This window comes from Pseudomonas sp. F8002, assembly GCF_013385495.1.
Classification (GTDB): domain Bacteria; phylum Pseudomonadota; class Gammaproteobacteria; order Pseudomonadales; family Pseudomonadaceae; genus Aquipseudomonas.
Genome location: NZ_JACAPW010000002.1, coordinates 364,476 through 421,069, shown reverse-complemented (window position 1 = coordinate 421,069; position 56,594 = coordinate 364,476). Strand labels below are relative to the sequence as shown.

Below are 56,594 nucleotides of genomic sequence, written 5' to 3'. Positions count from 1 at the left end.
GACCACATTCACGTGCTCCCTGGCGATGCGGTAGCGCACGGCGTGGGGCGGGTGCTCGGCCTTGCCGAAGTTGTCGGCGGTGCCGCTGAGCCACGAAGTCACCACGTTCCAGCCGGCGCGGCCGCCGCTGATGTGGTCCAGGGAGGCGAACTGGCGCGCCACCTGGAACGGTTCGGTGTAGCTCACGGTGACGGTCGCCACCAGGCCGATGTTCGAGGTCAGGGCCGCCAGGGCCGAAAGAATGGTCAGTGGCTCAAAACGGTTGAGGTAGTGCGGGCTGGATTTTTCATGGATATGCAGGCTGTCGGCGATGAACACGAAGTCGAACTTCGCGCCTTCGGCCAGTTGCGTCTGGTGCTTGTAGAACCCGAAGTTGACGCTGGCATTGGGCTGCGCCTGCGGGTGGCGCCATTCGCCCCAGCCGTGACCGACGCCGTGCACCATGGCACCGAGTTTCAGTTGGCGTTTGCTCATGTTCTCTCTCCTTTTAGCGGGAAGCCTGGGTAAGCGGGGCACGTTTGGCGTTGAAGCTTTTGTCGAAGCCTTGGGAGACGTCGATGTGTTTGGTCAGCAGGCCTTCGTCCTGATAGATGTCGGCGGTGGTTTGCAGGCCGCTGATCACCGAGTCGTCAATCGCCACCGGTTGCATATGGGTGGCGTTGGCCACGGCTACGTGCACCTCCAGCGGCAAGCCGGTGATTTTGGCCATGGCGGCGGCGAACGCCTGCGGGTGATCGTTGCTCCAGCGGTAGGCGCGGTCGACCCGGGCCACGAAGTCGTCCAGCTGCACGCGCTTGTCGGCAATCGCCTTGCTGGTGGCGGCGAGGTACAGGTGATTGCTCAGCAGGTTGTTGCCGCTGGCAAGGACCCTTGCCTGGCTCTGGCTGGTGACCACGGTGGTGTAGGGGTCCCAGGTCGACCAGGCATCGGCGGTGCCGTTATCCAGCACCAGCCGTGACTCGCTGGGCAGCAGGAAGATGAACTGCACGTCGTGGGTGGAAAGGCCGGCGCTGCGCAGCGCCTTGATCGCCAGGAAGTGCCCGATGGAGCCGCGGGTGGTGACGATGCGCTTGCCCTTGAGGTCGGCAAGATCGTGGATCGGGGAATCTTTCGCAACAATCAGCGCGGTAGTGTTGCGGCCTTCGGCGTGGATGATGCTCACCACCTTCAGCGGTGCTCCGGCACCGAGGGCGAACACGTAGGGCGCGTCCCCCAGCGCGCCGATGTCCACGGCCCCGGCGTTGAGGGCTTCGCCCAGCGGTGCGGCGGCGGGGAACTCGGACCACTGGATTTCGTAGGGCACATCCCGGGTTTCGCCGGCGACTTCCAGCAGCGCCTTGATGGTGGATTTCTGGTTGGCCACTCGCAGGGGCTGCAGGTCGGCGGCCTGGCAAGTCGCACCCAGGGTGAGGGCGGCCAGTAAAAGGGCAAGGGTAAAGCGCATCAGGCGGGCTCCAGGCTAGGTCTTGCGTTCAGTCGCCTCCGCCTGGAGAAGGGGTCGGCTGGTAGTGGGAAGAGGAGCGAGCGGACTCGCTCCTGGGGGTGTTCAGATCACATAAAACCCGTGGGTGCCGTCGCGGGCCAGCTGGTCCACCAGGCCGAACTCCCAGTCGAGGTAGGCCTGCATGGCTTCCTTCGGATTGTCGGTGCCTTCGTACGGGCGGCGGTAGCGGTCGATGCGCGGTGAAGCGAGGCGGGTCTCGCCTTCCTCCAGCGGCAGTTGCGCGGCGATCCAGCTGGCAGTGCCGTCCTGCAGCAGGAACACGGGCTTGCCGGTCAGCGCTTCGACTTGCGCCACCGCGAGGCGCGCCAGCTGGCTGCTGCCACAGGTCAACACGTAGCGTTCGGCAGCAGGCACCTTGCGCAAGGCTTCGGGCAACTGCCCGCGCAACGCCCACCAGGCACCGGGAATGTGGCGCTTGACGTAGTTGGCGCTGGCGGTGAAATCCAGTACTGCGGTGTCGCCATGAACCTGCCATTCGGCGAGGGTGTGCGGGCTGATGAGTTCGGCCTGTTGCGGCGCCGGGACGGGGGCAACCCAGGCCCCCGGTTCGCTGAAGTGCGCAGGTTGCAGGTCATCCAGCACATGCACTTCCCAACCCAGTTGTGCGAGCCAGGACGCAGACATATTGGCCCGCACGCCGTCGTCATCCACCAGTACCAGCCGGGCGCCGCGTACGCTGGCGACGTGATCGGTTTCCTGCACCAGTTGGCCGCCCGGTGTGGAGCGCGAGCCGGGCAGGTGGCCGGCTTCGAATTCTTCCGGGGTGCGTACGTCGAACAGGTAAGTGGTGCGCGTCGCTTCCTGCTGCCAGCGTTGCAGGTCGGCGAGGGTGGCGCGGCCTACGCGGGCCTTGTCGGCGACTTGGCGGGCGTCCCTGGCGGCGATCTGGCGGTGTTCTTCCGAGGTCGGCGCGAAGCGTCGAGCCTGGCCGTGTTGCAGCTTCTGCCCGGCCAGGGTCCAGCCGATGGTGCCGTTGCGCAGGGCAGACACCGGGTTGGCGATGCCGGCATTGATCAGCGACTGGGTGCCGATGATGCTGCGGGTACGCCCGGCGCAGTTGACGATAATGCGCGTGGCCGGGTCCGGTGCCAGCTCACGGGCGCGCAGCACCAGTTCGGCGCCGGGCACGCTGATGCCGGTGGGAATGCTCATGGTCTGGTATTCATCAAAGCGGCGGGCGTCGAGCACCACCACGTCGGCGTTGCTGTCGAGCAATGCCTGCACTTCTTCAGCCGCCAACGACGGTGTGTGGCGCTGGCTTTCCACCAGCTCGCCAAAGGATTTGCTTGGCACGTTGACGTCGATAAACAGCTCGCCACCGGCGCTGCGCCAACCGTCCAGGCCGCCTTCCAGCAGGCTGACCTCGGTATAGCCGAGCGCCTGCAAGCGCTGGGCGGCGATCTGTGCCAGGCCTTCGCCATTGTCGTACACCGTCACCTGTGTATCCCGGCGTGGGATGCGTGAATACACTTCCAGTTCCAGTTTCGACAGCGGGATATTCGCGGCGAACAGCGGGTGGGATTCGGCGAAAGGCGCTTCCTCGCGCACATCCACAAGGGCGACTTCTTCACGGTCCAGCAGGGCCTGGCGAATCTGGGCGAAGCTGCGGTTCGATACAGTCATGGGGCAGGGCTCTCTTTGGACAGGGCGTCTTTGGACAAATCCCAGATGTTCGGGAGAAAAGCGTTGGAATAACCGGAGATAAACAGTTTCTCGCTGCCGTCCGGCTGGTACACGGCGCGGCGCACCGCACCGATGTTGGCGCCATACACATGAATGCTGATGGACACCTGGTCACTGAAGGCATTGCTGACTTGATGGATGTCACCGATCTTCGGCGACACGGCTTCCACCTGGCCGGGTTCCAGCTGGATGCGCTTGCCGTCGGCGACCAGTGTGCCCTCTGCGTTACGCTCAAAGCCCTGGGAATACTCGGAACCGCGCAGCATGCCGATCAGCCCCCACACGCGATGGTCATGGATCGGCGTGGTCTGCCCCGGCCCCCACACAAAGCTGACGATGCTGAAGCGCTGCCGCGAATCGGCGTGCAGCAGGAATTGCTGATAACGCTCGGGGTCGGGTTGGGCAAACTCGTCCGGCAGCCAGTCATCGTGGCTGACCAGTTGCGCCAGCAGCTTGCCGCCGCGGTGCAGCAAGTCGCCTTCGCGAGGGTTGCCGTCGATCAATTCCGCCAGGGCGCCAATGAATGCTCTGAGTCTCTCCGGGTGTCGGGCCTGGGTCATGACAATTCCATCGTGGGTGGTTCGTGGTGATGGGTTTATCTAAGCATAATGTTTATAGTTAATATGCTATTTTTTAATGATTAGGTTATAGCGGAAAGTAATTTAGAACCGGTTTGAATAGCGTTAGACGTTATCGATCCGGGGGTTGGGCTATCCAGCCACCGTTTATGGAACTATGCTTTTCACACATCTTAATGACTGTTCTCTATGTGCGGCCCAAATGAAAATTGACGATATCGATGCCTTTGTCGAAGTGATTCGTTGCCAGTCCATCAGCCATGCCGCCGAGTCGCTGCAACTGACCCAGCCGGCCATTACCCGTCGCGTGCAGAACTTCGAGCAGGCGCTGGGGGTGGAGTTGTTCGACCGCAACACCAAGCCGCTCAAGCCTACTTTGATCGGTACGCGGGTGTATGAACAGTGCCGTTCGATCCTTCGGGAAATGGACGCCCTGCGGGAACTGGTGGCCACCGACGCGCCGCCCACCGGCCTGCTGCGCCTAGGGGTGCCGCAGACCATTGGCGACGTGGTGTTGCTGGACGCCCTCAAGCACCTGCGCAGTGAATTCCCCGAGCTGCGGGCCCAGGTGGCTACCGGCTGGGGCAGCCAACTGGTGGGCAAGATCGAGCGCGGCGAACTGGACGCGGCGGCGGCGCTGTTTCCGGCGGGCAAGATCTTCCCGGACAACATCGTCGGCGAGTCCATCGGCAAGATGGAACTGGTGGTGGTGTGTGCCAAGGCCCAACTGCCGAAGAAGCCCTGCAAGCTGGCGGACGTGTACCAGAATGGCTGGATCCTGAACCCGGATGGCTGCGGTTTCCGTGCCGGGTTGCAACGCACCCTGTCGGACCAGGGCCTGGCGTTGCGGGTCAACCTGGAGACCTTCGGCACCGAGCTGCAACTGGGCCTGGTGGCTGACGGCCTGGGCCTCGGCCTGGTGCCACGCCCGCTGCTGGAGCGCAGTGCCCATCGCGATCAACTGGCGGCCATGCCCCTGAAGGACTTCAAGCCGGTGATGGACCTGTGGCTGATCTACCCGCATTTCCTGGGCAACCTGCAAGGGCCGGTGGACGCGTTTGGCAAGCTGGTGGCGGCGTCGTTGCACAAGGTGCGCAATGCGGCGTGATATAAAAAAAAATAATAATTAGCTTAGATTAAAATGTGCTTTTTATTATTTTTGGTCATCCCCTAGGCTTGCCTGGAAGTCCTTAAGGCCATCCAGGAAGTTTTGCCATGAGCAGCGTCACCTCGATCTCCAGTGTCTCGAACAACGTCCGCCAGCGGGTTACCCCGGAAGAGTGGGAGGTGCGCGTTAAACTTGCGGCGGCCTATCGGCTGGCGGCCTTGTACAAGTGGACCGACCACATCTACACGCACTTCTCCGCCCGGGTGCCGGGGCCTGAGGAGCATTTCCTGATCAATGCCTACGGGCTGTTGTTCGATGAGATCAGCGCTTCGAATCTGGTCAAGGTGGATATCGACGGCACGATTGTCGATGACCCTACGGGCCTGGGGATCAACTATGCGGGCTATGTGATCCACAGCGCTATCCATGCGGCTCGCCACGATTTGCAGGCCGTGCTGCATACGCATACGCGGGACGGTATTGCGGTGTCGGCGCAGAAGGACGGGTTGTTGCCGATCTCCCAGCATTCCATCGGGTTTTCCGGGCGCGTTGCGTACCACGGGTATGAAGGTGTGGCCCTTGACCTGGATGAGCGTGAGCGGTTGGTGGCGGACCTGGGGGACAAGAGTGTGATGATCCTGCGCAACCATGGATTGCTGACGGCGGGGGTGAGTGTGGAGCATGCGTTCCAGCAGCTGCAGGGGCTGGAGCGGGCGTGCAATATCCAGATTGCGGCGCAGGCGGGGGGGAATGCCGAGTTGATCTTTCCGCCGGCGGAGGTGGTGGCCAAGGTGGAGAAGCAGGCAGAAGTGTTCAAGAGCGGGGATGGGCCGGGGGTGGCGCGGCACTGGAATGCGTTGATTCGGCAGCTGGAGCGCAGCGATACCGATTACAAGAACTGATCGATGCGGTGAGAGAGGCTGCTCCCTCACCGCAGGTCGGGTCAGAAGCTGTACTTGGCGGTCACCGTGAAATTGCGTGGATCGCCGTACACGTCATACGGACTCCAGGTGCTGTTGCTGGCGATGCCCTGATAGTACTTTTTGTCGAACAGGTTGTTGACGTTCAGCCGGGTATCGAGGTGTTGATTGACCTTGTAGCCCACCATCAATCCCACCAGTGCATAGGCCTCCTGTTCGATATGGTAGGGGCCGAAACTTGAGTTGCTGCCCTTGTTGAACATGCTGCTCTGGCCATACAGGTTGGCGCCGACACGCCACTGATCCAGCTCCCCTGGCAGGGTGTACACGGTGTTCAACTTGAACATATGGCGTGGCAGGTCGGTGTCGAACAGGCGGCCCTCCTTGGTGCGATCGGCGTCCTTGCGGTACTTGGCCTGGGCGAAGGTGTAGCCGGCGCCCACTTGCCAATCAGGGGTCAGGGCGCCGATCAGTTCCAGGTCGATACCCTGGCTGCGGACCTTGCCGGCGGCTTCGTAGCAGTACACACCGTCGTTGCTGCGTGCGCACTGGGACTGGTTGTCGAGCAAGGCCGCGCGGTTTTCCTGGTCGATCTGGAAGAGCGCGGCACTGGCATTGAGCGCGCCGCCGAAGTATTCACCCTTGATACCTATTTCGTAGTTCTTGCCTTCAATCGGCTTGATCACCGAGTTGTCGTTGGCGACCTCGCTTTGCGGCATGAAAATGTCGGTGTAGCTGGCGTAGACCGAGTGGTGCTCGTCCAGTTCATAGATCACGCCCGCGTAGCGCGTCAGGTTGCGGGTGACCTTGTATTGGCTGTTGGTGTAGTAACCGTCATTGATCTGGTTGTAGATCGAGGTGGTGTCGTACCAGTCCAGGCGTGCGCCGAGAATGACTTTCAGCGGGTCGGTGATGCTCCAGCGGGTGGTGATGTAGAGGCCTTCCTGGTCGACTTTTTCATTCAGGTCGTAGCTGTCCGGAACACTGGGCTTGGGTACGCTGCGGGGGCTGAAGTTGATGATGTCGGCCACTGGAATGAAGGTGTTGCCGCCCTTGCCGCTGGTCTTGAGTTGGCGCTTGCTGGCACCCACGACCAGTTCATGCTGGCGCCCCAACAGGCTGAATGGTCCGCTGGCGTAGGCATCATAAGTGGACTGATCGTAGTTGCGGGTCTGGTTGAACACCCGCTGCTGGTAGGCGCCGTAGTGTTCCAGTACGGCACCGGTCAGCGCGAAGTCAGACCAGTTCTTTGACGCGGCCAGGTGCAGGCGCCAGTCATTGTCGAACCGGTGATCCAGCTCGGCAAATACGGTTTTGTTGTCGATGTCCTGGTGGCTCCAGCTATACCCAAAGGTCTTTGAGCGGGAAAAGTTGGCATGGCTGCCGTCGCTGTTGACCGGTAACCCGCCCCAGTTGATGTTGTTGTTATCGTTCTGATCCGAAGCTCCCAGGGTCAGGGTGGTGCTGTCGCTCAGGTCGAACTCGCTGATGCCGTAGAACACCCCCCGTTCGCGGCCGGCGTAATCCTGGAAGCTGTCCTTGTCCTGGTACGCCCCGACAAACCGTCCACGCACGCTGGCGCTGTCGTTGAGGGGGCCGGACACGTCCAGCTCGGAGCGGTAATTGTCCCAGCTGCCGGCGCTGCCAGTGACGCTGGCCTGGAACTCCCGCGTCGGTCGCTTGCGCACCATGTTGATCGCCGCGGACGGGTTGCCGGCGCCTTGCATCAGACCGGTGGCGCCGCGCACGATTTCCACGTGGTCGTAGGGCGCCATGTCGGCAGCGGCGACCCAGTCGGCGTTGTAGGTGGTGGGCAATCCGTCGAACATCAGGTTGTTGATGGGGAAACCGCGGGAGAAATACTCACTGTTGGCCGGCCGTGCTGCGGACATGCGCAGCCCTGGGGTTGCCTGCACCACATCGTCGAGGCTGCGCATGCCCTGGTCGTCCATGCGTTGACGGGTGATGACGGTCACCGATTGCGGCGTTTCACGCAGCGACAGCGGCAGCTTGGTGGCGGTCTGCATTGAGCCTGTGGCGTAGGCGCCGGTATTTTCCGTGGTAGCACCCAGCCCCGTGGCATTGATGTTGGTGGCGCCGAGCTCCAGGGCACCAGTGCTGTCGGCCTCGGGCACCAGCACATAGCTGCCGTTGGTTTGCAGCGCGGCGGTGTAACCGCTGCCCGCCAGGATCCTCGCAAAGCCTTGGGCTACTGTGTAGGCACCCTCGAGGCCCGGACTTTTTTTGCCGGCGGTCAGGCTCGCGTTGGCGGACACCGCAATGGCTGCTTGCAATCCGAACTGGCCCAACACCTGGTCCAGCGGCCCTGCGCCGACTGCGAAGTGGATCTGCCTGTCTGCCGTTTGCGCCAGGGCTACCGGTGCGAGCACGCTTTGCGCAAGTACCGCGCCGCTGAACAGGACCAGGCTGAGGGTTGATGCACAGCGATGATTGCTGCTGCGTGGGCGAGGGGCGGAGCGGTCTTTCATGGCAGGTTTCCGGAGTCAGGGGAGGGCTTTCCCGCCACTGCAATGAGCGGGAGTCGCCCATAAGCCAAACGAGAATGAAAAACCTGCGGCTTTTTTCAGTTTATTTTCATGGCAGGCTCACCGCGCGGTGAGGGTGACCCAATAACGCGTGCGCTGCTGCACCTTCACCGGGAGGCTCTGTTCAAGCATCGAGAAGATCTGCCCGGGATTGTTCAGCGGGTAAGAGCCGCTCAGTCGCAGGTCGGCGACCGCCGGTTCGCAGCGCAAAATGCCTGGCAGATACCGCGCCAGTTCCTGGGCGAAATCCTCCAGGCGCATGCGTTCGGCCACGATGAATCCGTCGATCCATGCCGTATCGTTCAGGTTGGCCGGTTGTGCCGGGTAGACGCGAGTGCTGCTGATCCAGGCCTGTGAGTGGGCGTCTACCACCAGCGCCTCGCCTCCTGCCTTGAGGCTGGCGGCGACCCGGCCGCTGCTGACGGACACCAGGGTTCCGTGCCCATCGTTTTCGCGCCGTACGGTGAACCGCGTGCCCAACGGCTGCAGGCGCGCTTCGGCGGTGTACACCAGCAAGGGGCGCCCGGCGGGGTCGCTGGCGGTGAGGATGTCGACTTCGCCTTGACGCAGGGTCAGGCGGCGTTCCTGGGTATCGTATTGCGCATCCAGCAGCGTTCGGGTGTTAAGCCAGATTTGTGTGCCGTCGCTCAGCGTGTGGTGGCGGCGTTCGCCGGTTGCGGTGTGGTAATCGGCCAGGGCGCTTTGTACCCAAAAGCTGTCACTGGCCTGCCAGGCGGTACCGCCCAACAAGCCGGCACCCAACAGGAGTTTCAGCACCTGGCGACGATCACGCTCCAGGGTTCGGGTCTGTTGCAAGGTCTGGCGTGCCAGCGGGGTGCTCAGTTGCTGGCTGCGCCGTTGCAACTGTTGGGTGAGGGTGGTGAAGCGTTGCCAGGCGCGTTCGTGTTGGGGGTCGGCCTGGCGCCACTGTTGCAACTGTTCCTGCTGCTGGGGGCTGATCTCACCCGATTGCGCCAGGGTGAACCAGGCGACAGCCTGGTCACGCACGGATTCGGGGATGGGGTGTTCCTGATGATCCTGAACCGACACGGCGCTTACTCGAACTGGCTGGCATAGCAGAGGGCGAACGCTTTGCTCATGGACTTTTGCACCTTGTCCACACTCAGGCCCAGCTGGCTGCCGATCTGCTTGTAGGTCAGCCCGTCGAGCTGCGACAGCAGGAAGATCTCGCGCATGCCGGCGGGCATCCCATGCAGCAGTTCATCGACCTCCACCAGGGTTTCGATCAGCAGGTATTTGTCTTCCGGCGATATCTCCAGCGCTTGTGGTTGCTCGGCCAACACGTGTTGGTAAGCGCGCTCCACTGCCTGGCGGCGCCAGCGGTTGATCAGCAGGCTGTTGGCGATGGTGGCAAGGTAGGCCAGGGGCTGGCGCAATTCATTGACCGGACGCCGCGCACCGATGATTCGCACGAATGTGTCCTGGGCAAGATCATCGGCATCGGCGGTTTCGTGCAGGCGTTTGCGCAACCAGTTTTTCAACCACCCACTGTGTGCAAGGTAGAGGTGTTCGACGTCCTGTTCGAAACTGCTGCGGTTGTTCATGGAATGCAGGTGCCAGCTAGTGATTGATAATTATTCTCAACTTTAGCGTGGCGAGAGGGTTGGATGCAATCAGCGATTTTCTCTGCGGGAGCTGCGTGGGCAGCTCCTTCAGATGGTTTCAGGCGACTTTTTCCGCCGCCTGGCGTTCCCGTTCAGCCACCAACTGCCGGGTCAGCGGAATCAGCCGCTTGCCGTAATCGATCGCATCATTGAGCGGATCGAACCCACGAATCAAAAACGTCGTGATACCCAGGTCGTAATAATCCAGCAACGCCTCGGCCACTTGATCGGCCGTACCCACCAGCGATGTAGAGTTACCCTGGGCCCCCAGCAACCCCGCAATCCCGGTCCACAACCGCTTATCCAACCGCGACCCCTGGGCCGCCGCCGCCAACAGCCGCCGCGACCCCTCATTCGGCGGTTCACGCCTCACAAACCCATTCTTCTCAGCCAACGCCGTCGCCTGCTCCAGGATGCTGTCCGCACGCTCCCAAGCCAGCGCTTCAGTCTCTGCCAGAATCGGCCGCAACGACAAACTGAAGCGAACCGTACGCCCATGCCTGGCCGCCTCAGCCCGCACCTGGGTGACCACTTCCTTCACCTGCTCGTAGGTCTCACCCCACAGCGCATACACATCCGCATGCTTGCCCGCCACCGCAATGGCCGCCGCTGAAGACCCGCCAAAATACAACGGTATATGCGGCTGCTGTGGTGACTTCACCGTCGAAAACGCACCCTCGTACCGGTAGTAAGTGCCGTGATGGTCGAAGGGCTTTTCACTGGTCCATTCCTGCCGCACCACGCTCAAGTACTCGTCGGTGCGCGCATAACGCTCATCCTTGTCGATATGACTGCCATCGGCCCGCAGTTCACGGTCGTCGCCGCCGGTGATGATGTGCACCGCGGTGCGCCCGCCGTTGAACACATCCAGCGTGGCGAACTGCCGCGCAGCGAGGGTGGGTTGGACGAAGCCGGGCCGGTGGGCAATCAGGAACTGCAGCTTTTTCGTCACGCTGGCCGCATGGGCAGCGATCAACGTACTGTCCGGGCTGTTGGAATGGAAGGCCACCAGCGCGCGGTCGAAGCCGGCCTCTTCGTGGGCGCGGGCCACGGTCTCCACGTAGTCGGGCTGCAAGGTCGGGCCGCTGCGAGGGTGGATCTCGGAGGCGTGGTGGCCGCCGATATAGCCGATAAATTCGATGCTCATGGTCAGTCCTTGTTGAGGGCAGGAATAAAGCTGCTATCGAAAATAGGGGCCGCACCCGGGCCTGTAAAATGCCGATTGGTTCTATCCTAATTATAAAAATACAGAATCATAGTTTTAGATCGTTATCAGTAATGCGCATTTTAATCGTATTAAGTTATTCCCAAATAGAATTTCACTGAGGTTTTTTATGCGAATAGCATGAAACCGCAGCGGCGCTCCTGGCCGTGTTCTTGATGAGGAAGGAAGCCCGATGACTGAAAAGTCCCTTAACGCCAGTTCGTTTTCCGTCGACAAGGCCGAGGGTCAAGCCGGCGTTGCATCCCGTTTGATTCCGCGCTGGCTGCGCAACTGGCGCACCCCCGATGTGTTGCTACGGCTGGTCAGCCCGATTGTGTTGCTGTTGCTGTGGGAACTGGCCTCCGAGCTGGGCTTGATCCCGGCACGGATCATCGCCGCGCCGTCTCAGATTGGCGGCACCCTGTGGGCAATGATCGTCTCCGGAGAGCTGGGCAAGCACCTGCTGGTGTCCCTGCAACGGGCGCTGCTGGGCTTGAGCATCGGCGTGAGTATCGGGGTGGTGGCCGCGTTGATCACCGGCCTGTCGAAGCGCGGCGAGGTAATCCTCGACTCACCGATGCAGATGCTGCGCACCATTCCTTCCCTGGCACTGGTGCCGTTGTTCATCCTCTGGTTTGGCATCGGCGAGTTCACCAAGATCGCACTTATCGTTACCGGCACCACCTTTCCGGTGTACCTCAACCTGTTCGCCGGCATCCGCAACATCGACCCCAAACTGATCGAGGCCGCCAACACCCTCGGCCTCAACCGTCGCGAGCTGATCTGGCACGTGATCCTGCCGGGCTCGTTGCCTTCGTTTTTTGTCGGCCTGCGCTATTCCCTGGGCATCTCCTGGCTGGCCCTGGTGTTTGTCGAGCAAATCAACACCACCGCCGGTATCGGCTACCTGGCCAGTGATGCGCGCGACTTCATGCGCACCGACGTGATCGTGATCTGCCTGTTGATCTATAGCGTGCTGGGCCTGCTGATCGACGGCTTGATCCGCACCCTGGAACGTTTTGCCCTGGCCTGGCGCCCATCGTTTGTGAGGAACTGACATGTCGATTCTCGAAGCTTCAACAGCACCGGTGCAGTTGCGCAATGTGGTGCGCCAGTTCGGCCAGCAGCGGGTCATCGACGGCCTGGACCTGGATATCGCCCCGGGGGAGTTCGTTGCGTTGCTGGGCGCCAGCGGTTCCGGCAAGACCACCTTGCTGCGCAGCCTCGCGGGCCTGGACAGCATCGACAGCGGCCAGTTGCGCGTGCCCAAGGCTCGGGCGGCGGTATTCCAGGAGCCGCGCCTGATGCCGTGGAAGCGCGCCTGGAAAAACGTGATTCTCGGCCTGCGGGTTCCCGACGCCAAGGCCCGTGCGGTGCAGGCGTTGACGGAAGTCGGGCTGGCCCATCGGCTGGAGGCGTACCCGGCGACCCTCTCCGGCGGCGAGGCCCAGCGCGTGGCATTGGCCCGCGGCCTGGTGCGCGAGCCCAAGCTGCTGTTGCTCGACGAACCCTTCGCCGCGCTGGATGCGCTGACCCGCATCAAGATGCATCGCCTGATCATCGAGCTCTGGCGCAAACACACGCCGGCGGTGTTGCTGGTGACCCACGACGTCGACGAAGCGATCCTGCTGGCCGACCGCGTGATCGTGCTGGCGGAGGGCAAGATTGCCGAGCAACTGCGCATCGACCTGCCCCGTGCACGGGATACCGGCCAGGACGGTTTCCAGGCGATTCGCGCGCGCTTGCTGAGCCTGTTGGGGGTTGAAGTGGACGCCCCGGCCGCCCAGCCTGCGAACGCCAGCGTCAGGCGGTTTGCCCATGGTTGAATTCAGAACCCTTTGCCTGTTGGCGGCTGCACTGCTGATGGGCGGTTGCGACAAAGCCGCTGAAGCGCCGAAGTCAGCATCGGATCTGTCGGGTGTGACCCTGATCCTCGGTGACCAGGCCAAGGGCTTGCGCACGGTGGTGGAGGCCGCCCACGCCCTGGATGGCATCGACTACAAGGTCCAGTGGGCCAACTTCCAGGGCGCCGCGCCGCTGTTCGAAGCCTTGCGCGCCGGCGCCGTGGACCTCGGCCCGGCCGGGGATACGCCGGTGCTGGCGGCTGCCACCGGAGGCACGCCGCTGCGTATCGTTGCGGTGCGCCGCAGTCAGGCGCGCAGCATTGCGATCCTGGTGCCGCCCGATTCACCGATCTACAGCGTGGCCGATCTGAAAGGACGCAATGTGGTGGTGTCGTCGGCCCGTGGGAGCATTTCCCAGTACCTGCTGATCCGCGCCCTGGCGAATGCCGGCGTGGATGAAAAGGACGTCAACGTCGGCTTCGTGCTGCCCACCGATGCATTACCTGCGTTCAACGCCGGCAAGATCGAAGCCTGGGCGACCTTCGGGGTGTACCAGGCGTTCGCCGAACAGCAGGGCGCGCGGGTGCTGATCAGCGGGGAGGGCATCAATACCGGCCTGACGTTTATTACCGCGTCCGATGAAGTGCTCAGCGACCCGCTCAAGCGCCAGGCGTTGCGTGACGTTTTGCAGCGGTTCGCCAAGGCCTTTGAATGGGCGCAGCAGAACCCCGAGGAATACGCACGGGTGTTTGCCACGGTCAACGATATCCCGCTCAAGGTTTCACAGTTGCTGCGCACATGGGGTGATGAGTCGCTGCTGCCGGTAGAGGAGCGGGATGTGCAGGCGTTGCAGCAGGTGGATGATTTGTTTGTGGAAAGGAAGATTTTCCCGCACCGGGTAGAGGTACGGAAACTGACGGATACCGAGGTGTTTTCGCCGCAATCGCTGGCTGGCGCGCCCTGAAGTCGTTGTGTTTTGCCCGGACCTGAGGTCTCATGGGTCCGGGAAAAACTTGCGGGTAGGGAACAGCACTTGATACGGGAAGAACTGGCGCAATATGGCGGTATCACCGTCATGATTCCGGCCGCAGTGGTGATCGCCGTCTGGCTCTGGTATTCCCGGCCCCAGGCGGTCAAGTGGTGGCTGATGACCATCGCCTGCACCTATTCCATCGTGGCGTTCAGCAAGTTGCTGTTCAAGGGCTGGGGCGTGGCGCTCCAACAGCTGGATATTGCGGTGCTCAGCGGTCACGCCATGAATACGTCGTTGATGGTGCCCGTGGCGATGAGCCTGGTGGCGCGCCGGGTCAACCCCGAGTGGCGCTGGCCCGCAGCTATCGCCGGGATGTTGATCGCCGGCTGGTTCAGTGCCTATTGCGTGGCACCCTATATTCACCCACTCAACGAAGCACTGGCCGGTGGCTTTTTGGGCGGCATGGCGGCACTGGCGTTTCTATGGCGCCTTGAGGTGGTTGAAGTGCGGGTTTCCCCATCGTTAATCGGAGGGGGAATGGTGATCCTGTTGTTAAGTGCGATGGCACCCAAGTACAACGCCGAGAAGCTGCTCAACCATGTGGCAGTGGCCGTATCAGGTGCCGACCAGGCCCATCAGGAGCCTTCCTGGCGGGCCTCTTCCATGCAGTTGAACGCCGAGTAAGTGGCCAGGTCCAGGGCCAGGTTACTTTCCACCAGCAGCTCCAGCAGGACCGTCTGGCAATTGAAGCGCCGGGCATCGCCACGGCGCTGCGAACGCTTCATCTGCTTGAACAGCGTGTCGGTTATGTCCTGCGGTGAGTTGCCGCGCAACTGATCCAGCCAGTGGGACATGATCCGGGTGTTGCGCGCATATTGCTCCGCCGGCAGTTGTTCGTGCGGTGCCAGGCCCACGAAACCTTCAAACGTGTTCGTCAGCCTTTTCAAGGCGTAGGCCCGTTTCAGATCCTCATAAATGCTCATGGCCGCTCCTCGGTGCAGGAAATATTCGCCAATAGTTCGGCCGTCTTCATTTGCATCAGGTGGCTGTCGCCGCGGCTCTCCACGCACAGGCAGATGGACAGGGGATTGCTCACCTGCAACTTGAAGCGCCAGTCGGCGAACACCATTGAAAGCCCGGTACAGGATTCGTCACTGTCCAGGGAATGGCCGGCGTATAACACCTGCATGCGTTCTACAACGGTGGTTGAACTATTAACCTTGACGTGAATGTTTCCCGAAGAAGGAAACAGGCCGATACGCTCTACCAATAGCTTTGAACTTTTCATGGCCGTCCCTCGCTGTTAATTCACGTATTACTTTATTCTCAAGAGGTGAAAAAGTAAGCGGATGTTATTTTTAGTCTGTTATTAAGTTGAATGTTATTTCTCGTCTGTTCAGCGCCGCTATCAGTCACTTCTTTGCACTCGGCTGATTTCTGCCAATGGCAAGTTGATGCGTTGTTCCCGTTGCAGGAAGTTCATCAGCAACACCACCCGTTCCTCACCGTCCATGGCCAGGAAGACCGCTTCAAGTTCGGCAAACGGCCCTTCATTGATGCGCACGCTTTCGCCGGGCTGCAACAGGGCGCTCACCACGGCCTGGTGGTCGCGCTCCTGGAGTTCGTCCACCAGCGTGTCGCTGATGGGCAACGGGTGCGCGCCGAATGCCACCACCCGCGACACACCGCGGGTCGAGCGCAGTGAGCTCCAGCTGTCCTGCTGGCTCATTTGAATAAACAGATAACCGGGAAACAACGATTCACGGGTGGTCCTGCGCTGGCCCTTCAACAGCCGTTCGCGTTTATAGGTAGACCGGAAGCAGGTATAGCCCTGGCGCTGGAGGTGCTCCTCGGCGCGCTCGTCCTGCCGGGATTTGCACTGGACCAGGTACCAGGCTTTGTTGGCATTTGCGCTCATGGGAGTTCCTCTTCCTATATAAGGCGATACGTGACAAGGCTGTAATTTAAAGCCGATGGGAGTGACGAAGTAATGAATGTTATAAATTGTCGGGTTGAAGGCGGTGGTTGTTATTTTTCGTCCGGAGATAATTTTGGGGGAAGTAAGGGTTACGTGTTAATAAATACTGCCGTGAAGTAATGAAGTTGAAGAGGTTGCTTCATGGGGTAATGGATGGCCCGGGGATAGTGCCTTGTTTAAAAGAGTGTTGATTGTCTGTATTGGCAATATTTGCCGTAGTCCCACCGCGGAAAGTCTTTTGCGTGGCGCACTCCCGTGCTCCGATATCAAGATCAGTTCTGCAGGTATTGCCGCGTTGGTCGGCAAGCCGATTGAAACCACCGCCCGTGCGGTACTCGAAGCCCACGGTCATCCGGCCGACAAGCACCAGGCCACCCAGTTGGCGCCACAGGCGATCAGTGAAGCCGACCTGATCCTGGTCATGGAACGACAGCACATCAATGCCGTGCTCAGCATGGCGCCCGAGGCACGAGGCAAGGTCTTGCTGCTGGGCAAATGGCAAAACGAGCGAGAGATCAGCGACCCGTACCGTCAAGGCAAGGCCGCGTTTGTGCACGCTTATGCGTTGATCGAAGAAGCTGTAAACGCATGGGCGCAGCGTCTCGCACGCTGATCGCCACTACTTTTTGAATCGAAATAAAGGCTAAGAATCCGACTTATGCAGCAAACGCCAGCAGTCACCGTACAGGAAGACGATAACGGGGAGATTGATCTCCTCGGTCTGTTTGGAACACTGATCGACCATAAATGGCTGATCGCTGCGGTGACCGGTGCCTTTATGGTCACTGGCGCCGCCTATGCGGTGCTGGCAACCCCGGTCTACCAGGCGAATGCCCTGCTGCAGGTCGAAGCGAAAAAGAACGACTTGCTGGGCTTCTCGGACATCGGCGGGATGCTGGGCAAGGAGTCGCCGTCGGCCACCGAGATCGAGCTGATCCAGTCCCGCTACGTGATTGGCAAAACCGTCGACAACCTGAAACTCGATATCGTCGTACAGCCGATGTACCTCCCGGTGGTGGGTGAGTTCCTGGCGCGCCGCTTCCAGAAGGCCAACCCCGGTGCAATCGCCGAGCCGCTGCTGGGCCTGGACAGCTTCGCCTGGGGCGGCGAGTCGCTGAAGATCTTCAAGCTGGACCTGCCCGACGGGCAATTGGGCAAGAAGCTGACCCTGACCGTGGGTGAAAACGCGCACTACACCCTGGTGGATGAAGATGACCAGGTGCTGGCGGCCGGCGAGGCCGGGCAGCCGTTCGAGCAAAATGGCGTGGCATTCCAGATTGAAGAACTGCGCGCCAAGCCCGGCACGCGTTTCCGGGTGATCCGCAATGCGCGACTGACCAGCATCCTCGACTATCAGGAGAACCTGGATGTGGTCGAGCGAGGGAAGGAGTCGGGCATGATCGGCCTGGCGCTGGAAAGCACCGAGCCGGACCAGGCGATCAAAATCCTCAATCAGATCGCGGCCATCTACGTGCGGCAGAACGTGGAGCGCACCTCGGCTGAGGCGGCGCAAAGCCTGGCGTTTCTCAAGGAGCAACTGCCGGAGGTCAAGAAGGACCTGGAAAAAGCCGGGAAGGCCTTGAATGAATACCAGACCCGCAGCAAGTCGGTGGACATCACCCTGGAAACCAAGGCGATTCTCGACCAGATCGTGGGCCTCGATACCAGCATCTCCGAGCTGAAGCTGCAACAGGCCGAGATGGACCGCAAGTTCACCCGCCAGCATCCCGCGTATCGCGCATTGCTGACCCAGATCGGCGAGCTGACCAGCAAGCAGCAGAGCCTGGCGAGCCGGGTCGAGAGCCTGCCTTCCACCCAGCAGGAGCTGCTGAGCCTCACCCGGGATGTCGAGGTCGGCACGGCCATTTACACCCAGTTGCTCAACAAGTCCCAGGAACTCGATGTGATGCGCGCGGGCACCGTGGGCAACGTGCGCCTGATCGACACCGCAGACGTCAATTTCTTCAAGCCGATCAAGCCGAAAAAGATCCTCATCGTGCTGATCGCGACGCTGCTGGGCGGCTTCCTGGCGGTGACGCTGGTACTGCTGCGCAAGGCGCTGAACCGTGGCCTGGAAAGCCCCGAGGCCATCGAGCAACTGGGCTTGCCGGTGTACGCGTCGATTCCGTACAGCACGCTGCAAAAGGTCGAAGAAGACAAAATCACCCGCGGGCGTGGGCGTGCCGATGCCGGTTCTTCATTGCTGGCCATCAGTCACCCCACGGACCTGGCAGTGGAGGCCTTGCGCAGTTTGCGCACCAGTTTGCACTTCGCGATGCTCGAGGCGCCGAATAACCGGATCATGATTTCCGGCCCCAGCCCCGAGGTGGGTAAAACCTTTGTCTCGGTGAACCTGGCGGCCGTCATCGCGCAAACCGGGCAGCGCGTGTTGTTGATTGACGTGGATATGCGACGGGGCTACCTGCACAAAGTGCTGGGTGTGCCGGCCAAGGATGGGCTTTCCGACATCCTCTCCAATCAATGCACCCTTGAATCCGCCATCCACAAAACCGGCGTTGAAAACCTCGACATCATCAGCCGCGGGCAAATACCGCCGAATCCTTCCGAGCTGCTGATGCACCGCAACCTGACCGAGCTGTTGGCGCAGGTCAGCGAACGGTATGACCTGGTGATTCTGGATACGCCACCGCTCTTGGCCGTGACCGACGCAGCCATCGTGGGACGGCAATCGGGGACCAACCTGATCGTCACCCGCTATGGCTTGAACCCGGCAAAAGAGATCGAGCACACCATGCGCCGATTTGCCCAGAACGGCATCGTGCTCAGGGGCGCGATCTTCAACGGCGTTGAAAAGAAAGCGTCGGCCAAATATGGCTACGGCAACTACGGGTATTACCAGTACGAATACCAGGCTGATCGGAGCTGATTCACCACTGTAATTGCAGGATAGAGGTCACGTTTTCAGGAAATGAACGAAAAATCCTGGGGCGGTAGCGTGCCAAATTCAAATCAGCATAAAGAATACCCAGCCATGTTTTACCTGTTATCCCTTATCGCGCTGTCAGCGGGTTTGCTCGCGGCGAAAAATCCAAAATACTCAATCGTAGTGTTCGGGATAATGCTGGCTGTTATTCCCACGGGTAACTCCTACAGCGAAATAATCTCGCTCAAGGGTATCTACTTCTTTGACTTTTATATCGTCGGCGGGCTGGGCGCACTGCTGATCCGGCAGGTGGCTACACAGAAGAAACAATTGACGGTGCCGGGCGGCCTGCTTTTTGGGTGCGGGCTGTATGTGGTGTTACTCGCCTGCGGCCTGCTGGAGTCCTCGAACAAGTACCTGTTGAAGGATGTTCGGCCGTTTATAATGATCCTGTCATTTATCGTGCTCTCGAACATCGCGACCCTTGCCGCAAAAACGCTGAAGTTGCAGACAGTGCTCCTGCTATTGATCGCGATGACCGCCTTCAATGTGCTGGACATTGCCTGGTTACGCTTGGGCTTGTACAAGTTTCAAGACGTCTACTATGAAGAAAACGCCTACCGCTACCTGGACGGCGGTACGTACGCCGCCGTGGCCTATCTGATTTATTACTTCATAGACCCACGGCTGTTCGAACACAGGAACAAGCTCGCAAGCATTTGCCTGGCCACTTCATTCATCTGTTTGTTCATTGCCAACTCTCGCTTCATCTTTGTCTCGGTGTTTGCGGCGATCATCATCCACCAATACACCCGGCCGGCCCGCATGATAGGCGTTGCCCTGGCCGGGGCGGTGGTGCTGATGGCGTTCATTGGCATCAGCAATATGATCGGGGCTGATCGAATCAATGATGGTTTGTCGTCCGAAGGCATGGCCGCCCAATTGGCCACGCGCTTCAGCCCGGCGCTGGAGTTGATCCGCGGCATGAACCCGCTGCATTACTTTGTGGGACTGGGCGCGGGCACGCCGTTCGAGATTCCCTGGTTCGAGTACCGTGGCCTCGATGACAAGAACTCGAATATCGACAGTGCCTACCTAACCTACTTCGTTAAGTACGGGCTGATCGGCGTGTACTTGCTGTACGTGTTCATTACCTCGATTACCCAGCACATGAACAGCCGGGTGGCGGTTTCGATCGCCATCTTTCTGGGGGTGATGTTCGTTGTCTCGGCCACGCCTTATCAGCCGTACGCCATCGGTATCGCGTATGGCGCGATTGTGCTGCGGGTCTGTTCCGAACACACCGCCAGGCAACGCAAAAAGATCCTCAAGCCTGGCCAGCCGCTGATAACCACACCCTTGCAGGTGAATGCCGGATGAACAGCACACTGTTGAAAAAGTTCGTGTCCAGTACGGCATGGAGTTTCGTTTCTGCCGTGGCCACCAAAGTGTCGGTGGTCATCACCGGCATCCTGGTTGCCCGGGTATTGGGTGCGCAATCGTTTGGCGAGTATGGCTTGATCCAGAGCGCGATTGTGATGCTTGCCAACGTCGCCGCCCAAGCCACCACTACGGCGACGGCCAAGCATATCGGGCAGTTCAAGGAGACCTGCCCCGAGAAGACCGGCAGGGGCATCGCGCTGACGCTGCTGTTCTCGGTTGTGTTCAGCGGGATGATCATCGGGACAGCGCTGTTTTTCCCGCACTTTTTCTCCAGCGTTATCCTGGGGGCAGACAGCCTCAGCGCTGCATCGCTGATCGTATTGAGCACCATCACGTTGATTATCCTGTCGGGATGGACCCAGGGCTGCCTGACCGGTTGGGGCCAATACCGGACAATCGCGACCATCAACGGAATCATTGCGATTGTCGCGATTCCGGCGACGTACTTCCTGACCCAGCAGTTGCGACTCAATGGTGCGCTGCTGGGCTTTGCCGGTTCTCAATTGCTGATCGTGTTCTTCAGCGCACTGGCCTGCTGGAAGACTTTGAAGGCCCGAAATACCACGCTGAGTTTCAAAGGTGCAATGACTGAAAAGCACGCAGTGCTGTCGGTTGGCCTGCCGGTATTGCTGACGGGGTTGATGGTCGCCCCGATGAACTGGTTCGCCAACAAGTTGCTGGCGGAAACAACTAACGGCCTTGCCGCATTGGGCATGTACGCCGCCGCGATGCAATGGAACGCGATCTTTTCCCATGTTTCCGTGGTGTTGGGCTCTGTGCTGGTGCCGATGCTGGCCGCCGCGCTGGGCGGTAAAAGCCGCAAGTTGGACGCCTTGAACTTTCTGTCGGGCTGGCTGGTGGTGTTGGTGATCATACAGCCGGTGATCATGTTCCCCGAGTTGCTGGCCAAACTGTATGGCAGCAGTTTCCTGGGACGGGATTTTGAAGTGACATTAGTCCTGGTAATCCTGGGTTCGCTGCTCAGTGCATTCAAGTCCGGTATTTCAAGAAAGATGATCGTGATGAACCTGGCCTGGTTCAGTGTGATGAGTAACATTCTATGGGGAGTGTTATTCATTGCCGGAGCACTGTGGCTTCGGGAAGAAGGTGCAATCGGGATTGCCAAGGCATTTATCGGTTCGCAGTTTATTCACTTCCTGCTGGGACTGCCGTATTTCGTCTACAAGAAGATATTACCTCTGGAGTTGCTCGTATCTCCCAGGATCCTGATCTTGTGGACATTGCCTTTCATCAGTTTCATATCAGGCGCCTATGTCGAAAGTGTGCTGTATCGATTAATGATCATGGCGCTGATATTTATCTACATTCTCGCAACAACGTTTGCCTTGAATGCCGTGTTTAATGACCCCGTGGAAAATGGAAGCCCAGCATGAATGTCAGCAAAGTATATATCCGGGGGGCATACGGTCCTGGTAATTTGGGTGATGACGTATTAATGCTATGCGTGATCAATATTCTGAAAAAACGCTTTAAGGAATCGGATATAGCGGTGGGTGTCGATCATCCGCAGATCGCCAGGAACTTCAACCCGCGTATCAAGTGGCTGCACATCAAGGAGCCGGTCAAGGCTGACCTGGTGGTGTTGGGCGGTGGGGGCCAGTTCTTTTCGTTCATCCCGCCGGCCAAAGAGGCGACTGCCAACAAGGGCATCGTGGCGAAGCTGTGCAAGAGCATCAAGGCGCAGACCGACCTGAAGTCCACGCTTCTGCGTTTGTATGTCGGGTTGCGCGGTGGTGTCGACAGGATCTATTTCCACCGGCGCCTGGCAGCGTTCTGCATTGGCCTGGGCCCCTTCGATGGCGGCGGCAAGCTGCTGACCCGCGCCGTCAGCGTGATCAATCGCTGTGACTACATTTCCGTGCGGGACGGTACCAGCCAGCAGCATTGCAAGGCCTTCGGAAAGTCCGACGTCGAGGTGTACACCGACCCCAGCCTGCTTTCCGACCTGTGGATCTCCAGCAAAGACCTGGAAGTCGGCAGCCTCAGGAAGGGCAAGTACCTGTCCTTCATCCTGCGCGACTGGCCCCATGACGCGAACGGGCAACAGTTCATCAAGGCGATGGTCCAGGCCGCGGATGAGCTCGCCAAGCGTGGCGAGCAGGTACGCCTGGTCTCGCTGTACAAGGAACGTGACCAGCACCTGATCGACAAGTACCACACGTTCGAATGGTTGTGCTGGGACGCGGCGGGCGATACGCCAGAAACCTTCATGGCGAAACTGATCGTCGAGTCCGACGTGATCATCAGCGCCCGTGCACACGGTGTACTGCTGCCGGCTTCCCTGGGCTTTCCCACCATCGCGGTTGAAATCGAAAACAAGCTGAAAAAAGTCCATGAAATGCTGCCGCAGGGCACCCGGCTGGTCAGCACCCCAGACCCTGAGGTGATCAAGGCCACCATCAGCGAATTCCGGCAATCCAAGGCGCAAATGGCCGAGCACCTCAAGCAGGAGATCGCCCAGCGTTCTTCCCTTGCGCAAAAAGCGGTCGACGACTTTTTGAAATGGGTCGATGAAAAATAAAGTGGAGGGGCAACCGACGTGAAAAAGACAGCCTCGACGCTACTCATTGTGGCGTTCGCCCTGCAGGTGGCTGCCAGCGGCGCATCTGAGTTGAACGACCGTTGCGAGCCAGGCATCAAGAACATCTACCCGTCACTGCCGGACGTTTCGCAGATGGCCGACGGGCCCCAGGCGCAAAGCAGCATAAAGGGCAGGGCCAATCTGACGAACAAGGCCTACAGCCAAAAGATCAAGGACATTGCCGTGCATTTTCCGGCCGGCTCCTATGACCCGGGTTCGATGGTGCGCCTTGGGTTGCCCTACGGCGGCATTGAATTCAAATCCCCATTGCCGCAACCGGGCAGGGAATGCCTGGTACTGACCTATGAGTTGAAGTTCGACAGGAATTTCGACTTTGTAAAAGGCGGCAAGCTCCCGGGCCTCTACGGTGGCACCGGCAATACGGGCGGCAAGATACCGAACGGCCATGACGGCTTTTCCACGCGCTACATCTGGAAAGAAAAGGGCGCCGGCGCCATTTACGCGTATTTGCCCACCAGTAAAACCTGGGGCACGGCAGTCGGGTTGGGTTCCTGGATCTTTACGGTGGGGCAATGGCACAGGTTGGAGCAACTGGTGAAGTTGAATACGCCGGGGCAGGCCGACGGTGTGATTTCCATTTGGTACGACAACCAGCTGGTGCACTCGGAAACCGGGCTGACGTTTAGAGACACGCCGGAGATCACCATCGACGGCTTGCTGTTTTCGACGTTCTTCGGTGGCAATAACCCGTCTTTCGCCACGCCGGTGAGTACCAATATCCGCTTCAGGAATTTTGTGATGAGTTCACAGCGCGTAACGGATACTTCAGGGCAGGGCGAGTAGATGAAGAACCTGAAGCTGAACATCAAGAAGGCCGCTGTTGCGCTGTTCAATACGCTGCTCAGCCTGGCGTTGTTTTTCAATCTGCGACGCGCGTTGCTCCGGGCAACCGGATGCCGGGTGGGCGCCCGGACCACGATCCACCGCAACGTGGTGTTTTTCTCCTTCGGCAACTTCTCGGTCGGGAAAAACTGCACGGTCAATTACGACTGCTACCTGGATAACCGGGCGGGCATCCGCATCGGCGACAACGTCAATATTTCCCATAACACCCGGATTTATACGCTGGGCCACGATATTGATGACCCCATGAGTTGCCTGGTGGGGAAGCCGGTGTTGATTGAAGACAATGCCTGGATCTTTCCCAATGTGATGGTGATGCCAGGCGTCACCATCGGAACAGGCGCGGTTGTTTATCCGGGCAGTGTGGTCACGCGCAACGTTGCAGCGTATTCGATCGTGGGTGGCAATCCGGCCAAACATATCCGCTTCAGAAACAACACTATTCGATACAACGCCGACTTTCCGATCTGGTTTGCAGTGTAAGCAATCTCACTGGCCCCACCTTTATTTATGCAGGACTCTGACGTGAAATCATTAATGATTGCATGGATTGGCTATCAACGACGCGCCGATACCATGAAGCAATACTGGGCGTATGACATTCTGCATCTGCCCAACCAGTTCAAGAAGAAATCCGCGCGGCCGCTGGATTACTTGATCAAGTCGTTTAAAACCCTGAAGACCCTGTTGGCCGGTTCGCCTGACGTGCTGTGGGTGCAGTTGCCGCCGAGCCCGGTATTGCATATAGCACTGGCCTACAAGTTTATATTCAACCGCCGGCTGAAGATTATCGCCGATGCCCACAACAGCCTGTTGCGCAAACAATGGATAGGCTTTCCGGGCACGGTAGCGCTGTTGAATAGAATCGATGCCGTCGTCGTTCATAATTTTAAAGTCAAAGAAGAGTTGGCCGGCCTGGGCGTCAAGGACACCAATATCTTTATCCTGGAAGACTTGCCGTGTGACTTTCACGCGGCGCCCGCCAGTGAGCGCGAGACACCCTATGTATTGTTTCCGTGCTCGTTTGATATCGATGAACCGATCGAGATCGTGATCAACGCCGCCCGGGAAATGCCCGGTGTCGACTTCCTGATCACCGGCAAGCATCAGGGCAAGCTCTCCGAGGAGCTCGTGGCGTCACTCCCCGAGAACATCAAGCTGACCGGCTTCCTCAGCAAGGCGACCTTTGAACAGCTGCTGTGCCACGCGAATGTGGTGCTCGGCCTGACCACCCGCGACAACGTCCAACTGAGCGTGGCCAACGAAGCGGTCAGCGCCGGCAGGCCGATGGCGCTTTCGAATACCACGGTACTGCGCTCGTTGTTTTCCGAGGCGGCGGTGTTTGTCGACACCCTGGACCCGCTGTCCATCAAGGCCGGCATCGCGCAGCTCATCGCCAATCAAGAAACCTATAAAGAGAAATCGGCCTTGCTCAAAGCCAAGCGAATAACCCGCTGGAAAGGCCAGGCCCAACTGTTAAGAACTGCCGCCACTATTTAATGATGTCTATTACACCTGACAGGAAGGGAACCGTCATGAGTCAATCAAGTGATGTTTTATTGATTTGTTCTGGAGGTGGGCACTGGGTACAAATGAGCAAGTTGCTGCCTGCCTTCGACGGTCAAAAAGTTACCATCGCCACCGTGGATATCAGCATTGGCTCGCAGTATCCAACCCATGCCTTCGCGCAAGTCCCGGACTTTAATCGCAGTGAACCGTTGAAGATCATCAAGGGCTTTTGCCAGATCTTTGCGATCGTTTACCGCAGCAAGGCCAGGTACGTGATCTCCACCGGGGCGGCACCGGGTTTGCTGGGGCTGGTCGCGGGAAAACTGATGGGCAAAAAGACCCTGTGGATCGACAGCATTGCCAATCCCAAGAAGCTCTCGTTGTCCGGCAGGATCGCTGTGTATTTTGTCGATGAGTTGCTGACCCAGTGGCCCACGCTGTCGCAAAACAGCCGCGCCCAATATAAAGGGAGGATCGTATAAATGATATTTTGCAGCGTTGGCACTCAAGCACCCTTTGAAAGAATGCTCGGCTACTTGCATGAGTGGAGTCATGCAAACCCGCAGGTCCCGATTGTTGCCCAGGTGGGCAATAACGAAAATGACCTGGGGCGCATTACGGCTTACAAGACCATCGCCGAGCCGCTGTTTTCCAAGAACTTCAATGCGTCAAAGGTGATTGTTTCCCATGCAGGCATGGGCAATATCATTCGCTCCCTTGAACTGGGCAAACCGATTGTTATTGTCCCGCGCGACAGTCGGCGCGGTGAACACATCAATAATCACCAGTACGACACCGCCGAAAACTTTTCAGACCTTCCCTCTGTGTTTATCGCCCATGATAAAGATGCGTTCTTTTCGGCGATTGATTCGGCGCTTAACTACAGCAGTGCCGAAAGTTCACTGGATTTTACCGAAAGGGACCGCTTGATCAGTTATGTGAAGTCATTCACTTCTTAAGTTTCGGCTGTTTGTCAATCCGCTCTTATTGCCCTTAATCATCGAGTAATCGTTATGATCCCAGTTATATTGTCTGGCGGTTCAGGCACGCGCCTGTGGCCGCTTTCAAGAGCGCTTAAACCAAAGCAGTTTATTGCGCTGCACGGTGACTTGAGTTTGTTTCAAGCCACCTTGGATCGCATCAAGAACCTGTCGATAGAGGGCGAGACCGTCAGCCCGCCGATTATTGTGTGCAACGAAGAACACCGTTTCATCGTGGCCGAGCAAAGTCGATCACTGGACGTGATTCCGCAGAAAATCCTCCTTGAGCCGACCGCCCGCAACACCGCCCCGGCGATTGCGGCGGCAACCCTGTCGGCGCTGGCGGATGGGGACGATCCGATCCTGCTGGTGCTGGCGGCAGACCATGTGATCGGCGATACCCAAGCCTTTAATGCGGCCTTGACGCTGGCCAAGGTGGAAGTCAACAAAGGCAAGATCGTCACCTTCGGGGTTGTGCCCACCAAGCCGGAGACCGGCTACGGCTATATCCGTACTCAAGCGGCTGCGGTGGACGGCGCCGCGCATGTCGATGCCTTCGTGGAAAAGCCCGACCTGGCGACCGCGCAAGGCTACCTGGAACAAGGCAACTACTTCTGGAACAGCGGCATGTTCATGTTCCGCGCCTCGGTGATGAAGGCCGAGCTGGAGCGCCTGAGCCCGGAGATCATGGTGGCCGCGGAACTGTCCCTCTCCAACGCGGCCCATGACCAGGATTTCACCCGGCTCAGCCAGGTGGATTTTGTGAACGCACCCAATGTGTCGATCGATTACGCGGTGATGGAAAAGACCCACATCGCGTCGGTGGTCATCCTCGATTCGCCGTGGAGCGACCTGGGTGCCTGGGACTCAGTGTGGGAAGCGGGCCTCAAGGATCAGAACCAGAACTGCACCCAGGGCGACGTGCTGCTGCAGGACGTCACCAACAGCTATGTGCATGCCAGCCACCGCCTGGTCACGGTTGCAGGGATCAATGATGTGGTGGTCGTCGAGACTGCCGACGCGATTTTGGTGACCACCAAGGACCACGCGCAAGACGTCAAGAAAATAGTCGCGCAGCTGACTGAAAAGCACCGGATCGAGAGCGCCAGCCACCGCGAAGTCTATCGGCCGTGGGGCAAATATGACTCGGTGGACCAGGGCTATCGGTACCAGGTGAAGCGGATCACGGTGAAGCCGGGGCACAAGCTGTCGGTGCAGTTGCACCACCACCGGGCCGAGCACTGGATCGTGGTGTCCGGCACCGCGAATGTGCAAATCGCCGACAAGCAAGTGCTGCTGACCGAGAACCAGTCCACCTACATCCCCATTGGCGTTGTGCACTCCCTCGAAAACCCGGGGCGAATCCCGCTGGAGCTGATTGAAGTCCAATCGGGTTCGTACCTGGGCGAGGACGACATCATCCGCTTTGAAGACCGCTATGGCCGCCTCGAGCTTGTTTAAAGGAAGATTGAAATGAATGTAACTGTATTTGGAATCGGCTATGTGGGTCTGGTGCAGGCAGCGGTGCTGGCCGACGCGGGGCATGAGGTGTGTTGTATCGACGTGGACGCGACCAAAGTCGAGAACCTCAAGGCCGGCATTATTCCGATCTTTGAGCCCGGGCTGAGTGCGCTCGTCCAGAAGAACCATGATGCCGGACGCTTGCACTTCACCACCGACGCCGCGCAAGGCGTGCGGCATGGAGAGGTGCAGTTCATCGCCGTGGGCACCCCGCCTGATGACGATGGCAGCGCCGACATCAAGTACGTGCTCTCCGTTGCCGCGACCATTGCGCTCAACATGACCGAGCCGAAGATTGTCGTTAACAAGTCAACGGTGCCGGTGGGGACGGCGGACAAGGTCCGGGCGAAGGTGTCCGAGGTGTTGACGTCGCGGGGGCTCGAGGTGGAGTTCCACGTGATCTCGAACCCCGAGTTCCTCAAGGAAGGTTCGGCGGTCGCCGACTGCACCCGGCCCGACCGGATCATCATCGGCAGCGACAGCAGTTACGCCGTGGACCGCATGCGGGAGCTGTATGAACCCTTCAACCGCAACCACGAAAAGATCATCACGATGGACATCAGGAGTGCCGAGCTGACCAAGTACGCGGCCAACTGCCTGCTGGCCACCAAGATTTCCTTCATGAATGAAATGGCCAATTTCGCCGAACGCTTGGGCGCCGACATTGAGGCGGTTCGTAAAGGCATTGGCTCCGATCCACGGATCGGCTACGACTTTATCTACCCTGGCTGCGGTTATGGCGGCTCGTGCTTCCCGAAAGATGTGCAGGCGCTGGAGCGCACCGCGTCGTCGATCGGCTATCAGGCAACGCTGTTGTCTGCCGTCGAGGAAGTCAACAAGCGCCAGAAGCAGCACCTGTTCGGGCATATTCACCACCACTTCGGCGGCCAGCTGGAGGGCAAGACCTTCGCCATCTGGGGCCTGGCCTTCAAGCCCAATACGGATGACATGCGCGAAGCCTCGAGCCGCGTGTTGATCGAACAACTGCGCAGCGTGGGTGCCAGGGTCCAGGCATTCGACCCCGAGGCGATGGCCGAAACCCAGCGCATTTACGGGATGAACGAAGACCTGTTGCTGATGGGCACCAAGGAAGCGGCGTTGCAAGGTGCCGATGCGCTGGTGATCGTGACCGAATGGCGGGAGTTCAAGGCCCCGGACCTGGACTTGATAAAAGAAAAACTGAGCACGCCGGTGATCTTTGACGGCCGCAATATATTTGATCCGCAGCGTATGAAAGCCAATGGTTTCGAGTATTACGGTATTGGTCGCGGGTTATCGGTACGCCCCGTTGTTTAATCCTGACGATTATTAACATTGGTGGTTTGAGCTATCCACAAGTGAGATGATTTCGAGGAGGTTAAGTGCGTGATCCAACAGGATCTTTGCGCAGTTTGCATAGCCTGTTTATCTCCGTTCCATCACTACGCCCTTATTGCATTATTTGATAAGGGGTAAATATCGAGAAGGAGTCTGATATGAGGAAAATACTGTTGGCCGGCGTGCTGGCCTTTAGCAGTACTGCGGCATTGGCGGCAGGTGAAGTCGCGAGCGAGGCCTTGAGCGATGCGGCCGGCGCGAGCGAGCCCCTGTCGTTGAGCACCCCGCTCGTGGGCGGCGTGACGCTCGGTGAAACCGTCGGGGTCGGTACCGCGGTAGTCGGCGCTGCGGCGGCGGCTTCCAACTCGGGTGGCAGTTCCAATGGCGGTACTTCCGGCACCGGCGGCACCACCGGTACAGGCGGTACCACCGGTACCAACTAATAACCCGCAATGTGTGTTGTTCAAGATCACCCGGAACTTCTGGGTGATCTTTTTTAGACTCGCCCTCGACTAGCGTAGTGCCATTATGATTCGTAGGTTACCTGTTCTTTTGCTGGCAAGTTTCAGCTTGCACGGCTGCATGTTTTCGCCTGGTCAACATATGGACACCAGTCAAATGTCCAGTGAGGGTTCTCCCGAAAGTACTCGGGTAGAGTTGATTCCCATCACCCCCAAATTGATTGCCATGGATGCCGCCACGCATGTTCGTGAATCGGTGCCGGCAGAACTGTTGTCTTATGTGCCCGGTGGCTATCGCGTCGGTGCCAATGACCTGTTGTTTATCACGGTCTGGGACCATCCCGAGTTGACGGCACCGTCCGGGCCGCAACAGCAGATCGACGCCAACGGGCGCCTGGTTCGCCCCGATGGCACGTTGTTTTATCCGTATATCGGCAACGTCCCGGTGGCCGGCAAGACCATCGAAGAGCTGCGGGCCTTTATCGCCGGGCGCTTGTCGCAATTTATTGAAAGCCCACAGGTCGACGTCAGCGTCCTGCGGTTTGCCAGCCAGACAGTGGTGGTGACCGGGGCGGTGATCAAGGCCGGGCAACAGCCGATCACCACCACGCCATTGAGCGCCGTCGAGGCCATTGGCGCCGCCGGTGTCGACCCCACGAATGCCGACCTCTCGAGCCTGACCCTGACGCGCGATGGCCGTGAGTACACGCTTGACCTGGACAGCCTCAATCGCCAGGGCTCGCAACTGCAGGGCATCTACCTCAAGGGCGGCGACCGGTTGTACCTGCCCTATAACGACCAGAAACGTGTCTACCTGATGGGCGAAGTCAATCAGCCCCGGGCCCTGAGCTTCAAGGGCAAGTCGATCAACCTGACCGATGCCCTGGGTACCGTAGGCGGCTTGAACCAGACCACTTCCAATGGCAATGCGGTCTATGTGATTCGCGGCGTGGACAACCTGGAAGCCGAACCGGCCAAGGTGTTCCAACTCGATGCCCAATCACCTTCCGCGCTGGTGCTGGCCACCCGGTTCGACTTGCAACCCCAGGACATCGTGTACGTCGGGCCGGCCGGCGTGACGCGCTGGAACCGCCTGATCAGCCAGTTGCTGCCGACCGCCAGTGCCATTGGGATTGGTGCCCGATCGGCCAATGACCTCAGTGAAGTCAACAGCAGATAAGGCGTTATCCCGTGGTGAAAATGTTGCCTACCAGCGCCTGCCTGTCGATGGCGCTCTTGTTGTGCGGGTGTAACCCGTTGATGAGGGCGTCGTGGTACACCCTCGAAACCTCTGTGACGGGCCCGGCCCCGATCAACGTGACCCGCGCCCAGGTCGACGCGGTGCCATACCCGCAGATCCTGGTGACCACCGCCGTCAGCGAGGGCGTGATGGCCATGGCCCGGCGCCGGGGCGACCTGCAGTTCTGGGTCGCTTCCGGCAAGCAAGTGGTGATGATGCGTGACGGCCTGGTGGTACGCACTGTCGGGCTGGGTGTTTCCCTGGATGGCACGCGTTTCAGTGGCGAATCGCCGTTCAAGCGCGGGCTCCAGCATCTGCCCGACGGCTACACCGGCACACGCTGGATCGACCTCTACGACGGCAACCGAATCGGTATCGCGGTCAACAGCCGTTTCAGCAGCCACGGTATCGAGACCCTCCGCATTCTGGACAAGGATTACGCCTTGCTGCGCATCGACGAGCAGGTGGACGCTCCCACCTTGAATTTCCGCGCCACCAACCATTATTGGGTCGACCCGCAGGATGGTTTCATCTGGCGCAGCGAGCAGCATTTGACGCCCCGGTTGGCCCTGAAAATCGTGCAGTTGCGTCCCGACCGGGAGGCAGCCCGATGAAGTGTTCGAAGCTTTTATGGCTGGGCCTGTTGCTGATCGGCCCCGGCACTGGCCAGGCGGCCGTTACAGTCAGTGGCGATGTGCGCAGCCCCGGCGCCTTCGAGGTCAAGCCGGGGGCGCGTTTGCTGGACGTTATTCGTGTGGCCCAACCCAATGCAGAAAGCTATTGGTTGGGCGCCGCGTGGCTGCACCAGTCGTTGGTGAGCACGCAGGAGCGCTTGAAGGCAGGGGTTTTGTTCGATCTGAAACTGCTGCAACGAGGGGCCTTGCTGGATGACCGTGGTTCCCGGGCGGACTTGAGTGCGCGTCTGTATCGACAGGTCGAACAGTTGCCGGTCACCGGCCGCCAAGTGGAGGTGCTGGACCCGATCGCCGTCGAGGCGGGGTTCGCGCGCAACGCGTTGCTGGATGACGGGGACCGGCTGGTCTACCCCGTGAGGCCGTCCACCGTGCACGTGCTCGGCGCGGTCGCGCAGTCCTGTGATGTGCCGTACCGAGCCATGCGCGAGGTGCGGGATTATGTTGGCGACTGCACGGTCCTCGATGACGCCGAGCGCGATGACCTGTGGCTGATCCAGCCCGACGGCCAGGTACAGCGTGTGGGCGTGGCGGCGTGGAATCGCGAGGACGGCGTGGTGGCGGCCCCCGGCAGCAGGATCCTGGTGCCGATCCGCAGCGACGACCTTGAGACGCCGACCCCTGATCTCAACCAACAACTGGCCGAGTTTTTCGCCACTCAACCGTTGGCTGAGGTGAACCCTTGAATTTACGTTTTGCGGCTGTACTGCTGTTGCCTTGCGGGTTGGCTCACGGTGACCCCCGTTACACCCAAAATGATTTCGGCGGCGTGGGCCTGTTACAGACCCCCACCGCACGCATGGCCCCGGCGGGAGAGTTGAGCGCCAACGCCAACCGCACCGATCCCTACTCGCGCTACAGTTTTTCCCTGCAACCATTCGATTGGCTGGAGGGTTCGTTTCGTTATACCGCCATCAGCAACCGCCGGTACGGCGCCGAGGCGTTGAGCGCAAGCCAGAGCTTCAAGGATAAGGCCATCGACTTCAAGGCGCGGCTCTGGGAGGAAAGCCGGTGGGCACCGCAGGTGGCTTTCGGTGCCCGGGACATCGGCGGTACCGGGCTGTTTTCCAGCGAATACTTTGTCGCCAACAAGCGCCACGGCAACCTGGATTTCAGCCTCGGCATCGCCTGGGGCTACCTGGGAAACCGAGGCGACTTCGGCAACCCGCTGTCGGTGTTCGGCAGCAAGTTCAACGACCGGCCCAAGAGCACTGCGGTCGTCGCCAGGGCAGGGGATGTGAACTCCAACGCCTATTTCAGGGGCCGCCCTTCGTTGTTCGGCGGGATCGCCTATCAAACGCCCTGGGAACCCCTGAGCCTGAAACTCGAATACGAGGGCAATGACTACAAGCACGAGCCGTTGGACAACGCGATCAAGCAGGACTCGCCGGTAAACATTGGCGTGGTCTATAAGCTGGCGGACAGCGTCGACCTGAGTGCGGCCTGGGAACGCGGGAATACCGCGATGTTCGGCATCACCCTGCACACCAACTTTGTCAGCCGCAAGGCACCGGTCAAGACCTATGACCCGCCCGCCGAACCGTTGCCGGCGCGCATGCCCACCACCCCGGCCGACCAGGTCAACTGGGCCAACGTCGCCGACAGGCTGCAGCAGAATGCCGGCTACAAAGTGGAGCGCATTGCCCGGCGCGGCTCGGAATTGATGGTATATGGCGAGCAGCAACGCTACTTCTATTCGGCCAAGGCCGTCGGACGCGCCAGCCGGATTCTCGACAACAGCGCCAATCAGGATATCGACTGGTTCACCCTGGTGAACAAGCGCTATGACATGCCCATCGAAGAAACCAGCGTGCCCCGTGCCACCTTCCGCGCGGTGGTGAACAACCAGCAACCGTTGACGGACCTGCACCGTAATACCGAGGTCAATCCGGCGATTGCCCATCGGGAAACCACGCTCTACAGCAGACAATCCGAGCCGTTCAACTATGGCCTCGGCCTGGGTTACAAACAGAACATCGGTGGCCCGAACGGCCTGCTTTATCAGTTCACTGCCGACGCCGACGCGGAGTACCGTTTTACCCGCAATACCTGGTGGAGCGGCTTGCTCAGCGCCAACCTGCTGAACAACTACGACAAGTTCACCTACGACGCACCCAGCGGGTTGCCGCGAGTACGCACCGACCTGCGCCAATACATGACCACGTCCGATGTGACAATGCCGAACTTCCAGGTCAACCATGCGCAGCGCCTGGACCGCGACCTGTATGGCATGGTCTACGGCGGCTACCTGGAGTCCATGTACGCCGGGGTGGGCGGCGAGGTGTTGTTCCGGCCGGCGGGCAAGCACTGGTCAGTGGGCGCAGACCTGAACTTCGTGCGCCAGCGTGATTTCAACCAGGGCTTCGGCCTGCGGGATTACCAGACCATCACCGGCCATGTCACCAGCTATACCGAGCTGCCCTATGACACCCTGGCCGCCGTCAGTGTGGGGCGTTACCTGGCGCGGGACTGGGGCACCACCGTCGACATCTCGCGCCAGTTCAAGAACGGCGTGAAGTTTGGTGGCTGGGTGACGCTGACCACCGCCTCGAAGGAAGAATATGGCGAAGGCAGCTTCGACAAGGGTATCTATATTTCCGTCCCCTTCGACGAATTGATGAGCACCTCGACGATGCGTCGGGCCAACGTCGTATGGGCGCCACTGACCCGTGACGGCGGCGCACGCCTGAACCGCGGCTATTCGCTGCAGACCATGACCGACGGGCGTGACAGCGAGTTGTTCTACAACAACTTCGAGAAGATCACTGAGTGACGGTGCGGCATCTGCCGACCAGGTTGTCGACTGCCCGGCGTTGAATGCGCCGGGCAGTCGCCACGCCGAACGCTACAGCGCCAGGTGCAATGCCGGCGCGCAACACTTGCCTGACTTTCCTCTTTGATAACTATGCGAATGGCCCGGGCCCGGGCGTTGCTGTGGGCGCTATCGTTGCGTCTTGCGGGGAGTGGTGGCGGGGAGGGCGCACAACGCGCCTGGTGCCCCGTGCCGCCGATGCAGCGGCACGGGGAAGGGCGGGGTCAGTAGATGTCTTTGGACAGCAGGGTAAACGGCGTCTTGAACAGGATCTTGATGTCCAGCCACAGCGACCAGTTGTTGATATAGCGCAGGTCGATATCGACGCGTTGCTGCATCTTCTCCAGGGTCTCGGTTTCACCCCGGCAGCCATTGACCTGCGCCAGGCCGGTGATGCCGGGCTTGATGCGATGCCGCGCCATGTACGCGCGAATCTTGCCCGAGTAGTAGTCATTGTGGGCGACGGCATGGGGGCGTGGGCCGACCAGTGCCATATGCCCTTGCAGCACGTTGAACAGCTGGGGCAGCTCGTCGATGGAGGTGCGGCGGATAAAGCGCCCTACGGGGGTAATGCGTGAGTCGTTGCGGCTCGCCTGGCGCACTTCGTGGTCGTCATGCACGCGCATCGAGCGGAACTTCCAGACCTTGATCACCTCGCCGTTCCAGCCGTGACGATCCTGCTTGAAAATTACCGGGCCGGGAGAGGTGAGTTTGATCAGCAGGGCGAACAGCAGCAGCAACGGGCTGAGCAGGATGATCGCCAACAGGGCCAGGCTCTTGTCCAGCAGCGACTTGCTCAGTGCTGCGGTCGGCCGGCTGGTCAGCGGGCTTTCATTGAGGAAGATCGCGGGCAATCCATCCACCTCGGCCACGCTGTGGTTGAGCAGCAGCATGTTGTTGAGGTCGGGCACCCAGATCACGTCCACGCTGATCTCCAGCAGGTTGAGGTACAGCGCCTCGATGTGGGTCGCTTCCTGGAGAGAGTGAGTGATGTACAGGCGGCGGATACCGTGCTGGCGGATCAGCGCGGGAAGATCGGGCAAGTCACCGAGGATCTGAGGCTGGGTGCCGGCCTGGGGGGAGGTGGTGCGGGGACCTACGAGACCGACCAGAGGGGAGCGTTTTTGCCTGGCGAGAGTATTGGCCAAGTCGGTTGCAAGTTTTCCCGTACCAATAATCAGCGATTTCTGGCGCTCATGTAGTTGCCGGTGGTAGTACCTGGATAGACTGTGAATGGGAATGTAGCAAAGGGCTAGTATTGGATAGCTGACAGCAGCCCAGAGTAGCAGGATCTCGAAGGGAAACAGCGAACTGGCATTACAGGCTATGCCGACCGCGAACAATATGCCCAGGGTCAATAACCAGCCGGTGAATAATCGTCCCAGCCCAACAAAAAAGTCATCTTTTTTGCTATAGACGTCACATAACATGTAGGCCGGTATAGAGGCCAGTATTGTAATGGCTGCCAATATCCGGTAGTGGGATTCCAATTGCCCGGTTTTGAAAAGTACCAGTGAAAACAAAAGTACAACGACCACACTCAGGGCAATTGCCCACTGTCCCCAAAAGGTCAGGCCTTTGGGTGTAAGGTTACGATGCATTCTTCTGTTGTTAAGCATACTTCTGCTCCCTGTGGTATCCACTCACGTGCTGGCAGGTTAAAGCGAGGCGTGGTTTTAATGACTATCAAATGGCAGGCGCACGCGTAGGCGTGCGTATTGATAGTAATAAATGGCAGGGAGCAATGGCTGACTACTTATAACGCGGTCATGTTGTTATAAAATGGCAGATAGAATGGAGTTCTAATAGGCAGGGTGAATTGTAATTTTTATGAAATAATTATTGTTCTGTGACGTTTGCGCGACTGCTCAGCGGGCTTTTTATTTTTTGTGTCAGGCAGTAGCCACGGTTACGCACCGCGCGGAACAGACGTTCGCCATCATTCACGCGCTTGAACTTGTCCTGCAACCGGCTAAGGCACATTTCAAGCCCGCGATAGAGGTCGGGCTCACGTCCGATGTTGCGGATAAGTTCTTCCTTGCTGACCACACGTTCTTCATGGTTCAACATTTTCTTGATCAATGCCGACTCAATAGTGGTCAAGGAAATGCGTAGCCCACCTTTCACCAGCGCACGATCTTGCTGGGTAAGTAGCCAGACATCGGGGCCGCGTAATGCAGAGGATGAGTTAACTGTTTCCGTGGTGGTGTTATTCAGGTCCGGGTGTGTGACGTCTGATTTTAGAGCCGTAATGTTAGGTTTTTTTGACGCGTCGTAAAGTTGTCGGGTCAGTCGATTACTGGCTTCGTAAAGTCTTTTGGCGGCGACATAGTTACTGAGCCACAGATTGAAATTCTGCTCTTTGGTAATGGCGTAGGAACTGGTCGAAGCGTCCGATGTTTTTTCCACGGTTTCGATCAGCGGCCCGCTGTCGACGTCGTAATGTAAAAATGCCACATTTGGCGTGAAATCGTGCAGTGCGATTGACGGGTACGTCGATGTAAATGTGTGTTTCTTGAGAGAACTCATGGCATTCACCGATTCCAGGAAAGTACGGGGGTTCATAAACTATCAGCAGGGGAGAAGTAGGGGCCCTGAAAATAGTCAAAAGGCAAGCGTCTGGCGAGAAGTGCGCTGTCGGCGTGCTCGACGTTGTCGGCGATGAAGGAGACCCGGGTGGTGCTCATCAGCCCCAGCATCTGGTCGTAAAGCCGGTCGAACAGGCCCGAGCGGGTGTTCAGACTGAGCCTGAGGGCCGAGTCTGGAAAAGGCATTTTTATATAGTCATAAAGACTCAAGTCGATCAGCAGGTCGGTGTTTTTTGTATTTAATGTGTAATTGTTATAGGCAAGCTTCAGGTTGCTCTGGTCTTTCAGGCTATACAGTTGACGGATCATGCTCCGGCGTTCCAGCGGGCCCGGAAGGGTGTCCAGTGTGTTTTCAACGCTGACAATCAGTTGTTGTCTGTTTTTTTCCAGCGTGTGTGAAGTATCGATAATTTCCTTGAGCAGGTCCTCATTCATCAACAGCGATTGCTCAATTCGGAAAAACTTGTGGAGGCCCGGGCTTTTATCCGCGCGCAAACGTTTACTTGTGCGGGCAAATGAACTCGGCCTGGCATGTTGCAAGGCTTCGCTGTAGGCGTCTTTAAGTTGTTCGGAATAAAACGGGCAGGCGTCATCACGCGGGCTGTCGAGCGCAGGCTCGGCGTGGACGCGGATCTCACTGCCCCACAGCGTGCAACTTCGTTCAAGTATCGCTTGCCGCGAAAAGGTGAAGCAGGCTGACGCCTCACGTAATAAGGTTCCGCTATTCACGGTTCGACCGCTCCCTGACGGGGTGGATATGATTAACCGAAGCCAGCCCTCTGCTTAGTTTGTAGCCGTAACCGCGAATGCTCTGAATTATATTGCTTCCGTAATGTGATTTTATTTTGCCACGTAACCGGCTAATCGATTTTTCGAGGGCCCTTGAATCATAAAATCGGGGATTCAGCCCCATTACCACGGCGATTTCATCATGGCTGAGCAATCGATTATGAATGAGCGCTTCCAGTACTTTCATTTCGACAAAGGACACTTCGAGCTTTTTGCCACCCCCGTAGATGCACATGCGATCCTGATCGAGTAGCAAATCAGTATTACTTAGCCAGTATGTCTCGCTGAGGAACGCGGCAAACAGGGCAAGTTTTTTCTCGGGCGAGCTCTCGACGACCTTTATGCAGTAATCGGCGCCTGCGAGATAATATTTGGTTTTGCTTAGTGTAGTGGCGAAGGTGACAACCAGGAAAATGGTGCTGCCAGGATTTTCCGATCTGGTTTTTTTAATGATGTCTAGCGTTTGGGTGCTGGCAGAGGGGGTGTCGATCTCTATGATGATGGCACGGTAATGTCCATGGCTTTCATAGGGGCCGATTAGTTGGCCGTAGGAGCGTGTATCGACTTTTAGATTTTTCGGTACAGTACGAACTATAAGCTCGCTGAAGTCCTCGGATTTCGATGGGGTCCGTGCAATAGCGAGGACGTTGGAAAAATGCATCACGTTGCTCCCTTTTCCGGCATGCGAGGCCGTCAATTCAATCGCTGCAGGCGTTTAGATGTTAATCGAATTGAATACGCCAAAACGTGACAAATTTTAACATTCGGCACTTTATTTGCGGGGGGTAAGGCGGATTTCAGGCGGGTGTTGAGAGCGGGTTTGTGGACCGGAGTACTCATATGCTAGTGCAAATTTTTTAGTGTGCGATAAGTATTTTAGGCGGGTTGATTTTTTTTGGCTGGAATGATTTAAGCCTTCTAGTCCCTTAGCTCTAAAAATGCTTATACGTGACTATTTATAATAATCCAGCAAGGCGATAGCGGGCGTCGTGTGCTGGGGTATGCTCGCTCGGTCAGCCAGGTAGCGCGCCGGCGGTTGGCCGATGGCCTTGCGGAACATGGTGATAAAGCCGCTGGCGTTTTCATAGCCGAGGTCCAGCGCCACCGTCTGCACACTTTCGCCTTTCGCCAGGCGCTGCAGTGACAGGATCACATGCAGTTGCCTGCGCCAGCGGCCGAAACTCAGGCCGATCTCCTCCAGCAACAAGCGCGTCATGCTGCGTTCGCTCATGCCGATGCGTACGGCCCATTCGCCCAGGGTGGCCTTGTCGCTGGGGTTGGCCAGCAAACTGTCGGCCAGGCGCCGCAGCCGAGTGTCCCGGGGCATGGGCAGGTGCAGGGCCTCCACCGGTGCCAGTGCCAGTTCGTCCAGCAGCGTGGCCACCAACCGGCCCTGGGCGCCCTCGGTGTCGTACAGCGGCGGGAAGCTGACGGCCTTGCTGATCAATTCGTGTAACAACGGCGATACCGCCAGGGTGCAGCATTGCCGGGGCAGGGCGCCGGCGGCGTCGGGGTCGACCAACAGACAGTAGATATCCGCTGCCCCCGACCCGCGCGCGGCATGGGAAAGGCCGCCCGGAATCCACAACGCGCACTGGGGGGGCACGATCCAGATACCTTCTTCGATGACGCAATGAATCACCCCGCGCAATGTGTACATCAACTGGCCCTTGCGGTGCTGGTGCGGTGCGTGCTCCCAACTCGCAGAGGTGCTTGAAGCGCTCACTGCAACCACCGCACGGGGAATTGCATCGGCGAGGGCCGGGCGCAAGGGGTCACGGGTTTCGAGGCGGTGGTTGTACATGGCGGCGCGGCGTCTTGGCTGGAATGCGAAACATTCTGGCCATTCTGTGCAATGGCGTCCAGTGATGGCATGGCTATCATGAGAAACATTCTCGTTAAAGGAGCTTCCCATGCAACTCGACAGTTCAACATTCCCCGTGGTGAAAATCGTGTTTGACGCCCCCAGCGACACCCCCCCGCAAGATACCTTTGGCGCATTCGAGGCCTTGTTGCAGCGCGAGGAACCCTTCGTCCTGCTGCACGAGAAAGCCGTGGATGAAAGCACTCACGAGCATTCACACGAAGAACGCAAACAGGCCTCGATCTGGATGAAGAAGCACAAGGTGGCCCTGCGTACTTTCGTCAAAGGCATGATCCAGGTGGAGCCCAGCGCAGCCAAGCGCCTGGCGCTCAAGCCGTTTGCCGTGATGTTCGGCAAGGCGTGGGGCTACCCGTTGCTGGTGGTGGAATCCACGGATCAGGCCTGGGCATTGGCGCGGGACGTGCTGGATACCCAGGTGTCGGATGTGGCGCACTATTGAGTGTGGGGCGCTGCCGTGCTGCCGCGTACTGTGAGTTCGAACGGCACTACAACCTGACGCTCCGGCAGCGGCGTTTTCTCGATCAGTGCGATGAGCATCTCGACGGCCTTGCGGCCGAAGATTTCGGCAGGCTGGGCAATGGTGGTCAGCGGCGGGTCGCAGTAGGCCGCGAAGGGGATGTCATCAAAGCCCACCAGGGAAATATCCTGGGGCACGCGCAGGCCCTGTTGCTTGATGCGCTTCAAGGCGCCGATGGCCATTTCGTCGTTCTCGCAGAACAGCGCAGTGGGCCGCTCGGGCAGGGCGAGCATGTTGCCTGCGCCCTCGAAACCGGCGTGCAGGGTGAAGTCGCCGTGGCAGATAAGCGCCGGGTCGCGGGGGATGCCCGCCGCGAGCAAGGCATCTTCATAACCGGCCACGCGGTCACGGGTCAGTGGGCTGCTTTTCGGGCCTTTGATCAAGCCGATGCGGCGGTGGCCGAGGTCGATCAAGTGCTGGGTCATGGCCCGGGCGGCGCCACGGTTGTCGAGGCTGATGGTGGGGTGGCGACCGTCCTGGATCACCTCGCAGGCGTTCACCAGTGGCGGTGAGTCGCTGCAGTCGCTGAACGGGTCCGAGGCCCGCAACTGAATCACACCATCGGCCTGATGGGCGTGGACCAGTTCGGCGAACTGTTTTTCGATTTCTGCCTGGCCCCGAGTGTCGCACAACAGCAACCGATAACCCGATGCCTGCGCCGCTTGCTGTGCACCGCTGATGACCCGGGCGAAAAACGTGTTGGCAATCGCCGGCACCAGGATCACCAGGTTGCCGGTGCGCCGCGAACGGAATTGCACCGCCATGCGGTTCGGCCGGTAGCCGGTCTGTTCCACGGCGGCGTTGACCTTGTCGCGGGTCTCGGGCAACACGCGTTCAGGGCTGGCCAGGGTCCTGGACACGGTGGCCACCGAGACCCCGGCCAGCCGGGCGACTTCACGAATATTGGACAAGACCACCTCGTTATCAGAACAGCAGCCTGCAAGTTTACCGCAGTCGGGGTTTGACACCGCGAGCAACCAGGCCTAAATTTCCGGCACGATGTAACCGGTTACATCATGATCGGTAATTGCCCATAAAGAGAAGACTTGCGATGACGGTTGCTGTGCAAAAAATAAGAATGGGCTTTGTTGGCGGCGGCGAAGGCGCCTTCATCGGCCAGGCTCACCGCCAGGCGGCGGGGCTGGATGGGTGTTATGAACTGGTGTGCGGTGCCTTCAGCCGTGAGCCCGAGAACAACCGGAGCACCGGCAATGCGCTGGGCCTGCCCGCGTCCCGCTGTTACAGCGAATGGCAGCAGATGCTCGCCGCCGAACAGGCACTCCCGGCCGAGCAGCGCATGCAGCTGCTGGTGATCGTCACCCCCAATCATCTGCATGCACCGATTGCGACCCAGGCGCTGCAGGCGGGCTTCCACGTGTTCAGCGAGAAGCCGGCCGCGCTCAATCTTGCTGAAGTGCAGGCGCTGGCAGACGTTGTCAAAAACGGTTCCGGGCTTTATGGGCTGGCACACACCTACCTGGGTTACCCGATGGTGTGGCAGGCCCGCGACATGGTGCGCAATGGCGTGATCGGCGCGTTGCGCAAAGTGATCGTCGAGTACCCACAAGGCTGGCTCAGCCAGGACGTGGCCGGGCAGGGCAACAAACAGGCGGACTGGCGCAGCCGGCCCGAGCTGTCGGGACTGGGCGGCTGCATCGGCGACATCGGCACCCACGCCTTTTCCCTGGCCGAGTTCATCGCCGACCAACCGATCGAACAGCTTTGCGCGAGCCTGGGCATCCATGTACCCGGTCGGCAACTGGATGACGATGCCGCCATGCTGTTCAAGATGGCCTCCGGCGCGAGCGGCGTGCTGATCGCCAGCCAAGTGTGTGCCGGTGAAGAGAACCCGCTGAAGATCCGCCTCTATGGCGACAAGGGCGGCCTGGAATGGCGCCAGGAAGAACCCGCCAGTCTGATCCATCGTTCCCTCGACCAACCGCTGCGCATCCTGCGTTCCGGCGTCGGCCAGCCCTGGCTGTGCGACGCGGCATTGCAGCGCATGCGCCTGCCCGCCGGGCATCCCGAGGGTTACCTGGAAGCCATGGCCAACCTCTACCGCGACTTCGCCAAGGCCATTCGCCAGGGCACCGAGGCCGTTGGCGTACCCGGCATCGAAGTCGGCGTGCGCGGCATGGCCTTTATCGAAGCCGTGATCGCCAACCATCACGGCGAGGCGAAGTGGACCACCCTGGCGAACCACCCATGAAGGAGACTACAGACATGCGCGGCCCAGGCATTTTTCTCGCCCAGTTCATCTCGGACGAAGCGCCTTTCGACACCCTGGCCAACATCGCCCAATGGGCGGCATCCCAGGGCTACAAGGCGATCCAGTTGCCCACACTCGGCACCCGCTACATTGACCTGGCCCGCGCTGCAGAAAGCCAGGCCTACTGCGATGAACTCAAGGCGACCTGCGCCCATGCCGGCGTCGAAATCAGCGAGCTATCGACCCACCTGCAGGGCCAACTTGTGGCCGTGCACCCGGCATTCGACACGCTGTTCGACGACTTCGCCCCGGCCCATCTGCGCGGCCAGCCCCAGGCACGGACCGAGTGGGCCATCGACCAATTGAAACTCGCCGCCCGCGCCAGCCAGCGCCTTGCCTTGACGGCCCACGCGACCTTCTCCGGCGCGCTGCTCTGGCCGTACATCTACCCCTGGCCACAACGCCCCAGCGGCCTGGTGGAGCAAGGCTTTGCCGAGTTGGCCAAGCGCTGGCTGCCGATTCTCGATTGCTTCGAGGCGGCCGGCGTCGACCTGTGCTACGAAATCCACCCCGGCGAAGACCTTCACGACGGCGCCTCTTTCGAGCGCTTCCTCGAAGCCGTCGACCACCATCCCCGGGCCAACATTCTCTACGACCCCAGCCACCTGCTGCTGCAGCAAATGGATTACCTGGGCTTCATCGACCGCTACCACGCGCGCATCCGCATGTTCCACGTCAAGGACGCCGAGTTTCGCCCCGACGCGCGCTCCGGCGTGTATGGCGGCTACCAAGGATGGGTCGACCGCCCTGGCCGTTTTCGCTCATTGGGCGATGGCCAGATCGACTTCAAATCGATCTTCAGCAAGCTCACCCAGTACGACTTCCACGGCTGGGCCGTGCTGGAGTGGGAGTGCTGCCTGAAGGACGCGCAACAAGGCGCGGCAGAAGGGGCGGAGTTCATCCGCCAGCACATGATCCGCAAGACCAGCAAGGCATTCGATGACTTCGCCGGCGTGACATCCGACGAGCAATCCAACCGACGGCTGCTGGGCCTGCCCGACGCCTGAACAGCGCTTCTGCCCCAAAATAACAATAAAACGGTGACCACAATGAAAGCGCGACTGAGCGTCATGATGTTCCTGCAATTCTTTATCTGGGGCGGCTGGTTCGTCACCCTCGGCACCTTCCTCGCCAGCAACCTGGGGGCCAGCGGCGGGCAGATCGGCATGGCGTTTTCCACCCAGTCGTGGGGGGCGATCATCGCCCCGTTTATCATCGGCCTGATCGCCGACCGCTACTTCAACGCCGAGCGCATCCTGGCGGTGCTGCACCTGATCGGCGCGGTGCTGCTGTACCAGCTGTACCGCGCGCCGGACTTCGTCGGCTTTTATCCCTACGTGCTGGCATACATGGTCATCTACATGCCGACCCTGGCACTGGTGAACTCGGTGGCCTTCCGGCAAATGAGCGACCCGGCCCAGGAGTTTTCGCGCATCCGTGTGTGGGGCACCCTGGGCTGGATTGTTGCGGGGCTGGTGATCAGCTTTGTGTTCGCCTGGGATTCGCAGCAGTCGATCACCACGGGCGCGTTGCGCAACACCTTCCTGATGTCTGCCATCGCGTCAGTGGTGCTGGGTTTCTACAGCTTCACCTTGCCGCGTACCGCGCCCTTGAAAGCCGAGGCGGGCAAGGGTGATATCAAGCAACTGCTCGGGCTGGATGCGCTGGGGTTGCTCAAGGATCGCAGCTACCTGGTGTTCTTCATCGCCTCGATCCTGATCTGCATTCCCCTGGCGTTCTACTACCAGAACGCCAACCCGTTTCTCGCGGAAATCGGCGTGACCAACCCCACGGCAAAAATGGCCATTGGGCAAGTGTCCGAGGTGCTGTTCATGCTGCTATTGCCGCTGTTCATCCAGCGTTTTGGCATCAAGGTCGCGCTGTTGGTGGGCATGCTGGCGTGGGCGCTGCGCTATGCGCTGTTCGCCTACGGCAATAATGGCGAGCTGGCCTTCATGCTGTTTACCGGGATTGCGCTGCATGGCATCTGCTATGACTTCTTCTTTGTCTCGGGGCAGATCTACACCGACGCGAAAGCGCCGGAGCGCTTCAGGAGTTCGGCGCAGGGGCTGATTACCCTGGCTACGTACGGTGTGGGCATGTTGATCGGGTTCTGGGTGGCGGGGCAGGTGACCGACCACTATGTGGCGGCGGGTGGCAGCCATGACTGGCGCAGCATCTGGTTGTTTCCGGCGGGGTTTGCGTTGGTGATCTTTTTTTGTTTTTCGCTGGCGTTCAAGGGGCGGGAGCGGGTGGCTGGCTGAGTACGATGTCAAGGCCAGCCAAAATCAAAGGTGGGAGCTGGCTTGCCTGCGATAGCATCGCCTCGGTGCAACTGATACATCGAGGTGTCTGCATCGCAGGCAAGCCAGCTCCCACACTGATTCTCTTTGCCTGTTTGAGCGTGTTGTTGGCTGGTGTGGAACTCAGGGTTTACCGGGGCTCTTGAACAGATCCAGCATCAGCAACAACGCACCCAGAGTGATCGCGATATCGGCGAGATTGAACACACCCGTATGCAGCGGGCCGACATTCACCACCAGATAATCGACGACATGGCCGTCGCGAAAGACCCGGTCAATCAGGTTCCCGGCGCCGCCCAGGGCAATCAGGAAAAGTGGTGCGGCCTTGCGCAGGGAATGGTTCCAGTTCGTCCAGGCCCAATAACCCGCCCAGCACACCACCGCGGCCACGCCGACGATAAAGATCAGTTGCTTGACCTGGGTTGGCAGGCTAGCGCCCAAGCTGAGGAACGCACCCGGGTTCAAGCTCAGCTCCAAGGCCATGTTGACCGGGCTTGAACCGAACCGGAACGTTGTGGCTTGAAGCGAAAACAGCGCCAGCAGTTTGATCAACTGGTCCACGGCGATAAACGCAATGCCCATCAGCACCGCAAAGCTTCGTCCTCTCAAGGCGTCCTGCTTCTTCAACGTTTCACTCCTTCATGTTTTTCGCCTGAGTCGGCGGCCCGAAGATATAGCACGGCCTGCGCAGCGTCCATCTTTGCACCGGCAGCCTGCCTGGCCCCGGCGTTTCAGGTATCCTCCGCGCCCCGCTCAACAACTATTCCCAAACCATGCCAGAACACAACATGCAGGCCCTGTTGGAGTCGATCCTCGACGAAGTCCGTCCACTGATCGGCCTCGGCAAGGTCGCCGACTACATCCCCGCGCTCGCCGACGTGCCGGCCCAGCAACTGGGCATTGCCGTGTATGGCAATGACGGCTCGTCCTACTGCGCGGGTGATGCCCACACCTTGTTCTCCGTACAGAGCATCTCCAAGGTATTCAGCCTGGTGCAGGCCATCGACCATGGCGGCGAAAGCATCTGGGAACGCCTGGGCCACGAACCTTCGGGGCAGCCGTTCAACTCCATGGTGCAGCTGGAGTTCGAGCGCGGGCGGCCACGCAACCCGTTTATCAACGCCGGTGCGCTGGTGATCTGCGACATCAACCAATCGCGCTTTGCCGTGCCTATTTTGTCCATGCGTGATTTTGTGCGGCGGTTGTCGGGCAATCCGCAGATCCTGGTCAACAGCGTGGTGGCCGAATCCGAAGCCCAGCACGGTGCGCGTAATGCGGCCATGGCGTACCTGATGAAGTCCTTCGGCAACTTCCACAATGACGTGGATGCAGTGCTGCACAGCTACTTTAACTATTGCGCATTGCAGATGAGCTGCCTGGACCTGGCCAAGGCATTTTGCTTCCTGGCGAATGAGGGGGTGTGCACCCACAGCGGCGAGCAGATTCTGACGGCGCGCCAGACCAAGCAAGTGAACTCGATCATGGCCACCAGCGGGCTGTATGACGAGGCGGGGAACTTTGCTTATCGCGTTGGCTTGCCGGGCAAGAGCGGGGTAGGCGGCGGGATTCTCGCGGTGGTGCCGGGGCTGTTTACGGTGTGCGTGTGGTCACCGGAGCTGAATGCGGCGGGCAATTCCCTGGCGGGGATGAAGGCGTTGGAGTTGTTGAGCGAGCGGATCGGATGGTCGGTTTTTTGAAGAGACTTGATCGCTCCCACGCTCTGCGTGGGAGCGCTGCCCTGGACGCTCTGCGTCTGCCTTTGTGACGCGGAGCGTCACAGTCTGCATTCCCACGCGGAGCGTGGGAACGAGCTCAGCGCGGGCTGGTTTGCGCGCATCGATCCAGCGCTTTGTCGACCAGCATCTGCACACCTTCCAGCATCCGGCAAATGCCCAGCGCCACGTTGCGCTGGGTACCATCGACTTCGAAGGCCAGGTGAGCGGCGATGACATTGATCGACGCCAGGTCTTGCGAGGCATTGGCCAGCAAGGTTTCCGTGTCCAGGTCCGTACGCACGGTAAATAATCCATCGAACGGTAGCTCGGTGGGTTCAGGCGGTTGGGGTTGGGCGTCAGGTTTCAGATAGTGGTGAATGGCGCGGTAAGCGGCTTCTTGAAGCCGGTCGGTGTGCGGTGGGGGATTGGGGCTGTCTTTAATCATGGTGAAGCTCCTTTGTGAATGGAGCTGCCACGATTCGCGGTCAAACGATTAGGGTGGCAGCTATACGCGGGTTGACCGACCGGCCCAAAGAACAAAACCGGCATACCCGAAGGTATCCCGCGCACAGCTGCCGCGACACAATACATCAGGCGTAAAAAAAACGCCCAAGATCGGTTTTGGCGCAGTTGTTCTATGGTTGCGGACGGTCAAATCCGGTCGCTGAATTGGCAGCGACTGCGGGAGGTTAGTCAGCCCGGGTCCGACCGACAACCTGAAACAGTTGTCGGAAAAATCCGAGCATGTCTCCCTCAGTCAGAGACGGTCCATGTTGCCCAATCGTGTCGTCCAGGCCCCGCCAAGTCGGTGCTCCGGCTATTGATCGCTCCCACGCTCTGCGTGGGAACGAGCTTAAAATCCGAGTGCGTCTCCCTGTCGAGGAGAGTGCTGCTACCATCGACGCAATCCCTCATCAGTCAGAGACAATCCATGTTGCCTAATCGCGTGGTCCAGGCCGCCGCCAAGTCGGTGCTGCAGCAGCTCGTTACGCGGATCACGCCACAGTCCACCGAAGCCTCCATCGCCGAAATGGCGACGCAGATGCTCGCGGATTCCGGCTATCCGCAGACCTGGTATTACGACTGCCCGGCCTTCGTATTGCTGGGTTCGCGCAGTGCGCTTTCGGTGTCGGGACGCGACTATCGGCCCAGTGATGAAGCCGTTGGTTTACACAATCTGATCACGGTGGATTTGAGCCCGAGAGCAGGCAATGTGTGGGGCGACTGTGCCCGCTCTTTCTATGTGGAGGAGGGCGTGTGCCGGGCGGTGCCGGTGGGGGCCGAGTTCAGCAGGGGTTATGAAGTCGAGCACCTGCTACACGCGATGATGCGCACATTCGCCCGGCCTGAAACCACGTTCAACGATCTCCACGCGTTCGCCAATGACCTGATCGCATCCGAGGGTTTCGAGAACCTCGATTTCGCCGGCAACGTCGGCCACAGCATCTGCGAGCAGCGTGACCAAAGGCTCTACATCGAGGCGGGCAATCATCGGCGCCTGGAGGAGGTGACGTGCTTTACCTTCGAGCCGCATGCTCGCGAGCGAGGCGGTCGCTGGGGCTACAAGCATGAAAATATCTATTTCTTCAGTGATGAGGGAAAGGTCTGCGAGCTTTGACGAAGGCGCCGGTCTCCTGAGGACACGCGGCGCCTTCGGTTTTTTCGCGAGCAAGCTCGCTCCTACAGGGAGAGGCGATCCAGCAGGCTGTACCACGCCACGCCCGCGCCGATGTAGAAGCGTTGCAAGCCATGCAGTGGCAACCGCTGCAAAGGCGTTACCGGGTAAGCGAAGTCGGAGCGGCTGTCACACAGGCGCCCGGCCAATTGCTGGCCGAGGCTGGTGCACAAGGCAATCCCGCGTCCGTTACAGCCCAATGCCAGGGTCAGGCCAGGTGCGGGCTCGTGGACGTGGGGCATAAAGTCCCGGGTGATCGCGATCCGGCCCGCCCAGCGGTACTCGAAGTCCAGCTTGCCCAGCTGCGGAAACAGCAGTGCCAGCGAACGTTCCAGGTGCGCAAAATCCGCGGGCCCGGTGGGATCTTCGAACAACCCGCGCCCGCCCATCAGCAGGCGGCCATGGGCATCCTTGCGAAAGTAAAGCAACAGGCGCTGTGCGGTTGAGACGGTTTCCTGCCCCGGCAAAATGCTCTCGGCCCCAGGCCCGCTCAAGGGCCGGGTGGCGACGATAAAACTGTTGGCCGCGAGCACACTCTGGGCCATGCCGGGCCACAAGTCGCCGCTGTAGCCGTTGGTGGCCAGTACCACTTGGCCGGCCGACACCTGCGCGCCGCTCGCGGTCTGCAACTTCCAGCCCGCGCCCGCCTGTTGCATCGCGGTCACTGCGCTCTGCCCATGAATGCGCACGCCCGCCGCCTGGGCTGCACGCACCAGGCCCCGAGCATAGGCCAAGGGTTGGATGGCACCCGCGCGACCGTCCAGCCAGCCACCGGCAAACGCCTGGCTGCCCATGCGGGCGGACACCGCGCCGGCATCCAGGCGCTGCACCGGCACCCCGCGACGTGCCCACTGTTCGGCCCGGGCGTGCAGGCCCGCCACGCCTTTTTCGGAATAGGAAACCTGCATCCAGCCCTTGCGTGTGGGCGCACAGTCAATGCCATGGCGCTCGATCAGGTTGAACACCAGGTCTGCCGAGTTGGACACGGTGTTGATCAGTGGCTCGGCGCGCTCGGCACCGTACATCTGCACCAGTTGATCCGGGTCGTATTTGAGTGTCGGGTTGACCTGCCCACCATTGCGCCCGGACGCGCCCCAGCCGGGCTCGTTGGCCTCCAGCACGCACACGCTGACGCCGCGCTCCGCGAGGTGCAGGGCTGTCGACAAACCGGTATACCCGGCGCCGACGATGGCCACGTCCACCTTCAATGACTCAGCCAGCGCGGGTGTCGGCGGTGCAGCGGGCGCCGTCGCTGCCCAGAGTGACTTCATGACAGGCTCCGGGTATTGGCCGTCGGGTGCAGCACGCGGCGCAGGAAGTCCTGGGTGCGCGGTTGTTGCGGGTTGCCCAGCACCTGCTCGGCCGGCCCGCTCTCCACGATGTAGCCGCCGTGCAGGAAGCACACGCGGTCGGCCACTTCCCGGGCAAAGCCCATTTCGTGGGTCACCACGATCATGGTCATGCCTTCGTCCGCGAGGGTGCGCATCACCTCCAACACATCGCCCACCAGTTCCGGGTCGAGGGCCGAAGTGGGTTCGTCGAACAGCATGGCGTCGGGTTTCATCGCCAGTGCGCGGGCGATGGCCACCCGCTGTTGCTGGCCGCCGGAGAGTTGTTCCGGGTAGGCATCGGCCTTGGCCGACAGGCCGACTTTATCCAGCAGCGCCAAGGCTTCTTCCCGGGCCTGTTGCAGCGGTTCGCCCTTGACGTACACCGGGCCTTCCATCACGTTTTCCAGCACGGTGCGATGGGGGAACAGGTTGAAGCGCTGGAACACCATGCCCATGCGGCTGCGCAGGGCGTGTACGGTCTTGCTGCCACGTTGCACGGTTTCGCCGAACACGTTGATGGTGCCGCCGTCGTAGGCTTCCAGGGCGTTGATGCAGCGCAGCAAGGTGGATTTGCCCGAGCCGGACGGGCCGATCAGGCACACCACTTCGCCCTTGGCCACGTCCAGGTCGACGCCGTGCAGCACGCGATGGGTGCCGTAGTGCTTTTGCAGTTGGCGAATCTCGATCATGCTTTTTTCCTCCGACCCAGGTGCTGTTCCATGCGGCGCAGGCCATACACCAGCGGCAGGCTCATCAGCAGGTAGAGCAGGGCGACCAGGGTGTAGACGGTCATGTTCCGGAAGGTGGACGAGGCGATCAGTTGGCCCTGGCGCGTCATCTCGGCCACGGTGATGGTCGACACCAGCGATGAGTCCTTGAGCATCATCACCAGGGTGTTGCCGTAGGGCGGCAAGGCGATGCGAAACGCCTGGGGCAGGATCACCCGGCGCATCATCAGCACCGAGCGCATGCCCAGGGCTTCGGCGGCTTCACGCTGGCCCTGTTCGACGGCGATGATGCCGGTACGGAAGTTCTCCGCCTGATACGCCGAGTAGGCGATGCCCATGCCGATCACACCCGCCTGGAATGCACTGAGGTGCACGCCCATGTCCGGCAACACGAAGTAGATGTAGAACAGCTGCACGATGATCGGCAGGCCGCGAATCACATTGATCACGGTGCTCGCCGCCCACGACAGCGCCTTGATCGGCGACAGCTTGAGCAGCGCCAGCACCAGGCCGATCGCGCTGCTGAGCAGGAACGACAGCACGGTGATCTGGATCGTCACCCAGGCGCCTTGCAGCAGGATCGGCAGGAAGTCCCGGGCATTTTGCAGGAATTCAGCCGGGTTCATGGCTGCACCTGGGCATCAAGCCCCCACTTCTTCAGGATCGCGTCCAGGGTGCCGTCGGCCTTGATGCTGGCGATGGCCTGGTTCAGGCGTTCGAGGGTTTCGCTGTCGCCTTTGCGCACCACCAGGCACACCTCGCCGACGTTGACCGGCTTGTAGTCGGCGGCGAGCTTCACGCCCTTGAACAGCTTCTGGCGGATCTGGTACGCCACCACCGGCTGGTCACCCACGGCGGCCTTGATGCGGCCCAGGCTCAGGTCGCGGACCATTTCGCCGATGGAGTCGTAGGTGCGGATTTCCTTGAAGATCCCCAGCTTGTTGAGCATGTCGTAGAAGATCGTGCCGGCTTGTACACCCACTACCTGGTCCTTCAAGGAACTGAGGTCGGTATAGGTCGCGTTGTCGTCGGCACTCACGATCAGGCCTTCACCGTAGGCGTACACCGGCGCGCTGAAGTCCACTACTTGAGCGCGTTCCGGGGTCTTGAGCATGCCGGCGGCGATGAAGTTGAGCTTGCCCGAGGTGAGGGACGGGATCAGCGCGGCAAAGTTGGTCTGCTCGATTTCGCTGGTGAAACCACCGGCCTTGCCCACAGCATTGGCGACGTCGACCATCACGCCCTGGATGCTGTTGCTCTTGATATCGAGGAAGGTGAACGGCGAACCGCTGGCCGTTGCACCGACTTTGTACGAGGCTGCACCGGCGGCGTGCACGGTGGCCACGCAAAAGGTGGCGCAAAGACCGAAGGCGAGGCGGCGAAACAAGGGCGAAAGACTGTTCATCGGGTTACTCCAGAAGGAAAACGGATCGTCAGTACCGCGAGCGGTTACCGAGCAAACCGCAAGCTCTGTGCCATTTCGATTAAATAAAATCGTTTTACGCTACTGAAATTAAACAAAATGAACCATTCGTATCGGTATGCGATTTTTAGTGGTCGAATTTCGCGATTTCGTGTAGAAATATCGCCACGCTTGATCGACCTGACCGCGAGTTCGCCATGTCCGAAGAACGCAACAGCTTGCACAACCAATCCCTGGAAAAGGGCCTGTCGGTGCTCAAGGCATTCAGCGCCCAGCGCCGCAGCATGAGCCTTGCAGAGGTGGCCGAAGCCGCCGGCATGACCAAAAGCTCGGCCCAGCGCATGGTGTTTACCCTCGAGAGCCTGGGTTACCTTCGGAAACACTCGCGCACCCGTCATTACCAACTCACACCACGGGTGCTGGAGTTGGGCTTCAGTTATCTGGATGCGCATTCGCTGATTGAAGTGGCCAACCCGTTCCTCTCGGAATTGACCCGCCTGACGGGAGAAACCTCGTGCCTGACCGAGCCTGCGGGTTACGACATGACGTATATCGCGCGGTTTGTCAGCTCGGGCTTCGTGCCGGTACACATGCCGATTGGCTCGCGGGTGCCGATGTATTGCACGGCGTCGGGGCGCGCGTATCTGAGTGCGTTGCCGCAGGATGAGGCGCTGGCATTGATCGAGCACAGCCAGCGGGTGGCGCACACCAGCCAGACGTTGACTGAGGTCGACAGGATCATGGAGTCGTTGCAGCAGGTGCGCGAGCAAGGCTATGCGGTGAATGGCCAGGAACTGTTCCTGGGGGACATGACCATCGGCGCGCCGGTGCTGGGGGCGAACGGTCGGCCGGTGGCGGCGGTGCATGTGGTGGCGCCGACCAGTCGCTGGAGCCGGGCGGATGCAGAGAAGCAGTTGGCGCCGGCGTTGTTGCAGTGCTCAAGGGCGTTGAGCAATTCGGCCCGCAATCTTGAATAGCCCCATTCTCAAGAGCACAGCAAATCCAATGTGGGAGCGGGCTTGCTCGCGAATGCGGTGGCTCAGTCACACATGTATCGGCTGACCCACCGCTTTCGCGAGCAAGCCCGCTCCCACATTTTGATCTTCAGTATTCTTTGAAATTTATGGGTGCCTGTAGGAAAGCAAACATCTCTGTCAGTTAAATCTTAATAAGGGTAGGGGTCCTTCACATTCTCAAGGCATTGCTCGACAATGCGCTCACTGTTCCGGAGTAGTTCAGCGGTAGAACACTCGGCTCTTAACCGGGTGGGCGCTGGTTCGAATCCAGCCTCCGGACCCAGCCATTACACAGCAGTCTGGACATACTTCCAGATTACACGGAGTGACTAGCATGGATGCAGGTTATGCAGTCTTCCAGCTGTCCAGGGCACTGCTTGCGCACGATCAAACTTGTAGCCCTCTCGCCCGTTTTAATGCCCGCAGACGCATCTCGCGCTGGAAACAGGTTATTGCGCACATTCTGCAAAGCACCGCAGAGTATGGCTCTCGTACCCCGATTGCTGAGGTTCCCGCCTGGGTTACGCTGGAAGTAACTACAGGGGGGTTCGCTACCGGTAATCTGTTGGCAGGTGGCGAATTGACCGACTATGAGCGTGAACTGGCCGCCTCCCTCCCGGGGATTCGTCGAGGGTTTGAGCGGTTGGATATCAATGCCTGGCATCTCACAGATGACGGTCTTGATGCGCTGCAGCAGCTTCTGGCCAGTTGTGACTATCGAGTCGATGTGCCGGAAGAGGCAGCGTTACTGACCGTGGCTTGGTTGTCAGGCCAGCGGCGTACTGACGAGGCGCGTGCCCTCATAGAGGCCATTGTTCCTTTTTTTGACCGATTGCGTTTCTTTCCGTCGATCTCTACGCAGCTTCCGATCTCCGCGACGCAGGTACATGTAGTTGACGCGGGTGAGGTGAAGCAGTCTCTTATAACCTTGCCTGCTCAGACTCAGATCGCTGTGCAGAAACAGGCGATCACAAGACGGTTACCCCTTTATGATTCCGCCATCGCACATTTCCTCCTGACTTATCAGGCTGGCTGGCCTTGCCGTGATTACCCACCTCAGTGGCACGAGCAGGCGGCCGAACTGGAGGAAAATTATAAAAGGCTTGGCATCGACAGGTGCTCCCCTGACCGCTTGGCGGAACTGTTTTCTTTACTGGCGCAATGCTCCCGCAATGCTGAATCGCTTACAGGGCGTCAGGTAGGTCGTATACGACGAATTGTCGATGACTTCGTGCGCAAACATGGCACTCCGGACTCTGCCTCTCACTTAGCGTTCCGCGCGAACCAGCTTCGCCAGGTGGCGGGGCCAGAGCATCATCTAATTGCGCGTGTCGTGGCAAAGCGTCTGTCCAAGTATCCAGCGCGAAGTGGCATTTCGGATTTTGTCGATTTGGCCGCGCCGCTCACTGCTGCGGAGGCATCGGAATGTGCGCAGGCCGAGGGTGTCGCGATACCAACGGCGATCCTGCGCCGTATTCAACGCTGTCGGAGCGGGACGATTGGCGAACTGATCAAGCATGGGCTGATCACTTCGGGTGACACAGTCGCACGGGTGCTGCCCGCGATGACCGCTCAGCTTACTAGCTCGGGGTTGCGGGACGAAGCGTTGAGGATGGTCTACGCCTCGACCTACCGGGCGTTCCGTCGGCGGCGTTCATTGTTACTGTTGAATCTTGAGCGTCAGGTTGGCCTGAGTGAGTTGCCCTGGATTGCTGCCATTGAGCGCGACCGGCAGTCAGGCATTGGTGCAGCCAGTGTCGCCAGACAATCCCTCGTTGAGTCAGCGGCATTAACGCTTCATGCCTTCCCTTACGCTATCCTTCCTAACAAGCTTCTCAAGGAGTATGGAGCACTGGCGGACACTGCGGAACTAGATCTTCCCTTCGTGGAAGAGGTCGCTGCAGATATCTTCATGGGGCAGTTTTCCAGTAAGTTCGCTGACGTTGCCAGGCGAACGGGGCCGGTGATAGCAGGGTCACTTTATATACGTTACTACGCCATTGATACCGACGAGCTGGCCGGCCTCGTCACCCGAGGGCGGCGACAAGCGCGAGTGGCGAGCGATGCGTTCGCTGCCTTGTGCGCGAGGCGTGCGGGAGCTGAGTTAGGCACTTGGCATCCGGCAACCAATGGCACCATTCTTGAGCAGCAGCAGATTTTAACCACGCAGAACCTTGCGGTATTGTTTGAATCGCTTGGGTTGAAGGTTTTGCTACGGTCTAAATTAGGCAGCATGGTGCAGGCGTGTTTTGAGTGGATATGTAGACGGCATCAGATGAAGATCGAGCATTATCATGCTCGGTTGATAATGCTCAAAAATACCGCCTATGCCTGGCGCCAGATGGTGTTCTACCTGGCGATGCTCGATGAAGATGATCGCAGAGAAGCCTTGGCGTCTATTGAGGCTTATTTCGCCATTCAGCCAGTGGCTTTTCGAGAAAGATTCCTGCCGTTGATGAGCGGCTTGCGCAAGGCTTGTGCTGGCGAAGTATTGCCTCAGCGCGCTCCAACTGAGGATGGTGCGAGAGTTTTTCTGGGATGGACAACGACGCGGCATTGGTTACTACCCCCGCAGGAAGTTACTTCAATCCGAGCTGATAAGCAGTAGTGACGCTTAAGATTCAAGTGTGGGAGCGGGCTTGCTCGCGAATGCGGTGTATCAGTCGCCAGATGCAGTGACTGGCACACCGCATTCGCGAGCAAGCCCGCTCCCACATTTTGATCTTCATCATTCTTTGAGATTGGTGTGAGCCCCAACAAAAAATGCGCCCCTGAGGGCGCATTTTTTTGTTCGGTCAACTATCGCCTGTCAGGCAATCGCATCCCAGGCACGGTCACCGTTCTCGTCTTTGATGCGAGTCGGCAAGCCCATCACGTCCAGCGCCTTCAGGAACGGCTCAGCCGGCAGTTCCTCGACGTTGGCCATGTGCTTCACGTCCCACTCGCCACGGGCAACCAGCAGCGCTGCGGCTACCGGCGGTACGCCGGCGGTGTAGGAGATGCCCTGGCTGTCGGTCTCGGCGAAGGCTTCTTCGTGGCAGGCCACGTTGTAGATGAACAGCTCGCGTGGCTGGCCATCCTTGGTCCCCTTGACCAGGTCGCCGATGCAGGTCTTGCCGGTGTAGCCAGGCGCCAGCGACGACGGGTCGGGCAGCACGGCCTTGACCAGTTTCAGCGGCACGACTTCCAGGCCTTCGGCGGTGGTGACCGGTTTTTCGGAGAGCAGGCCGAGGTTTTTCAGCACGGTGAACACGTTGATGTAGTGTTCGCCGAAGCTCATCCAGAAACGCACATTGGGCACGTCGAGGTTTTTCGACAGCGAGTGCACTTCATCGTGGCCGGTCAGGTACAGGTTCTGCGAACCGACCACAGGCAGGTCGTCGGTGCGTTTGACTTCGAACATGGTGTTGCTGGTCCACTGGCTGTTCTGCCAGCTCCACACCTGTCCGGTGAATTCGCGGAAGTTGATTTCCGGGTCGAAATTGGTGGCGAAATATTTGCCATGGGAGCCGGCATTGACGTCGAGAATGTCGATCGAATCAATGCGGTCGAAATGCTTTTGTTGCGCCAGCGCTGCATAAGCGTTGACCACACCCGGGTCGAAGCCCACGCCAAGGATGGCCGTGATGTTCTTCTGTTTGCACTCTTCCAGGTGGTTCCATTCGTAGTTGCCGTACCACGGCGGGGTCTCGCAGACCTTGCCCGGCTCTTCGTGGATGGCGGTGTCGAGGTACGCCACGCCGGTGTCGATGCAGGCACGCAATACCGACATGTTGAGGAACGCGGAACCGACGTTGATGACGATCTGCGATTCAGTCTCGCGGATCAGTGCCTTGGTCGCTTCCACGTCCAAAGCGTTCAGCGCGAAGGCCTGGATGTCGGCGGGTACCTTGAGGCTACCCTTGGCCTTGACGCTGTCGATGATGGCCTGGCATTTGGAGATGTTGCGCGACGCGATAGCAATACGACCGAGTTCGTCGTTGTGCTGCGCGCACTTGTGGGCCACCACCTTGGCGACACCTCCTGCACCAATGATAAGAACGTTCTTTTTCAATTGCTTTATCTCT

The 56,594-nt window shown here is 59.5% G+C and carries 55 protein-coding genes and 1 tRNA gene (1 of these 56 only partly in view); 32 read left to right on the top strand and 24 right to left on the bottom strand.

Translation table 11 applies throughout. The features are described from left to right. From HX811_RS04330 to HX811_RS04315, 4 genes are all read right to left on the bottom strand, one after another. Positions 1 to 474, bottom strand: the 5' portion of a protein-coding gene (locus HX811_RS04330) for an LLM class flavin-dependent oxidoreductase (protein WP_008434605.1). 870 nt of this gene lie to the left of the window's left edge; 474 of the gene's 1,344 nt are visible here — the first part of the coding sequence; its start codon is at positions 472 to 474; its stop codon lies off the left edge, out of view. A gap of 13 nt (positions 475 to 487) precedes the next feature. Next, complete coding sequence (locus tag HX811_RS04325; RefSeq protein ID WP_177028404.1) at positions 488 to 1,444, bottom strand: ABC transporter substrate-binding protein; 957 nt, start codon at positions 1,442 to 1,444, stop codon at positions 488 to 490. Positions 1,445 to 1,546: 102 nt separating this feature from the next. Further along, on the bottom strand, positions 1,547 to 3,127 hold the full coding sequence (locus HX811_RS04320; RefSeq protein ID WP_177044895.1) for a rhodanese-related sulfurtransferase: 1,581 nt from the start codon (positions 3,125 to 3,127) through the stop codon (positions 1,547 to 1,549). Further along, on the bottom strand, positions 3,124 to 3,747 hold the full coding sequence (locus HX811_RS04315; protein ID WP_177044893.1) for a cysteine dioxygenase: 624 nt from the start codon (positions 3,745 to 3,747) through the stop codon (positions 3,124 to 3,126). The genes HX811_RS04320 and HX811_RS04315 overlap by 4 nt, the downstream gene beginning before the upstream one ends. Positions 3,748 to 3,967: 220 nt before the next feature. Here HX811_RS04315 and HX811_RS04310 point away from each other — a divergent pair, with 220 nt between their 5' ends. Next, the gene (locus HX811_RS04310) at positions 3,968 to 4,873 is read left to right on the top strand and encodes a LysR family transcriptional regulator (RefSeq protein WP_008434597.1); all 906 of its coding nucleotides are present in this window, start codon (positions 3,968 to 3,970) and stop codon (positions 4,871 to 4,873) included. A gap of 107 nt (positions 4,874 to 4,980) precedes the next feature. Continuing rightward, entirely contained in the window at positions 4,981 to 5,775 is a 795-nt protein-coding gene (locus HX811_RS04305) for a class II aldolase/adducin family protein (RefSeq protein ID WP_010171950.1), read from the top strand. Positions 5,776 to 5,816: 41 nt separating this feature from the next. Here HX811_RS04305 and HX811_RS04300 read toward each other — a convergent pair whose 3' ends face one another. The 4 genes from HX811_RS04300 to HX811_RS04285 form a co-directional block, all read right to left on the bottom strand. After that, positions 5,817 to 8,282, bottom strand: a complete 2,466-nt coding sequence (locus HX811_RS04300; RefSeq protein WP_177044891.1) for a TonB-dependent receptor — start codon at positions 8,280 to 8,282, stop codon at positions 5,817 to 5,819. 117 nt (positions 8,283 to 8,399) lie between these two features. Next, positions 8,400 to 9,389 carry a FecR domain-containing protein gene (locus HX811_RS04295; RefSeq protein ID WP_371132356.1) on the bottom strand — a complete coding sequence of 330 codons (990 nt, stop codon included), beginning with the start codon at positions 9,387 to 9,389 and terminating at the stop codon, positions 8,400 to 8,402. Positions 9,390 to 9,394: 5 nt separating this feature from the next. Further along, entirely contained in the window at positions 9,395 to 9,904 is a 510-nt protein-coding gene (locus HX811_RS04290; RefSeq protein ID WP_177044889.1) for a sigma-70 family RNA polymerase sigma factor, read from the bottom strand. A gap of 118 nt (positions 9,905 to 10,022) precedes the next feature. Then, entirely contained in the window at positions 10,023 to 11,111 is a 1,089-nt protein-coding gene (locus HX811_RS04285) for an LLM class flavin-dependent oxidoreductase (protein WP_177044887.1), read from the bottom strand. Positions 11,112 to 11,361: 250 nt separating this feature from the next. On the opposite strand from HX811_RS04285, the gene HX811_RS04280 reads away from it, so the two are divergent. The 4 genes from HX811_RS04280 (at position 11,362) to HX811_RS04265 (ending at position 14,669) form a co-directional block, all read left to right on the top strand. Then, a complete protein-coding gene (locus HX811_RS04280) occupies positions 11,362 to 12,225 on the top strand; it encodes an ABC transporter permease (protein ID WP_003211316.1) in 864 nt (287 codons plus the stop codon). 1 nt (position 12,226) lies between these two features. After that, positions 12,227 to 12,994, top strand: a complete 768-nt coding sequence (locus tag HX811_RS04275; protein WP_008435484.1) for an ABC transporter ATP-binding protein — start codon at positions 12,227 to 12,229, stop codon at positions 12,992 to 12,994. Continuing rightward, positions 12,987 to 13,976, top strand: a complete 990-nt coding sequence (locus tag HX811_RS04270) for an ABC transporter substrate-binding protein (protein WP_177044885.1) — start codon at positions 12,987 to 12,989, stop codon at positions 13,974 to 13,976. The genes HX811_RS04275 and HX811_RS04270 overlap by 8 nt, the downstream gene beginning before the upstream one ends. Positions 13,977 to 14,045: 69 nt before the next feature. Beyond that, on the top strand, positions 14,046 to 14,669 hold the full coding sequence (locus HX811_RS04265; RefSeq protein ID WP_087694216.1) for a hypothetical protein: 624 nt from the start codon (positions 14,046 to 14,048) through the stop codon (positions 14,667 to 14,669). Here HX811_RS04265 and HX811_RS04260 read toward each other — a convergent pair. The 3 genes from HX811_RS04260 to rfaH all read right to left on the bottom strand — a co-directional run bounded on the left by HX811_RS04260 (position 14,621) and on the right by rfaH (position 15,903). Continuing rightward, on the bottom strand, positions 14,621 to 14,968 hold the full coding sequence (locus HX811_RS04260; RefSeq protein WP_177008627.1) for a hypothetical protein: 348 nt from the start codon (positions 14,966 to 14,968) through the stop codon (positions 14,621 to 14,623). The genes HX811_RS04265 and HX811_RS04260 overlap by 49 nt on opposite strands. After that, positions 14,965 to 15,273, bottom strand: a complete 309-nt coding sequence (locus tag HX811_RS04255) for a hypothetical protein (RefSeq protein ID WP_023658750.1) — start codon at positions 15,271 to 15,273, stop codon at positions 14,965 to 14,967. The genes HX811_RS04260 and HX811_RS04255 overlap by 4 nt, the downstream gene beginning before the upstream one ends. A 120-nt stretch (positions 15,274 to 15,393) precedes the next feature. Continuing rightward, entirely contained in the window at positions 15,394 to 15,903 is a 510-nt protein-coding gene (gene rfaH, locus HX811_RS04250; RefSeq protein ID WP_003211330.1) for a transcription/translation regulatory transformer protein RfaH, read from the bottom strand. A gap of 232 nt (positions 15,904 to 16,135) precedes the next feature. On the opposite strand from rfaH, the gene HX811_RS04245 reads away from it, so the two are divergent. From HX811_RS04245 to HX811_RS04165, 17 genes are all read left to right on the top strand, one after another. Beyond that, entirely contained in the window at positions 16,136 to 16,576 is a 441-nt protein-coding gene (locus tag HX811_RS04245; protein WP_032899408.1) for a low molecular weight protein-tyrosine-phosphatase, read from the top strand. A 45-nt stretch (positions 16,577 to 16,621) separates the two neighbouring features. Further along, the gene (locus tag HX811_RS04240; protein WP_177044883.1) at positions 16,622 to 18,850 is read left to right on the top strand and encodes a polysaccharide biosynthesis tyrosine autokinase; all 2,229 of its coding nucleotides are present in this window, start codon (positions 16,622 to 16,624) and stop codon (positions 18,848 to 18,850) included. Between the two features lie 105 nt (positions 18,851 to 18,955). Continuing rightward, positions 18,956 to 20,227 carry a DUF6369 family protein gene (locus HX811_RS04235; RefSeq protein ID WP_177045059.1) on the top strand — a complete coding sequence of 424 codons (1,272 nt, stop codon included), beginning with the start codon at positions 18,956 to 18,958 and terminating at the stop codon, positions 20,225 to 20,227. Further along, a complete protein-coding gene (locus HX811_RS04230; RefSeq protein WP_177044881.1) occupies positions 20,224 to 21,684 on the top strand; it encodes an oligosaccharide flippase family protein in 1,461 nt (486 codons plus the stop codon). The genes HX811_RS04235 and HX811_RS04230 overlap by 4 nt, the downstream gene beginning before the upstream one ends. Next, entirely contained in the window at positions 21,681 to 22,832 is a 1,152-nt protein-coding gene (locus HX811_RS04225) for a polysaccharide pyruvyl transferase family protein (protein ID WP_177044879.1), read from the top strand. Before HX811_RS04230 ends, HX811_RS04225 begins: the two co-directional genes overlap by 4 nt. Positions 22,833 to 22,850: 18 nt before the next feature. After that, entirely contained in the window at positions 22,851 to 23,696 is an 846-nt protein-coding gene (locus HX811_RS04220; RefSeq protein WP_256662413.1) for a polysaccharide lyase, read from the top strand. After that, on the top strand, positions 23,697 to 24,239 hold the full coding sequence (locus HX811_RS04215; protein WP_102368815.1) for a DapH/DapD/GlmU-related protein: 543 nt from the start codon (positions 23,697 to 23,699) through the stop codon (positions 24,237 to 24,239). Positions 24,240 to 24,293: 54 nt separating this feature from the next. Further along, on the top strand, positions 24,294 to 25,256 hold the full coding sequence (locus HX811_RS04210) for a glycosyltransferase family 1 protein (RefSeq protein ID WP_177044877.1): 963 nt from the start codon (positions 24,294 to 24,296) through the stop codon (positions 25,254 to 25,256). A 92-nt stretch (positions 25,257 to 25,348) separates the two neighbouring features. Continuing rightward, positions 25,349 to 25,747: a polysaccharide biosynthesis protein gene (locus HX811_RS04205; protein ID WP_003211350.1), complete on the top strand. Its 399-nt coding sequence runs from the start codon at positions 25,349 to 25,351 to the stop codon at positions 25,745 to 25,747. After that, positions 25,748 to 26,224: a glycosyltransferase gene (locus HX811_RS04200; RefSeq protein ID WP_003211352.1), complete on the top strand. Its 477-nt coding sequence runs from the start codon at positions 25,748 to 25,750 to the stop codon at positions 26,222 to 26,224. 54 nt (positions 26,225 to 26,278) lie between these two features. After that, the gene (locus tag HX811_RS04195; protein ID WP_177044875.1) at positions 26,279 to 27,706 is read left to right on the top strand and encodes a mannose-1-phosphate guanylyltransferase/mannose-6-phosphate isomerase; all 1,428 of its coding nucleotides are present in this window, start codon (positions 26,279 to 26,281) and stop codon (positions 27,704 to 27,706) included. Between the two features lie 12 nt (positions 27,707 to 27,718). Next, positions 27,719 to 29,062: a UDP-glucose/GDP-mannose dehydrogenase family protein gene (locus tag HX811_RS04190; RefSeq protein ID WP_177044873.1), complete on the top strand. Its 1,344-nt coding sequence runs from the start codon at positions 27,719 to 27,721 to the stop codon at positions 29,060 to 29,062. Between the two features lie 179 nt (positions 29,063 to 29,241). Continuing rightward, complete coding sequence (locus HX811_RS04185) at positions 29,242 to 29,526, top strand: hypothetical protein (RefSeq protein WP_003211359.1); 285 nt, start codon at positions 29,242 to 29,244, stop codon at positions 29,524 to 29,526. 85 nt (positions 29,527 to 29,611) lie between these two features. Further along, entirely contained in the window at positions 29,612 to 30,724 is a 1,113-nt protein-coding gene (locus HX811_RS04180) for a polysaccharide export protein (RefSeq protein ID WP_134326351.1), read from the top strand. Between the two features lie 14 nt (positions 30,725 to 30,738). Further along, the gene (locus tag HX811_RS04175) at positions 30,739 to 31,398 is read left to right on the top strand and encodes a YjbF family lipoprotein (protein ID WP_032899416.1); all 660 of its coding nucleotides are present in this window, start codon (positions 30,739 to 30,741) and stop codon (positions 31,396 to 31,398) included. After that, the gene (locus HX811_RS04170) at positions 31,395 to 32,162 is read left to right on the top strand and encodes a capsule biosynthesis GfcC family protein (RefSeq protein WP_177044870.1); all 768 of its coding nucleotides are present in this window, start codon (positions 31,395 to 31,397) and stop codon (positions 32,160 to 32,162) included. Before HX811_RS04175 ends, HX811_RS04170 begins: the two co-directional genes overlap by 4 nt. Then, positions 32,159 to 34,249 carry a YjbH domain-containing protein gene (locus HX811_RS04165; protein WP_177044868.1) on the top strand — a complete coding sequence of 697 codons (2,091 nt, stop codon included), beginning with the start codon at positions 32,159 to 32,161 and terminating at the stop codon, positions 34,247 to 34,249. Before HX811_RS04170 ends, HX811_RS04165 begins: the two co-directional genes overlap by 4 nt. A gap of 263 nt (positions 34,250 to 34,512) precedes the next feature. On the opposite strand, the gene HX811_RS04160 is transcribed toward HX811_RS04165, so the two are convergent. The 5 genes from HX811_RS04160 to HX811_RS04140 all read right to left on the bottom strand — a co-directional run bounded on the left by HX811_RS04160 (position 34,513) and on the right by HX811_RS04140 (position 39,469). Further along, a complete protein-coding gene (locus tag HX811_RS04160; RefSeq protein ID WP_087694227.1) occupies positions 34,513 to 35,907 on the bottom strand; it encodes an undecaprenyl-phosphate glucose phosphotransferase in 1,395 nt (464 codons plus the stop codon). 220 nt (positions 35,908 to 36,127) lie between these two features. Next, positions 36,128 to 36,817: a winged helix-turn-helix domain-containing protein gene (locus tag HX811_RS04155; RefSeq protein WP_177019928.1), complete on the bottom strand. Its 690-nt coding sequence runs from the start codon at positions 36,815 to 36,817 to the stop codon at positions 36,128 to 36,130. A gap of 32 nt (positions 36,818 to 36,849) precedes the next feature. After that, on the bottom strand, positions 36,850 to 37,605 hold the full coding sequence (locus HX811_RS31850; RefSeq protein ID WP_177019929.1) for a hypothetical protein: 756 nt from the start codon (positions 37,603 to 37,605) through the stop codon (positions 36,850 to 36,852). After that, complete coding sequence (locus HX811_RS04145) at positions 37,598 to 38,326, bottom strand: winged helix-turn-helix domain-containing protein (protein WP_177044864.1); 729 nt, start codon at positions 38,324 to 38,326, stop codon at positions 37,598 to 37,600. Before HX811_RS04145 ends, HX811_RS31850 begins: the two co-directional genes overlap by 8 nt. A 291-nt stretch (positions 38,327 to 38,617) precedes the next feature. After that, positions 38,618 to 39,469 (bottom strand): helix-turn-helix domain-containing protein, encoded by an 852-nt coding sequence (locus HX811_RS04140; protein WP_003211383.1) that lies wholly within the window; start codon positions 39,467 to 39,469, stop codon positions 38,618 to 38,620. A 109-nt stretch (positions 39,470 to 39,578) separates the two neighbouring features. On the opposite strand from HX811_RS04140, the gene HX811_RS04135 reads away from it, so the two are divergent. Continuing rightward, complete coding sequence (locus tag HX811_RS04135) at positions 39,579 to 39,989, top strand: hypothetical protein (protein ID WP_003211385.1); 411 nt, start codon at positions 39,579 to 39,581, stop codon at positions 39,987 to 39,989. Here HX811_RS04135 and HX811_RS04130 read toward each other — a convergent pair. Then, positions 39,983 to 40,978, bottom strand: coding sequence for a LacI family DNA-binding transcriptional regulator (locus HX811_RS04130; protein WP_177035424.1), 996 nt, complete (start codon positions 40,976 to 40,978; stop codon positions 39,983 to 39,985). The genes HX811_RS04135 and HX811_RS04130 overlap by 7 nt on opposite strands. Positions 40,979 to 41,145: 167 nt before the next feature. Between HX811_RS04130 and HX811_RS04125 the strand changes: the two genes are divergently transcribed. From HX811_RS04125 to HX811_RS04115, 3 genes are read left to right on the top strand one after another with little or no spacing between them, the layout of a single operon-like run. Further along, entirely contained in the window at positions 41,146 to 42,276 is a 1,131-nt protein-coding gene (locus tag HX811_RS04125; protein WP_177045057.1) for a Gfo/Idh/MocA family protein, read from the top strand. Between the two features lie 14 nt (positions 42,277 to 42,290). After that, positions 42,291 to 43,343: a sugar phosphate isomerase/epimerase gene (locus tag HX811_RS04120; RefSeq protein WP_177045055.1), complete on the top strand. Its 1,053-nt coding sequence runs from the start codon at positions 42,291 to 42,293 to the stop codon at positions 43,341 to 43,343. 42 nt (positions 43,344 to 43,385) lie between these two features. Further along, a complete protein-coding gene (locus tag HX811_RS04115) occupies positions 43,386 to 44,600 on the top strand; it encodes a nucleoside permease (protein ID WP_177008620.1) in 1,215 nt (404 codons plus the stop codon). Positions 44,601 to 44,762: 162 nt separating this feature from the next. On the opposite strand, the gene HX811_RS04110 is transcribed toward HX811_RS04115, so the two are convergent. Beyond that, on the bottom strand, positions 44,763 to 45,221 hold the full coding sequence (locus tag HX811_RS04110; protein ID WP_177045053.1) for a signal peptidase II: 459 nt from the start codon (positions 45,219 to 45,221) through the stop codon (positions 44,763 to 44,765). 206 nt (positions 45,222 to 45,427) lie between these two features. On the opposite strand from HX811_RS04110, the gene glsB reads away from it, so the two are divergent. After that, the gene (gene glsB / locus HX811_RS04105) at positions 45,428 to 46,336 is read left to right on the top strand and encodes a glutaminase B (protein ID WP_177044862.1); all 909 of its coding nucleotides are present in this window, start codon (positions 45,428 to 45,430) and stop codon (positions 46,334 to 46,336) included. A gap of 115 nt (positions 46,337 to 46,451) precedes the next feature. Here the strand turns inward: glsB and HX811_RS04100 are convergent, their stop codons facing one another. Further along, positions 46,452 to 46,799, bottom strand: a complete 348-nt coding sequence (locus HX811_RS04100; RefSeq protein ID WP_003211399.1) for a DUF6124 family protein — start codon at positions 46,797 to 46,799, stop codon at positions 46,452 to 46,454. A gap of 486 nt (positions 46,800 to 47,285) precedes the next feature. Here HX811_RS04100 and HX811_RS04095 point away from each other — a divergent pair, with 486 nt between their 5' ends. Continuing rightward, positions 47,286 to 47,972 carry a M24 family metallopeptidase gene (locus tag HX811_RS04095; protein ID WP_087694233.1) on the top strand — a complete coding sequence of 229 codons (687 nt, stop codon included), beginning with the start codon at positions 47,286 to 47,288 and terminating at the stop codon, positions 47,970 to 47,972. Between the two features lie 62 nt (positions 47,973 to 48,034). Here HX811_RS04095 and HX811_RS04090 read toward each other — a convergent pair whose 3' ends face one another. The 4 genes from HX811_RS04090 to HX811_RS04075 are packed head-to-tail and all read right to left on the bottom strand — an operon-like array spanning position 48,035 to position 51,493. Then, positions 48,035 to 49,300, bottom strand: coding sequence for an FAD-binding oxidoreductase (locus tag HX811_RS04090; protein WP_177044860.1), 1,266 nt, complete (start codon positions 49,298 to 49,300; stop codon positions 48,035 to 48,037). Then, a complete protein-coding gene (locus HX811_RS04085) occupies positions 49,297 to 50,049 on the bottom strand; it encodes an amino acid ABC transporter ATP-binding protein (protein ID WP_008435413.1) in 753 nt (250 codons plus the stop codon). Before HX811_RS04085 ends, HX811_RS04090 begins: the two co-directional genes overlap by 4 nt. After that, complete coding sequence (gene ehuD / locus HX811_RS04080) at positions 50,046 to 50,714, bottom strand: ectoine/hydroxyectoine ABC transporter permease subunit EhuD (RefSeq protein WP_177044858.1); 669 nt, start codon at positions 50,712 to 50,714, stop codon at positions 50,046 to 50,048. The genes HX811_RS04085 and ehuD overlap by 4 nt, the downstream gene beginning before the upstream one ends. Further along, the gene (locus HX811_RS04075; RefSeq protein WP_177044856.1) at positions 50,711 to 51,493 is read right to left on the bottom strand and encodes an ABC transporter substrate-binding protein; all 783 of its coding nucleotides are present in this window, start codon (positions 51,491 to 51,493) and stop codon (positions 50,711 to 50,713) included. Before HX811_RS04075 ends, ehuD begins: the two co-directional genes overlap by 4 nt. Positions 51,494 to 51,708: 215 nt before the next feature. Between HX811_RS04075 and HX811_RS04070 the strand changes: the two genes are divergently transcribed. From HX811_RS04070 to HX811_RS04060, 3 genes are all read left to right on the top strand, one after another. Further along, positions 51,709 to 52,488: an IclR family transcriptional regulator gene (locus HX811_RS04070; RefSeq protein ID WP_008435411.1), complete on the top strand. Its 780-nt coding sequence runs from the start codon at positions 51,709 to 51,711 to the stop codon at positions 52,486 to 52,488. Between the two features lie 247 nt (positions 52,489 to 52,735). Next, positions 52,736 to 52,810 (top strand) — tRNA-Lys (locus HX811_RS04065). A gap of 51 nt (positions 52,811 to 52,861) precedes the next feature. Next, entirely contained in the window at positions 52,862 to 55,135 is a 2,274-nt protein-coding gene (locus tag HX811_RS04060; RefSeq protein WP_177044854.1) for a hypothetical protein, read from the top strand. Positions 55,136 to 55,336: 201 nt separating this feature from the next. Here the strand turns inward: HX811_RS04060 and HX811_RS04055 are convergent, their stop codons facing one another. Continuing rightward, a complete protein-coding gene (locus tag HX811_RS04055) occupies positions 55,337 to 56,581 on the bottom strand; it encodes a saccharopine dehydrogenase family protein (protein WP_003211412.1) in 1,245 nt (414 codons plus the stop codon). Positions 56,582 to 56,594: the final 13 nt, after the last annotated feature.

Coding starts and splice junctions, on each gene's coding strand:
- HX811_RS04325 (WP_177028404.1), bottom strand. CDS start 1,444: ATGCGCTTTACCCTTGCCCTTTTACTGGCCGCCCTCACCCTGGGTGCG.
- HX811_RS04320 (WP_177044895.1), bottom strand. CDS start 3,127: ATGACTGTATCGAACCGCAGCTTCGCCCAGATTCGCCAGGCCCTGCTG.
- HX811_RS04315 (WP_177044893.1), bottom strand. CDS start 3,747: ATGACCCAGGCCCGACACCCGGAGAGACTCAGAGCATTCATTGGCGCC.
- HX811_RS04310 (WP_008434597.1), top strand. CDS start 3,968: ATGAAAATTGACGATATCGATGCCTTTGTCGAAGTGATTCGTTGCCAG.
- HX811_RS04305 (WP_010171950.1), top strand. CDS start 4,981: ATGAGCAGCGTCACCTCGATCTCCAGTGTCTCGAACAACGTCCGCCAG.
- HX811_RS04300 (WP_177044891.1), bottom strand. CDS start 8,282: ATGAAAGACCGCTCCGCCCCTCGCCCACGCAGCAGCAATCATCGCTGT.
- HX811_RS04290 (WP_177044889.1), bottom strand. CDS start 9,904: ATGAACAACCGCAGCAGTTTCGAACAGGACGTCGAACACCTCTACCTT.
- HX811_RS04285 (WP_177044887.1), bottom strand. CDS start 11,111: ATGAGCATCGAATTTATCGGCTATATCGGCGGCCACCACGCCTCCGAG.
- HX811_RS04280 (WP_003211316.1), top strand. CDS start 11,362: ATGACTGAAAAGTCCCTTAACGCCAGTTCGTTTTCCGTCGACAAGGCC.
- HX811_RS04275 (WP_008435484.1), top strand. CDS start 12,227: ATGTCGATTCTCGAAGCTTCAACAGCACCGGTGCAGTTGCGCAATGTG.
- HX811_RS04270 (WP_177044885.1), top strand. CDS start 12,987: ATGGTTGAATTCAGAACCCTTTGCCTGTTGGCGGCTGCACTGCTGATG.
- HX811_RS04260 (WP_177008627.1), bottom strand. CDS start 14,968: ATGAGCATTTATGAGGATCTGAAACGGGCCTACGCCTTGAAAAGGCTG.
- HX811_RS04255 (WP_023658750.1), bottom strand. CDS start 15,273: ATGAAAAGTTCAAAGCTATTGGTAGAGCGTATCGGCCTGTTTCCTTCT.
- rfaH (WP_003211330.1), bottom strand. CDS start 15,903: ATGAGCGCAAATGCCAACAAAGCCTGGTACCTGGTCCAGTGCAAATCC.
- HX811_RS04240 (WP_177044883.1), top strand. CDS start 16,622: ATGCAGCAAACGCCAGCAGTCACCGTACAGGAAGACGATAACGGGGAG.
- HX811_RS04235 (WP_177045059.1), top strand. CDS start 18,956: ATGTTTTACCTGTTATCCCTTATCGCGCTGTCAGCGGGTTTGCTCGCG.
- HX811_RS04230 (WP_177044881.1), top strand. CDS start 20,224: ATGAACAGCACACTGTTGAAAAAGTTCGTGTCCAGTACGGCATGGAGT.
- HX811_RS04225 (WP_177044879.1), top strand. CDS start 21,681: ATGAATGTCAGCAAAGTATATATCCGGGGGGCATACGGTCCTGGTAAT.
- HX811_RS04215 (WP_102368815.1), top strand. CDS start 23,697: ATGAAGAACCTGAAGCTGAACATCAAGAAGGCCGCTGTTGCGCTGTTC.
- HX811_RS04210 (WP_177044877.1), top strand. CDS start 24,294: ATGATTGCATGGATTGGCTATCAACGACGCGCCGATACCATGAAGCAA.
- HX811_RS04205 (WP_003211350.1), top strand. CDS start 25,349: ATGAGCAAGTTGCTGCCTGCCTTCGACGGTCAAAAAGTTACCATCGCC.
- HX811_RS04200 (WP_003211352.1), top strand. CDS start 25,748: ATGATATTTTGCAGCGTTGGCACTCAAGCACCCTTTGAAAGAATGCTC.
- HX811_RS04195 (WP_177044875.1), top strand. CDS start 26,279: ATGATCCCAGTTATATTGTCTGGCGGTTCAGGCACGCGCCTGTGGCCG.
- HX811_RS04190 (WP_177044873.1), top strand. CDS start 27,719: ATGAATGTAACTGTATTTGGAATCGGCTATGTGGGTCTGGTGCAGGCA.
- HX811_RS04185 (WP_003211359.1), top strand. CDS start 29,242: ATGAGGAAAATACTGTTGGCCGGCGTGCTGGCCTTTAGCAGTACTGCG.
- HX811_RS04180 (WP_134326351.1), top strand. CDS start 29,612: ATGATTCGTAGGTTACCTGTTCTTTTGCTGGCAAGTTTCAGCTTGCAC.
- HX811_RS04170 (WP_177044870.1), top strand. CDS start 31,395: ATGAAGTGTTCGAAGCTTTTATGGCTGGGCCTGTTGCTGATCGGCCCC.
- HX811_RS04160 (WP_087694227.1), bottom strand. CDS start 35,907: ATGCTTAACAACAGAAGAATGCATCGTAACCTTACACCCAAAGGCCTG.
- HX811_RS04155 (WP_177019928.1), bottom strand. CDS start 36,817: ATGAGTTCTCTCAAGAAACACACATTTACATCGACGTACCCGTCAATC.
- HX811_RS04145 (WP_177044864.1), bottom strand. CDS start 38,326: ATGCATTTTTCCAACGTCCTCGCTATTGCACGGACCCCATCGAAATCC.
- HX811_RS04140 (WP_003211383.1), bottom strand. CDS start 39,469: ATGTACAACCACCGCCTCGAAACCCGTGACCCCTTGCGCCCGGCCCTC.
- HX811_RS04135 (WP_003211385.1), top strand. CDS start 39,579: ATGCAACTCGACAGTTCAACATTCCCCGTGGTGAAAATCGTGTTTGAC.
- HX811_RS04125 (WP_177045057.1), top strand. CDS start 41,146: ATGGGCTTTGTTGGCGGCGGCGAAGGCGCCTTCATCGGCCAGGCTCAC.
- HX811_RS04120 (WP_177045055.1), top strand. CDS start 42,291: ATGCGCGGCCCAGGCATTTTTCTCGCCCAGTTCATCTCGGACGAAGCG.
- HX811_RS04115 (WP_177008620.1), top strand. CDS start 43,386: ATGAAAGCGCGACTGAGCGTCATGATGTTCCTGCAATTCTTTATCTGG.
- HX811_RS04110 (WP_177045053.1), bottom strand. CDS start 45,221: ATGGGCATTGCGTTTATCGCCGTGGACCAGTTGATCAAACTGCTGGCG.
- glsB (WP_177044862.1), top strand. CDS start 45,428: ATGCAGGCCCTGTTGGAGTCGATCCTCGACGAAGTCCGTCCACTGATC.
- HX811_RS04100 (WP_003211399.1), bottom strand. CDS start 46,799: ATGATTAAAGACAGCCCCAATCCCCCACCGCACACCGACCGGCTTCAA.
- HX811_RS04095 (WP_087694233.1), top strand. CDS start 47,286: ATGTTGCCTAATCGCGTGGTCCAGGCCGCCGCCAAGTCGGTGCTGCAG.
- HX811_RS04090 (WP_177044860.1), bottom strand. CDS start 49,300: ATGAAGTCACTCTGGGCAGCGACGGCGCCCGCTGCACCGCCGACACCC.
- HX811_RS04085 (WP_008435413.1), bottom strand. CDS start 50,049: ATGATCGAGATTCGCCAACTGCAAAAGCACTACGGCACCCATCGCGTG.
- ehuD (WP_177044858.1), bottom strand. CDS start 50,714: ATGAACCCGGCTGAATTCCTGCAAAATGCCCGGGACTTCCTGCCGATC.
- HX811_RS04075 (WP_177044856.1), bottom strand. CDS start 51,493: ATGAACAGTCTTTCGCCCTTGTTTCGCCGCCTCGCCTTCGGTCTTTGC.
- HX811_RS04070 (WP_008435411.1), top strand. CDS start 51,709: ATGTCCGAAGAACGCAACAGCTTGCACAACCAATCCCTGGAAAAGGGC.
- HX811_RS04060 (WP_177044854.1), top strand. CDS start 52,862: ATGGATGCAGGTTATGCAGTCTTCCAGCTGTCCAGGGCACTGCTTGCG.